This window comes from Leptotrichia sp. OH3620_COT-345 (genome assembly GCF_003932895.1).
Taxonomy (GTDB): domain Bacteria; phylum Fusobacteriota; class Fusobacteriia; order Fusobacteriales; family Leptotrichiaceae; genus Pseudoleptotrichia.
In genome coordinates this window covers 1-57671 of sequence record NZ_RQYW01000002.1, presented here as the reverse complement: position 1 = coordinate 57671, position 57671 = coordinate 1, and the positions used below count along the sequence as shown (strand labels likewise).

At 29.7% G+C, this 57671-nt stretch carries 47 protein-coding genes and 1 CRISPR repeat array (1 of these 48 running past the window's edge); of the genes, 43 read left to right on the top strand and 4 right to left on the bottom strand.

Features of this window, described 5'->3' with window-relative positions:
• Together EII29_RS01480 and EII29_RS01475 are read left to right on the top strand one after the other, a co-directional pair.
• On the top strand, positions 1–267 hold the 3' portion of the coding sequence (locus tag EII29_RS01480; RefSeq protein WP_125235776.1) for a hypothetical protein. It extends 294 nt beyond the left edge of the window; 267 of the gene's 561 nt are visible here — the last part of the coding sequence; the start codon falls outside the window, past its left edge; its stop codon occupies positions 265–267.
• A gap of 167 nt (positions 268–434) precedes the next feature.
• Positions 435–884, top strand: a complete 450-nt coding sequence (locus EII29_RS01475; protein WP_125235775.1) for an MliC family protein — start codon at positions 435–437, stop codon at positions 882–884.
• Between the two features lie 253 nt (positions 885–1137).
• Here EII29_RS01475 and EII29_RS01470 read toward each other — a convergent pair whose 3' ends face one another.
• A complete protein-coding gene (locus tag EII29_RS01470) occupies positions 1138–2832 on the bottom strand; it encodes a M3 family oligoendopeptidase (protein ID WP_125235926.1) in 1695 nt (564 codons plus the stop codon).
• Between the two features lie 280 nt (positions 2833–3112).
• Between EII29_RS01470 and EII29_RS01465 the strand changes: the two genes are divergently transcribed.
• From EII29_RS01465 to EII29_RS01305, 34 genes are all read left to right on the top strand, one after another.
• A complete protein-coding gene (locus tag EII29_RS01465; RefSeq protein WP_125235774.1) occupies positions 3113–4090 on the top strand; it encodes an ABC transporter permease in 978 nt (325 codons plus the stop codon).
• Complete coding sequence (locus tag EII29_RS01460; RefSeq protein WP_125235773.1) at positions 4091–5050, top strand: ABC transporter permease; 960 nt, start codon at positions 4091–4093, stop codon at positions 5048–5050.
• Between the two features lie 37 nt (positions 5051–5087).
• Positions 5088–6119 carry an ABC transporter ATP-binding protein gene (locus tag EII29_RS01455; RefSeq protein WP_125235772.1) on the top strand — a complete coding sequence of 344 codons (1032 nt, stop codon included), beginning with the start codon at positions 5088–5090 and terminating at the stop codon, positions 6117–6119.
• Positions 6112–7068: an ABC transporter ATP-binding protein gene (locus tag EII29_RS01450; protein ID WP_125235771.1), complete on the top strand. Its 957-nt coding sequence runs from the start codon at positions 6112–6114 to the stop codon at positions 7066–7068. Before EII29_RS01455 ends, EII29_RS01450 begins: the two co-directional genes overlap by 8 nt.
• A 465-nt stretch (positions 7069–7533) precedes the next feature.
• A complete protein-coding gene (locus EII29_RS01445) occupies positions 7534–7707 on the top strand; it encodes an HTH domain-containing protein (RefSeq protein WP_233573218.1) in 174 nt (57 codons plus the stop codon).
• Between the two features lie 9 nt (positions 7708–7716).
• The gene (locus EII29_RS01440) at positions 7717–7923 is read left to right on the top strand and encodes a hypothetical protein (protein ID WP_125235769.1); all 207 of its coding nucleotides are present in this window, start codon (positions 7717–7719) and stop codon (positions 7921–7923) included.
• Positions 7924–8212: 289 nt separating this feature from the next.
• Positions 8213–9811, top strand: coding sequence for a peptide ABC transporter substrate-binding protein (locus tag EII29_RS01435; RefSeq protein WP_125235768.1), 1599 nt, complete (start codon positions 8213–8215; stop codon positions 9809–9811).
• 29 nt (positions 9812–9840) lie between these two features.
• Positions 9841–11439, top strand: coding sequence for an ABC transporter substrate-binding protein (locus EII29_RS01430; protein WP_125235767.1), 1599 nt, complete (start codon positions 9841–9843; stop codon positions 11437–11439).
• Between the two features lie 412 nt (positions 11440–11851).
• Positions 11852–13471, top strand: a complete 1620-nt coding sequence (locus tag EII29_RS01425; protein ID WP_125235766.1) for a peptide ABC transporter substrate-binding protein — start codon at positions 11852–11854, stop codon at positions 13469–13471.
• Positions 13472–13768: 297 nt separating this feature from the next.
• Positions 13769–14979: a CRISPR direct-repeat array (repeat unit 30 nt; unit sequence ATTGAATATCAACATAGGATGTATTTAAAT).
• Positions 14980–15142: 163 nt separating this feature from the next.
• The gene (locus EII29_RS01420; protein WP_125235765.1) at positions 15143–16729 is read left to right on the top strand and encodes a peptide ABC transporter substrate-binding protein; all 1587 of its coding nucleotides are present in this window, start codon (positions 15143–15145) and stop codon (positions 16727–16729) included.
• A gap of 342 nt (positions 16730–17071) precedes the next feature.
• A complete protein-coding gene (locus tag EII29_RS12980; RefSeq protein WP_255410999.1) occupies positions 17072–17197 on the top strand; it encodes a hypothetical protein in 126 nt (41 codons plus the stop codon).
• A 1011-nt stretch (positions 17198–18208) separates the two neighbouring features.
• Positions 18209–20095 (top strand): tRNA uridine-5-carboxymethylaminomethyl(34) synthesis enzyme MnmG, encoded by a 1887-nt coding sequence (mnmG, locus tag EII29_RS01410; RefSeq protein WP_125235764.1) that lies wholly within the window; start codon positions 18209–18211, stop codon positions 20093–20095.
• 57 nt (positions 20096–20152) lie between these two features.
• Positions 20153–20848 carry a 16S rRNA (guanine(527)-N(7))-methyltransferase RsmG gene (gene rsmG / locus EII29_RS01405; RefSeq protein ID WP_199726007.1) on the top strand — a complete coding sequence of 232 codons (696 nt, stop codon included), beginning with the start codon at positions 20153–20155 and terminating at the stop codon, positions 20846–20848.
• Positions 20849–20875: 27 nt separating this feature from the next.
• On the top strand, positions 20876–21733 hold the full coding sequence (locus EII29_RS01400; RefSeq protein WP_125235763.1) for a ParB/RepB/Spo0J family partition protein: 858 nt from the start codon (positions 20876–20878) through the stop codon (positions 21731–21733).
• Positions 21734–21762: 29 nt separating this feature from the next.
• Positions 21763–26358: a translocation/assembly module TamB domain-containing protein gene (locus EII29_RS01395; protein WP_125235762.1), complete on the top strand. Its 4596-nt coding sequence runs from the start codon at positions 21763–21765 to the stop codon at positions 26356–26358.
• A gap of 15 nt (positions 26359–26373) precedes the next feature.
• Positions 26374–28443 carry an outer membrane protein assembly factor gene (locus EII29_RS01390; RefSeq protein WP_125235761.1) on the top strand — a complete coding sequence of 690 codons (2070 nt, stop codon included), beginning with the start codon at positions 26374–26376 and terminating at the stop codon, positions 28441–28443.
• Between the two features lie 206 nt (positions 28444–28649).
• A complete protein-coding gene (locus tag EII29_RS01385) occupies positions 28650–29072 on the top strand; it encodes a GNAT family N-acetyltransferase (RefSeq protein ID WP_233573217.1) in 423 nt (140 codons plus the stop codon).
• Positions 29073–29130: 58 nt separating this feature from the next.
• On the top strand, positions 29131–30144 hold the full coding sequence (gene lpxD, locus EII29_RS01380) for a UDP-3-O-(3-hydroxymyristoyl)glucosamine N-acyltransferase (protein WP_125235759.1): 1014 nt from the start codon (positions 29131–29133) through the stop codon (positions 30142–30144).
• A 982-nt stretch (positions 30145–31126) separates the two neighbouring features.
• Entirely contained in the window at positions 31127–31768 is a 642-nt protein-coding gene (locus EII29_RS01375; RefSeq protein ID WP_125235758.1) for a DUF4878 domain-containing protein, read from the top strand.
• Positions 31769–31835: 67 nt separating this feature from the next.
• A complete protein-coding gene (locus tag EII29_RS01370; protein WP_125235757.1) occupies positions 31836–32774 on the top strand; it encodes an Hsp33 family molecular chaperone HslO in 939 nt (312 codons plus the stop codon).
• A 30-nt stretch (positions 32775–32804) separates the two neighbouring features.
• Positions 32805–33731, top strand: a complete 927-nt coding sequence (locus EII29_RS01365) for a D-alanine--D-alanine ligase (RefSeq protein WP_125235756.1) — start codon at positions 32805–32807, stop codon at positions 33729–33731.
• Between the two features lie 128 nt (positions 33732–33859).
• On the top strand, positions 33860–34339 hold the full coding sequence (locus EII29_RS01360; protein ID WP_125235755.1) for an S-ribosylhomocysteine lyase: 480 nt from the start codon (positions 33860–33862) through the stop codon (positions 34337–34339).
• 150 nt (positions 34340–34489) lie between these two features.
• On the top strand, positions 34490–35248 hold the full coding sequence (locus EII29_RS01355; RefSeq protein ID WP_125235754.1) for a TatD family hydrolase: 759 nt from the start codon (positions 34490–34492) through the stop codon (positions 35246–35248).
• Between the two features lie 249 nt (positions 35249–35497).
• Complete coding sequence (gene acpS / locus EII29_RS01350) at positions 35498–35866, top strand: holo-ACP synthase (protein ID WP_125235753.1); 369 nt, start codon at positions 35498–35500, stop codon at positions 35864–35866.
• A 19-nt stretch (positions 35867–35885) separates the two neighbouring features.
• Positions 35886–37157: a glutaredoxin gene (locus tag EII29_RS01345; protein ID WP_125235752.1), complete on the top strand. Its 1272-nt coding sequence runs from the start codon at positions 35886–35888 to the stop codon at positions 37155–37157.
• Between the two features lie 609 nt (positions 37158–37766).
• Complete coding sequence (locus tag EII29_RS01340; RefSeq protein WP_125235751.1) at positions 37767–39515, top strand: hypothetical protein; 1749 nt, start codon at positions 37767–37769, stop codon at positions 39513–39515.
• Positions 39516–39564: 49 nt separating this feature from the next.
• The gene (locus EII29_RS01335; protein ID WP_125235750.1) at positions 39565–40218 is read left to right on the top strand and encodes a C40 family peptidase; all 654 of its coding nucleotides are present in this window, start codon (positions 39565–39567) and stop codon (positions 40216–40218) included.
• Positions 40219–40241: 23 nt separating this feature from the next.
• The gene (locus EII29_RS01330; protein ID WP_125235749.1) at positions 40242–43736 is read left to right on the top strand and encodes a hypothetical protein; all 3495 of its coding nucleotides are present in this window, start codon (positions 40242–40244) and stop codon (positions 43734–43736) included.
• Between the two features lie 179 nt (positions 43737–43915).
• Positions 43916–44437, top strand: a complete 522-nt coding sequence (locus EII29_RS01325) for a pantothenate kinase (RefSeq protein ID WP_125235748.1) — start codon at positions 43916–43918, stop codon at positions 44435–44437.
• Positions 44438–44759: 322 nt separating this feature from the next.
• Positions 44760–46016: an NlpC/P60 family protein gene (locus tag EII29_RS13115; RefSeq protein ID WP_125235747.1), complete on the top strand. Its 1257-nt coding sequence runs from the start codon at positions 44760–44762 to the stop codon at positions 46014–46016.
• 452 nt (positions 46017–46468) lie between these two features.
• On the top strand, positions 46469–46576 hold the full coding sequence (locus EII29_RS13140) for a glycosyl hydrolase 108 family protein (protein ID WP_125235924.1): 108 nt from the start codon (positions 46469–46471) through the stop codon (positions 46574–46576).
• A gap of 148 nt (positions 46577–46724) precedes the next feature.
• Positions 46725–46853, top strand: coding sequence for a hypothetical protein (locus tag EII29_RS12975; RefSeq protein WP_255410998.1), 129 nt, complete (start codon positions 46725–46727; stop codon positions 46851–46853).
• A gap of 195 nt (positions 46854–47048) precedes the next feature.
• Positions 47049–47507, top strand: coding sequence for a lysozyme inhibitor LprI family protein (locus EII29_RS01310; RefSeq protein WP_233573216.1), 459 nt, complete (start codon positions 47049–47051; stop codon positions 47505–47507).
• A 91-nt stretch (positions 47508–47598) separates the two neighbouring features.
• Entirely contained in the window at positions 47599–48000 is a 402-nt protein-coding gene (locus EII29_RS01305; RefSeq protein ID WP_148096394.1) for a hypothetical protein, read from the top strand.
• 335 nt (positions 48001–48335) lie between these two features.
• Here the strand turns inward: EII29_RS01305 and EII29_RS01300 are convergent, their stop codons facing one another.
• From EII29_RS01300 to EII29_RS01290, 3 genes are read right to left on the bottom strand one after another with little or no spacing between them, the layout of a single operon-like run.
• Positions 48336–48629, bottom strand: coding sequence for a hypothetical protein (locus tag EII29_RS01300; RefSeq protein ID WP_125235744.1), 294 nt, complete (start codon positions 48627–48629; stop codon positions 48336–48338).
• The gene (locus EII29_RS01295) at positions 48626–48874 is read right to left on the bottom strand and encodes a hypothetical protein (protein WP_125235743.1); all 249 of its coding nucleotides are present in this window, start codon (positions 48872–48874) and stop codon (positions 48626–48628) included. Before EII29_RS01295 ends, EII29_RS01300 begins: the two co-directional genes overlap by 4 nt.
• Positions 48875–48924: 50 nt before the next feature.
• Positions 48925–49143 (bottom strand): hypothetical protein, encoded by a 219-nt coding sequence (locus EII29_RS01290; RefSeq protein WP_125235742.1) that lies wholly within the window; start codon positions 49141–49143, stop codon positions 48925–48927.
• 387 nt (positions 49144–49530) lie between these two features.
• Here EII29_RS01290 and EII29_RS01285 point away from each other — a divergent pair, with 387 nt between their 5' ends.
• The 7 genes from EII29_RS01285 to EII29_RS01255 all read left to right on the top strand — a co-directional run.
• Positions 49531–50127 (top strand): S26 family signal peptidase, encoded by a 597-nt coding sequence (locus EII29_RS01285; RefSeq protein WP_125235741.1) that lies wholly within the window; start codon positions 49531–49533, stop codon positions 50125–50127.
• Positions 50124–51746, top strand: coding sequence for a hypothetical protein (locus tag EII29_RS01280; RefSeq protein ID WP_125235740.1), 1623 nt, complete (start codon positions 50124–50126; stop codon positions 51744–51746). The genes EII29_RS01285 and EII29_RS01280 overlap by 4 nt, the downstream gene beginning before the upstream one ends.
• A complete protein-coding gene (locus EII29_RS01275; protein ID WP_125235739.1) occupies positions 51727–54126 on the top strand; it encodes a hypothetical protein in 2400 nt (799 codons plus the stop codon). The genes EII29_RS01280 and EII29_RS01275 overlap by 20 nt, the downstream gene beginning before the upstream one ends.
• A 23-nt stretch (positions 54127–54149) precedes the next feature.
• Positions 54150–54665 carry a hypothetical protein gene (locus tag EII29_RS01270; protein WP_125235738.1) on the top strand — a complete coding sequence of 172 codons (516 nt, stop codon included), beginning with the start codon at positions 54150–54152 and terminating at the stop codon, positions 54663–54665.
• Positions 54666–54675: 10 nt separating this feature from the next.
• Positions 54676–55197 (top strand): hypothetical protein, encoded by a 522-nt coding sequence (locus EII29_RS01265; RefSeq protein WP_125235737.1) that lies wholly within the window; start codon positions 54676–54678, stop codon positions 55195–55197.
• A gap of 29 nt (positions 55198–55226) precedes the next feature.
• Positions 55227–57194 (top strand): hypothetical protein, encoded by a 1968-nt coding sequence (locus EII29_RS01260; protein ID WP_125235736.1) that lies wholly within the window; start codon positions 55227–55229, stop codon positions 57192–57194.
• Between the two features lie 223 nt (positions 57195–57417).
• A partial coding sequence (locus EII29_RS01255) for a hypothetical protein (protein ID WP_148096393.1) occupies positions 57418–57671 on the top strand: 254 nt, incomplete at its 3' end.

The following is a 57671-nucleotide window of genomic DNA, read 5'->3' as shown; positions in this document are numbered from 1 at the left end:
GATTCAATAGTAAAAGAATATTATGATGTTTTAGAACAGATAAAAAAGGAACATAGCAAAATATTGAAAATTGAAGCAGCTACTTATGCCAAAGGTATTGATGTCATTTTATATCCGAGGGAACATATAATTTCAAGTGAAATAAAAGTCATAGGAACAAAAGTTGCAAGTAAAATAAGGGGAATTAATCCTGTTCCGGGAAAAATAACTTTAGTAATTTATGATATTTATGATCGAAGCAGGATTTTATATAAAGAAGTTTTTTAAAAATAAGATAAAATTAATATTTTAAAAGTATTTTTACCTCTTTAAGACTAATTTTTTTATAAGATAAGTTTATATAATCTATATGAAAATACAAAAATAGATAAAAGAAAAAAAGGGTATAAATTATTTGTAATAAAAAACTTAGAAAAGAGGTGATTTTATTGAAAATGAGTAAAAAGATTATGGCGGGATTATTTTCTGCAATACTGGCAGTAAGTTGCTCATCAGGTGGAAATGGGAAGTCAGTAGCAATGGAAAAAGATATTACAACAACAGTTACATCTTCTGATAATATGATGTCTGAGAATAAGATGAGCGATACTATGACATCTGAAAGTAGTACCGATAAAATGGAAATGACTGAGAATAAAATGACAGAAAGTATGAAAAAGACATATACTTGTGGGAAGATTACAGTAATGGTTGAAAGTATGGCTGGCGGTGAGGAAGTTGCATTAACTAACGGAACAGGGACTCATCAGCTAAAAAGGGCAGTTTCGGGAAGCGGAGAATTGTATAAAGATTCTAAAGGATTGTCAATACATATGAAAGGTGATGAAGCTGTTTATAAAGCTTCTGCAAAATCAAAAGATATAGTTTGTAAAGTAACGGAGTAAATTTTTTAATTAATGGAAAGAAAAACCCTATAAAGCTTTAATAATTAAGGCCTTACAGGGTTTTTTAAAAGTCGTATCAAAAAACTATCTAACTTGGATTATTTTCTATTCGGAAATATTTTAATCGCTAAAAAGTTGTGAACACTGCTCCACTTAAATAAAGATTTTTTTATGTTTAATTCCTACATTTTTTCTCCGAAATAATTTGAATGTCGAAATTTTTCTTGATATTTAAAATTTTTCTAAAAATTTTTTATAATTTCATATCATCAATATTGTCAAGAAATTTTCTTATTTCGGGAATAATTGAAGCTATAGTTCCATCAATGAAAGGATTTTTTAAGTCAACTTCTTTAAGTAATTCAAGGAAAGGTTTACTTCCGCCCAGTCTACACAAATGCAAATATTTTTCCCATGCTTTTTCCCTATTTTCTCTTGATTTAATCCAAAACTGGAAAGCACACACTTGTGCAAGTGTATAATCAATGTAGTAAAACGGACTTCCAAAAATGTGTCCTTGTCTGAACCAGAATATACCTTCTTTCAGTTCTTCAATTTCTCCGTAATTTCTTGTAGGTAGATATTTTTTTTCTGTTTCAATCCATTTTTTTCTTCTTTCTTCAGGAGTAACTTCAGGATTTTCATATACCCAATGCTGAAATTCGTCCACTGTAACTCCGTATGGTATAAATAGGAGGGCTTCAGAAAGATGGATAAATTTGTACTTGTCGGTATCATTTTCAAAAAATAAATTCATCCATGGCCATGTAAGAAATTCCATGCTCATTGAATGTATTTCACAAGCTTCATAACTTGGCCATAAGTATTCAGGAATTTCATATTTTCTGCTCTCGTAAACTTGGAAAGCATGTCCCGCCTCATGAGTAAGCACATCCACATCATGTGCCGTTCCATTAAAGTTTGCAAATATAAACGGTGATTTGTAATTAGGTATATATGTGCAATATCCTCCGCTCATTTTTCCTTTTTTTGAAAGAAGATCAAGGAGATTATTTTCAGTCATAAAAGTGAAAAATTCGTCAGTTTCTTTAGAAAGTTCGTGATACATGGTTTTTCCATGATTTAAAATCCATTCGGGTTCGCCGTGAGGGTTGGCATTTCCTGAGTTGAATTTTATCGGTTCGTCATAGAAATTCAGCTTATCAAGTCCGAGTCTTTTAGCTTGTCTGTTTCTTAATTCCGAATGGAGAGGAACAATATTATCATAAACTTGTTTACGATATGAAGCAACCATCTCAGGATTGTACTCAAGTCTCGAAAGTCTTGCATATGCCAATTCCACAAAGTTTTTAAATCCGAGTTTTTTAGCGATTTCAGTTCTTACCTTTACGAGAGAATCGTATATATTGTCAAATTCATCTCTGTTTTCGGCAAAAAATTCGGCAACTTTTTTAGCTGCATTTTTTCTTATATTTCTGTCTTTGGATTGAGTATAAGGAACCATTTGAGAAAGGTTTCTTTCTTCTCCGTCAAATAAAATTTTTGCACTTGCAATTAACTTGTCATATTTACTTGACAGTTTGTTTTCCTCCTGTAAATCAGGAATAATGTTTTCATTGAAGGTTTTTAATGAACATTCAGCCAAATTGAACAGAAATTTTCCGTATTTTTTTTCAAGTTCGGCTCTGAATTTTGATGTTGTAAGTGCCTTGTAGAAATCCGTTACAAAACCGAATAAAATAGGATTTATTTCATCGCAGTATTCATTTTCCTCGTCATAAAACTTATCTGTAGTATCAATGCTGTGTCTGATTGAAACAAGGGTAGTCATAGTATCTATATGGTTTCTAAGAGAAATAATTTCATTCATATATTTACACTGCCCATCAACTGTAGAAGAATTTTTAAATTTTTCAATCAGTTCATGAAACTGTTTTTTTACAGGTTCAATTTCAACTCTTTCATATTTGTAATCGTTAAAATTCATAATATTTGTGTATGAACGGATTAAATTCATACATCTCCTTTCCATTTAAGTTTAATTGGTTTATCTGATTTCATTATACATAATTTAACAGTATATTACAATAAATAATTATGATTTGATCGCTGAAAATGACAGGAAAACAACGAAAATATTGAAAAATTATATTTATATATATAACAATAAGAAAAATATATGAGGGGATAAGGATAGAATAACTTGCAAAAGTAAAATGAATTGTAATATAATAATATATATAAAATAAACAGGGAAAGGAAGAAAAATGAAAAACGTTTTAAAATTTTTGGTAAACAGAATAGCAATGGGACTTGTGACATTATGGCTTGTAATAACAATCACATTTTTTCTTTTGCATTTGTTACCGGGAGATCCGTTTCAAAGTGAAAAGGCAATCCCTCCGAAAATTAAAGAAAATTTAATGGCAAAATATCATCTGGATAAACCTTTGGGAGTTCAATATGTGGAATATCTGAAAAGTGTTGCCAAAGGAGACTTAGGATTATCAATGAAAATCAGAGGAAGAACTGTAAATGAAGCTATAGCCCAAAGTTTTCCGGTATCTGCTGATTTGGGAATGAGATCAATAATATTTGCATTATGTTTAGGATTACCGCTGGGAGTAATTGCAGCATTGAATAGGGGGAAATATCAGGATAAGATTGCTATGGTAATAGCGGTCATAGGGATATCCGTCCCGAGTTTTGTCCTTGCAGGACTTATGCAAAAATACTTTGTAGATGTGCATAATAGAATTCTTATTGATAAGTTTAATTTACCTTTTGTAAGAATACTGTTGTCAGGATGGGATAAGCCTGAAAAGAAAATATTGCCTGTCATAGCTTTGGGACTTTATACAGTCGCATTGATAGCAAGACTTTTAAGAGATAAAATGATAGAAGTTATGGGACAGGATTATATAAGGCTCGCTATAGCCAAAGGGGTCAAGCCTCGTAATATAGTCTGGAAACATGCTTTAAGAAATGCCATTTTGCCTATAGTTACAATAATGGGACCTACTATTGCAGCAGTATTGACGGGTTCATTTGTAATAGAAAAGGCATTTACAATTCCGGGGCTGGGGAAATATTATATTCAAAGTATAAATGACAGGGATTATACTATGGTTCTTGGAGTAACTGTGTTTTATGCTGCATTTTTAATAGGAATGATGATAATTATGGATATAGTATATGCAATGGTTGATCCGAAAATCAAGCTCGGGAAAGGAGATGAAGCGTAAATGACGGATAAAGTAACTGAAAATATGGAAGAGTATTTACCTGTGGGTGACGATTTTGAAATTATCGGACCTGATACGGCTCAAAGTGAAGTAATTTATAAACCGAGTTTGACTTTCTGGCAGGACGGATGGAGAAGATTCAAGAAAAATAAACTTGCATTGACATTTTTAGGGATAATGGGAATATTTCTGTTTCTGGCAGTATTCGGACAGATGTTGACAAAGTATTCATACAGGGCACAGGATTTATCAATAAAATTTTTAAGTCCTATGAAAGGAATAGCGACAGGTCACTATCTGGGGACAGATAACCTTGGGAGGGATCTTTTTGCGAGACTTTCTCAAGGAATAAGAATATCAATGCAACTGTCAATAATAACAGCAATAATCTGTGTTGTTTTCGGAACTGTTTATGGAGCTGTATCCGCTTATTTCGGAGGAATTGTAGACAGTGTAATGACAAGAATAGTTGAAATTATTATGATTATACCTTCAATGATTTATATAATATTATTAATGGTAGTAATGGGGAATAGTGTTAAGACTATTATTATAGCAATGTCCCTGACAAGATGGGTCGGTTATTCTTTACTTGTAAGAGGAGAAGTTTTAAAAATAAAGGAAAGTGAATTTGTTTTAGCTTCAAAATCATTGGGAGGAAACTTTTTCTGGATTACTTTAAAACATCTTATACCGAATACATTAAGTGTAATAATTATAAGGTTGACAACTGATATACCTAATATTATATTTACAGAGGCGTTTTTGAGTTTTATCGGACTTGGAGTACCTATACCGCAGGCTTCATTAGGAAATCTAGTATTTGATGGATTTACAAATATGGATTCATATCCGTATCTCTTTATAATACCTGCTGTTGTTATCTCTTTGATAACACTGGCATTTAATATAGTGGGAGATGCACTGAACGATGCGTTGAATCCGAAGCTGAGATCATAAGTTTAAAAAGATAATTAAAGAATATCAGGAGAAAAAAATGAATGAAAAAATTTTAGAAGTAAAAAATTTAAGTGTTTCTTTCAATACTTATGCAGGAGAAGTAAAAGCACTTAGAAATATAAGTTTTTCAGTAAATAGAGGAGAAACATTGGCAATAGTAGGAGAATCAGGCTCAGGAAAATCTGTTACCGTGCAGACTGTCATGAAACTGATACCTATGCCGCCGGGAGAAATAAAAAGCGGAGAAATTTTATTTGAAGGAGAGGATCTCGTAAAAGTTTCAGATGAAAGAATGAGACAACTAAGAGGAGGAAAAATAGGAATGATATTTCAGGATCCTATGACTTCCCTGAATCCTACAATAAAAGTCGGAAAGCAGATAATGGAAGGTATTTTGATACATAAAAAAGTAAGTAAATCCGAAGCAAGAAAACAGGCTATAGATATGTTGGAAAAAGTAGGAATACCTAAACCTAAAGAAAGATTCAACCAGTATCCTCATGAGTTTTCAGGAGGAATGAGACAAAGAGCGGTTATTGCAATTGCATTATCATGTGAACCCGATTTATTAATATGTGACGAGCCGACGACGGCACTGGATGTTACAATACAGGCACAAATTCTGGAATTGATAAATAATCTGAAAAAAGAACTGAACATAGGAGTAATACTTATAACTCATGATCTTGGAGTTGTTGCTGAAACAGCCGACAGAGTAGTGGTAATGTATGCGGGAGAAAAGTTGGAAGAAGCTCCTGTTAAGGAATTGTTTAAAAATCCGAAACATCCTTATACATGGGGACTTTTAAAATCGCTTCCGAGACTTGATATGAAAAGCAATGAAAAGTTGGAGTCTATACCCGGAACACCTCCTGATTTGTTAAAACCTCCTGCGGGAGACCCTTTTGCACCGAGGTCCGAGTATGCAATGAAAATTGATTATGAGAGAAAACCGCCTATGATAAATATGGGAAATGATCATTTTGTAAAATCGTGGTTATATGTTGACGGAGCACCGGAGATTAACACTCCTTTTAATAATGTAAATAGGAAAAAGGGGGATGAGTAACGTGACTGACATAAATAACAGAAAAAAAATGATAGAAATGAAAAATCTGAAAAAATATTTCCCTATGAAGAAAAAACAGGTTTTGAAGGCTGTAGATAATATAACAATGGATATTTATAAAGGGGAAGTTTTAAGTCTTGTAGGTGAATCAGGTTCAGGAAAAACTACTTTAGGACGGACATTGAGCATACTTTATCCGAAAACTGCAGGAAAAATCATATTGGACGGGAAACTGACAGATGAATATAACAATAAAGAGTTTACTAAAAAGGTTCAAATGATATTTCAGGATCCTCAGGCATCACTTAATCCTAGAATGACAGTAGGAGATATTATAGCTGAAGGAATAGACCTTCATAAACTGGCTTCGTCTAAAAAGGAAAGAATGGAAAAGGTGTATGAACTCCTTGAAGTAGTCGGACTTAACAGAGAACACGCAAGCAGATTTCCGCATGAGTTTTCAGGAGGACAGAGACAAAGGATAGGAATAGCTAGAGCTCTTGCAGTAGATCCGGAAGTTCTTATATGTGATGAACCTATTTCGGCTCTTGATGTGTCTATTCAGGCACAAGTGGTAAATCTTTTGAAAGATTTACAAAAAGAACGTAATTTGACATTGCTTTTTATTGCTCATGATTTATCAATGGTAAAATATATATCTGACAGGGTGGCGGTTATGTATAGAGGTAAAGTTGTAGAATTGGGAAATCCTGATGATGTTTATAACAACCCTGTACACAGCTATACAAAATCACTTATTTCAGCAGTGCCTGTAGCAGATCCGGAACATAAGAAGACTGAAAAAATAGAAATGGAAGAATCATATTTGAGAAGTCCCGTGGGAGATGTTTCTGAAATCGGAATTATACCTGAAAAATCTGAACTTACAGAATATAGGCCGGGACATTTTGTAGAGACTTCCTTTTTGGAGGAACATAATCTGATATAATATTCGGTTTTAGTAAAACCGATTCAAAAATAGACTGATTTATAATTTAAAATAAATATTGTGTTGTATTTTAAAAAGAAAATAAGTTTTAATTTTTGGAATGTTTAAAACAGTTATTATGTTGTATATTTTAGATAGATTTTAGGAAAGTTTATTATAATATGTAAGTATTTATTATTTTAAAATTTTTTAAATATTATTTATTGTATAAAAATAAAAAATCCGTAAATAAAATCCGATAGTAAAATTTTATCTAAATCAAAAAAGATAAAATATACTGTCGGGTTTTTAATATTTTAAAATAAATGGATGTTAAAATTTTTCAAATTTTTACATTAAATTATATTTGGAGAAATTTTTTGCCATAATATAAAAGAAAAAATAGTAATTGATGTTTTAAAAATAAAAGTTATACTTTAATTACTAAGATAAGAAAAGATAAATATAAAGTGAAGTTTGGATATTTTGGACAGTAGAATAAGGAAAATATTTGATTTATTATCAGAAGATAAATATAAAACTGCTGAAAATTTATCTAAAAAGCTGAATATAAGCAGTAAAAGAGTAAGAAAACCGTTAAAAGAGTTAAATGAAATTTTTGAAAAAAGCGGAGCAATTATAATTTCAAAATCGGGATAAGATTATATTTTGAAAATATATGACAGAGAAAAATTTTCAGATATAAATTTATTCAAAAAGAGTAATACACTACCTGTTACTTCAGAAGAAAGAATACAATATACAATGGAATATATTATAAATACAAGGAACTATATAAAAGTAGAAAATTTATCAAAAATACTTTTTATTTCAGGAAAAACTTTAGCTGAAGACATTAAGGAAGCAAAAAAATAAATAAAAGATGAATTATTTCAGATGGGAGAATACCGGTTTTTAATATCTAAATTTCAATTTAGGTATTAAAATCGGAAAGACCCTATTTAAATGATTCGGGATAATTCTTTTTATTATTATAACAGATAAATAAAAAAATTACCATTTATAAAACTAATCATTATATAAATAATAAATAATTGTATAAATAATTGAAAAAATATATAATAATTATATCAGAGATACAGTATTATAAATTAAAAGTTAAGTGTAAATTGTAGAACAATTATTATGTAGGAGGGAAGGAATTATGAAAAAAATATTGTTGTTTTTAGTAGGGATGATTTTAGTCGTATCATGCGGGGAAAATCAAGGAAAAAAAATGAGTGGAAATTCAGTTTCTTTTAATATGGAAGCTGAGCCTGCTTCACTTGATCCTCAACTGTTGACGGATATGGGAGGATTTATGGTATCCGGTATGCTTTATGAAGGTCTGGTAAGATTAAATGAAAAAAGTGAAATTGTTCCTGCAGGAGCTGAAAGCTGGGATATTTCTGAAGATGGAAAAATCTGGACCTTTAAAATAAGACAGGGAATGAAATGGTCAAATGGGGATACAGTTAATGCTTATGATTATTTCAGAGGAATGAAAAGAGGTCTGGAACCTGCCACTGCAGCTGAATATGCTTTTATAATGTATTATATTCAAGGGGCTGAAGATTATAATATGGGGAAAACCAAAGATTTTAACAGTGTGGGAATAAAAGTGAAAGATGATTATACACTTGAAATAACATTGTCGAAACCGGCCGCATATTTTGGTAAAACACTCATAATGCCTATTTATTTTCCGTTAAATGAAAAAGCTATAACCGAATATAAGGATAAATATGCTACAGAAGCGGATAAATCCATATACAATGGTCCATATACAATGAAAGAATGGATACATGACAATAGAGTGGTAATGGAAAAAAATTCTAATTACTGGAATAAAGATAATATCAAAATTGATACTTTAACAGCAATGATGGTGACTGATTTTGAAGCAGCGACAAATCTGTTTGAAAATAAAGAATTGGATTTGACAAGAATTTCAGTGGAAAAAATAATTTCATTTGAAGGTAAGCCGGAACTGCGTAAAGTTCCTGATGGAAGAGTTTATTATCTGGCATTTAATCAGAAGAATCCGATATTGAAAAATAAAAAAATAAGACAGGCACTATCTCTTGCCATAAACAGAGATGCTCTTGTCAAAGATATTTTAAATGACGGAGGGGTAAAAGCTTCAGGAATAGTTGCAAACGGGATGCCTGGTGTTTCAGGAGATTTCAGAGATGAATTAGGTGACCTTTATGCACAGTATAAAGACTTGGATGTAAAAAAACTTTTTGAAGAAGGATTAAAAGAATTGGGGATTACTCCTGATCAGGTAAAATTGACATTAACTGCCGATGAAAAAGGGACAGGAAAAAAAGAAAGTGAATTTTATCAGTCTCAATGGAAAGAAAAATTGGGTATAGATATAAATGTTGAAATAATAACATATAAGGAAAGATTATCCAGAGGAAACGAAGGAAACTACGAAATAATAAGATATGCGTGGGGACCTGATTATGCAGACGCGATGACATATATGGAGCTGTTCCTTACGGGTACGGGTCTGAACGTTTCAAGATATTCAAATCCTGAATATGATAAATTAGTTGCATTTGCTCAAGCAAGCAACGATCATAAAGCAAGAATAGAAGCAATGCAGAAAGCTGAAAAAATGTTGATGGAAGATTATAATGTTTCAGGGCTTTATTATCAGGTAGCAGCTTACCTTATAAACCCTGATTTGAAAGAAGTTTCAATAAAAGCTGTGGGAAATCCTATAGATTTCTATAATGCATCTATAAAAAAATAAAATTATGAAGTTAGAGAGGGCAAAGACAAATGAGAAAATTTTTATTTACAGTACTGGCAGTATTGTTCATATTAGGATGCGGAAATAAAGCCGCAGTAAATAATACCGGTGAAACATTACTGTTGAATCTGAAAGAGGAAGGTAAGTCTTATGATCCTCAGCTTGCAAATGATGCGACAGGAGAACTTGTGGATTCTCTTGTAGGAGAAGGACTTACAAGGCAGGGAAAAGATGGAAAATCTATTCCCGGAATAGCTGAAAAATGGGAAACTTCAGATGACGGCTTAGTATGGACGTTTTATTTAAGAAAAAATGCCAAATGGTCAAACGGTGATACAATAACGGCAAATGATTTTAAAGAGGGATGGCTGAGAGCTTTAAAGCCTGAAACAGCAGCTGAATATGCTTTTATGCTCTTTCCTATAAAAAATGCCGAAGAATATAATACAGGTAAGACAAAAGTTGAAGATGTCGGAATAAAAGTTGTGAATGACTATACTCTTGAAGTTATTTTAAAAGCTCCTGTAACTTACTTTGATTCCCTTGTAAGAGTCCAGACATATTTACCGCTGAATAGTAAATTTTATGACAGTGTAAAAGAAAAATATATGACTTCCGTTGATACTTCAATATCTTCGGGAGCCTATATTATAAAGTCATGGACACGGGATTCCGACATTATATTTGAAAAGAATCCCAATTATTGGAATAAGGATGCCATAAAACTTGAAAAAATTGAGGCGAAGTTTATAAATGATGCCGCTGCGGATTTGAATGCTTTTAAAAATGGTGAAACTGACGTAACGAATATATCTGTTCAGCAGTTGAAAGAGTTCAGGGAAGATCCACGTTTAAAATACACTAATGACGGTTCAGTATGGTATGTAATATTTAATATGAAAAATAAAGTATTATCCAATAAAAAAATAAGACAGGCGTTATCGTTGGCAATTGATAAGGAAGAAATGGTAAGAGGGGTGCTGAATGGTATAGGAAGTGCGGCTTACACATATACTCCGAAAAATATAGGAATAATAGGAGTAGATAAAGATTTTGCCTTGGAAGCGGGAGAAATATTTCCTAAATATAACATAGAAGAGGCAAAAAGACTGCTAAGTGAAGGAATGAAAGAACTTGGAATTACTGAGTTTCCTGAACTTGATATGATATTTAATGACTCGGGTAATAATAAGATTATAACTGAGTTTATTCAGGAAAATTTTAGAAAGAATTTAGGTATAAATATAAAAATTTCTTCAATGACATTTCAGGAAAGACTTGCCAGAATGGAACAGAAAGATTTTGATCTTGTATTGGCAGGATTTGCGGGAGATTATAATGATGCTATTTCCTATTTGGAAAGATTTGAATCGACAAATGGTAACAATTATTCCCAATATGTAAATCCGGAGTACGATAAACTCGTTAAAAAAGTGAAGACATCGGCGAATCAGAAAGAAAGAGTAGAAGCTATGATACAGATGGAAAAAATAATAGGAGAAGATATGCCGGTAGGTCTTTTATATAACAGAATGCAGATCAAACTCGTAAATCCGAGAGTAAAAGAAATTCAGTTTAATGCTATAGGGAAAGATTATAATTTGGATGAAACTTATATTCAGAAATAAATTTTATAGTTTGTTTTGTTGTTTTTTTGAAAAAAGTTGAACCGAAAAATAATTTAACTTAAATTTTGCCGAAACTAAAAATATTCGGTTATTATATCTAAAATTTTATGAAAAAGTTTTGTAGTCGTTAACGGAAAAGTGAGAGAACAATGAAATATCACAAAAGAAGAATGAGTAAGAAATAAATTGAAATATCAGTTTTTTATTAAATTTTTTCACAAAAGTATGAAAAAACTGAAAAGATCATAAATATTGGGACCTTTTCTTTTATTTCTTTAGTAAATAAAAGAATATATAAAATATATGAAATATTATAAAGTTGTAATAGAAATTTATCGTTATATGAGGTATAATAAATTATCTAGTTTAAAATAAAGGTCGAAAAAACCTAAAGAAAGAAGGAGATAGTAAAATGAAAAAAATATTGTTGGCATTTACAATGCTTATGTTTATACTGGCCTGTGGAGGAAAAGGGGGAAGTACTGAAGGCGGAAATTCAGGAAAAAAAGGAAGTACATTTACTTTGAATGCAGTTTCAGAGCCTCAGTCAATAGATCCCCAATTATCTACTGATATAGTAGGAGGAGCAGTAGATGATTTGATAACTGAAGGGTTACTCAGAAGAAGTAAAGAAGGTAAACCTGTTGCGGGACTGGCTGAAAAATGGGAAGCTACTCCTGACGGTCTTAAATGGACATTTCATTTAAGAGACGGTATAAAATGGTCAAACGGAGATCCTATAACTGCAAATGATTTTAAAGCGGCATGGTTGAGAGGACTTAATCCTGAAACCGCTGCTGAATATGCTTATATGCTTTATCCTATAAAAAACGGAGAAGCATATAACACAGGAAAAGCTAAAGCGGAAGATGTAGGAATAACAGTTGTAGATGATAAGACACTTGAGGTAACAATGGAAGCGCCTACACCTTATTTTGACGATTTGATTACATTTAAGACATATATGCCTATGAATGAAAAATTTTATAAGGAAGTGGGAGATAAATACTTTACTGAAGCGGATAAGACATTGTCTTCAGGACCTTATATAATGAAAACTTGGAAACATGACTCTGAAATGACTTTTGAAAAAAATCCTAATTATTGGGATAATGCAAATGTAAAAGTTGATAATATCGTATTTAAGCTTATTTCTGATAATGCGGCAGGATTTAACGCATTTAAAAACGGAGAAGTTGACGTAACTTCCATAACAGTGGAGCAGGCTAAAGAATTTAAAGATGATCCGAGATTAGTTACAAATAATGACGGTTCAGTATGGTATTTACTGTTTAATACTAAAACAAAAGCATTGAGTAATGCAAAAGTGAGAAAAGCTTTGCTTATGGCTGTGAACAGAGATGAATTGACTCAGACTGTGTTAAGCGGTTCAGGAAAAACTGCAAAAACATTTGTTCCGTCTGAAATAGGGATAAGAGGATTAAATAAAGATTTTGCAGAAGAAGTTTCCACAACAATACCTGTATTTAATCCTGAAGAAGCTAAAAAACTTCTTGAAGAGGGCTTAAAAGAGCTTGGAATGGATAAATTTCCTCCATTTGAAATGATATTCAATGATTCAGGAAATAACAAACTGATAGCTGAGTATATACAGGAAAGTTTAAGAAAAAATCTTGGAGTTGAGTTACAATTGTCGGCAATGACATTCCAAGAAAGAGTTTCAAGAATGAAGCAGAAAGATTTTGATTTTGTATTAGCAGGATGGTCGGGAGATTTCCATGATCCGATTACTTATTTGGATTTATTTGTGACAAACGGAGGAAATAATCACGGATCTTATTCAAATGCGAGATATGATGAACTTGTAAGAAAAATTAAAAGTTCGGCAGATCCTGCAGTAAGAGTTCCGGCTATGATAGAAATTGAAAAAATAATAGCGGAAGAAGTGCCTGTTGCACCATTAAGACACGGTCAGAAAAGATATCTTGTAAATCCTAAAGTTAAAGGAATGCAGTTTACTGCAATAGGTGGAGAATATTTCTTCGGAAATTTAAGTATAGAAGAAAAATAATTTAATAAATTTAATATTAAAAAAAATAGAGACCCGATGGAATTTTTATTTTCGGGTCTTTTTCAATTTTCATAAAAAATATTAAAATAAACATAGGTGGCAGTTTATGCATTTAGTGTTAAAAATAATATTATTTCCCAGCATAATGTTATAAAAAATATCTGAAAATATAAGTTTTATTATATTGCAAAAGAATTTACATAAAAATAAGTTGTAAGTTGGGATAAAAAAGTATATAATTAAATATAGCAGAGTTTTATTATTATAAAGTATATCAAAAATATAAGATTAATCGGTATTGAATATCAACATAGGATGTATTTAAATCGACGAGCTGAGGATCTATAGAGCTTGAAGAGAGGATTGAATATCAACATAGGATGTATTTAAATAACTAAATTTTTGAACTTCCCAGATTGGTTTTGCAAATTGAATATCAACATAGGATGTATTTAAATGAATATAAGAATGAGCGTAGCTGGCTTGAAACGTTATTGAATATCAACATAGGATGTATTTAAATACAATAGATGAATTTAATGAAAACCCAGAAAAATTATTGAATATCAACATAGGATGTATTTAAATTCAATAGTCGCTATTGCTCTATTCAATGCCGTAGTATTGAATATCAACATAGGATGTATTTAAATATTGCACTCTTTAACTTCTTGAGGTATGTAATCTCTATTGAATATCAACATAGGATGTATTTAAATAGGATTTATTGAAAGACGCTATAGATTCAATAGTCGATTGAATATCAACATAGGATGTATTTAAATGGCAGTAGTAATGCTTTTTAGCCTTTATCTACTGTATTGAATATCAACATAGGATGTATTTAAATAGATGAGGATGTTCGCTAAGGTCAATATTAAGATTATTGAATATCAACATAGGATGTATTTAAATAAAGAAAGGAATTAAGAGAGAAAATATTTTATGAAGATTGAATATCAACATAGGATGTATTTAAATCCTCTTAGTTTTGTTGACTTTTTTCTACAAAAAGTATTGAATATCAACATAGGATGTATTTAAATTTGTATACGTATTTTATTGCTTCTGGCAATTCTGCCATTGAATATCAACATAGGATGTATTTAAATAGCATTTTGGAGTATTGGCTATTATTGCGGAAGATTATTGAATATCAACATAGGATGTATTTAAATATAAAACATAAAAGTGGTGAATTTTCTATAGATGTATTGAATATCAACATAGGATGTATTTAAATACTCTATTCTTAGATGGAAAAGTAGCTAGCAGGATATTGAATATCAACATAGGATGTATTTAAATTATATATTTCCTATAACTTCTAAATAATTGTTAGCAATTGAATATCAACATAGGATGTATTTAAATGAAAAAGTCTAAAAGAGGGCTATTATGATAATTTAAATTGAATATCAACATAGGATGTATTTAAATCAAAGGAATACTTCCTTCTTCGCTGCTTTATTGATAGCATTGAATATCAACATAGGATGTATTTTTATACGGAATTGAAAAAATTAATTGAAATAGATAAAAAATTAAAATAGTAGTGAAAGAAAAAATGATAAAGAATATAAAATAATATTTGATTGTAGAAATTTCAAAAATAATAAGGTATAATTATATAATAAGAAAATGAAAATTAAAAGAAAGTGAGTGTGGAAAATGAGAAAAATATTATTAACTCTTGCTGTGGTGATTTTCATAATGGCTTGCGGCGGAAATTTGAAAAAAAGTAATACAATATCATTGAATTTAAGGACAGAACCTTCTTCAATAGATCCGCAAATAACTACCGATGTAGCGGGAGGAACAGTCGATGACTTGATAATGGAAGGCTTGCTGAGAAAGGATAAGGACGGAAAATCTGTGGCAGGACTTGCCGAAAAATGGGAATCCTCTTCTGACGGATTAGTATGGACCTTTCATTTAAGAGAAGGATTAAAATGGTCAAATGGGGATCCTATTACTGTAAAAGATTTCAGAGATGGCTGGATAAGAGCTTTAGATCCTGTCACAGCTGCAAGTAATGCAAATCTCCTGTTCCCTATAAAAAATGGAGAAGCATTTAATGCAGGTAAAGTAAAAGCTGAAGAAGTGGGAATAAAAATTATTGATGACAGGACTTTGGAGGTAACTTTGGAAGCACCTACACCTTATTTTGATGATTTAATAACATTCAAGGCATATATGCCTTTAAATGAAAAGTATTTTAAGGAAGTTGGTGAAAAATATTTTACTTCAGCAGAAACGACGATATCATCAGGACCTTATTTGTTAAAAGAATGGAAAAATGATTCACATTTTACATTTGAGAAAAACCCCGATTATTGGGATGCTTCAAATATAAAGGCAGATAGTATTACATTAAAACTTATAGATACAACAGCTGCATCCAATGCTTTTAAAAATGGAGAAGTGGATGTGACATCAGTTACATTGGAACAGTCTTCCGAATATAAAGGAAAACCTGAATTGGTGCAAGCAAATGATGGTGGGGTATGGTATATACTTTTAAACACAAAAGTAAAGCCGATAAATAATATAAAAATAAGAAATGCTTTGCTCATGGGAATAGACAGAAAAGAATTAGTTGAAAAAGCATTGAGTAATTCTGAAAAATATATAAAATCATTTGTTCCGGGAGGAATTGGAATAAAAGGACTTCAGAAAGATTTTTCAGAAGAAGTACCTACTTCAATCCCTGAATTTAACTTGGATAAAGCCAAGGAATTACTTTCAGAGGGATTAAAAGAAGAAGGATTGACAAAATTTCCCGAACTGGAACTTATTTTTGCTGAAGGAGTAAACACAAAAATTATGGCTGAATATATTCAGGAAAGTTTAAGAAAAAATCTTGGAATTGAAATAAAATTAAGTATTGTAACAGGAAAAGAAAGAATACAGAGATCAAAGCAGAGAGATTATCAAATGGCTTTGGCAAACTGGGTAGGAGATTTTCAAGATCCTATAACATATCTGGATTTATTTGATTCGAAAAATGCCAATAATCGAGGAGATTTTACAAATTCGAGATATGATGAACTTGTGAAAACTGTAAAAAGTACAGCGGATCCTCAAACAAGAGTAACAGCAATGCTTGAAATGGAGAAAATAATTTCTGAAGAAGCTCCGGTAATAGTTCTGTTTCAAAGGCAGAAAAGGTATCTTGTAAATCCTAAAGTAAAAGGACTTGGATTTATGGCAATAGGAGGAGAATTCTTTTTAAGAGAACTTTATATGGGAAATTAAATTTTTTGTAAAAAATTAAATAAAAGAATATTCAATTTAAAATATGAATTATACTTGGAAAAAGGCAATATTTTATTTAACAACTGATTTTCCGCAAAATATAGTTCATATTTTTTATAAAATTTTGAATGTTGAAGAAAAATGATTTCTTATAGAATAGGATTTGTTGAAATATATGTAAAACGAATATGAATATTTAAAGTATATAATATTATAATAATCGATATTATTTCAAAATAAAAGTATAGTTACACTAAGACAAAACTGATATGAATTTATTTATAATGCTTATATGATTAAAATTCAGGACAATATTTTTTCATATAAATATTTTAAATTACTATGAATTTTCAAAAAAATGAAAGGAAAATAAATGAAGAAAAAAGATTTTATCTTTTTTTGATTTTATGTGCAGGAATACTTAACGGAACTCCTAAAAGTGACGCACAAAAAATATTTGATAAATAACAGCGGCAAATTAAAAAAAGACAAATTATAGAATGGGAAAGGAGAATGAAGAAAAAAGAGATTTGTTATAAGCAGAAGTAGATACGAATAATATATATAAAGGGATGTAAAGTTATTTTTGAGATAATAACAAGAAAATATAGTAAACAATGAATCTGAAATACTGTTTTAAAAAGAAATAGTCTTAAAAGCACCATTAATTCAAAATCATGTAGGAAAGATAAAAAGGGGGAGGGATGTAAAACTTGCAGGAGGAACAGTAGAGAAAAAAGTAAGTGATGAGGATTTTCCGCTATACATGGAATCTGCAAGACTGTCACCAAGTTCTTTTGGATTTGAACCATGAAAATTCCTGCTTTTGAAAAATAGAAAGATGAAAGAGAATTTTAAAGAATTTGCATAGGGAATTATAATAGTTTGAACATGCGTCATATCGTAATTATACTTTCAAAAAAAGGAATTACAGCTGAAAGTGATCATGTAAATCATATATTAAAATGTAAAAGATATAGCAGAAGAAATGCAAAGTATAATGAAAGAGGAGTTTTACGGATTTTAAGGAAAATATTTTAAAGTTCTTGAAAGTGGAAGAATGTTATTTGGCTGAGGATTAAAACAGATTTATATAGATTTGAAAAATATGATGACGATAGCCATTTTTAAAAATAGACAGTTGTGCCATAGAAGAGTTTGAAAAAGAAAAAGTTAAAAAATATTTAAGTAATAAAGAGATTATACTCTTACATGAATATGGACTTCAATATATGGTGAGTTTCAGTTATCGTGATGAAGAGTAAACGGCAAAGTTCAGATATGAACTTTCTGAAATATTTAAAATAATTAAATAAAAAAATAGAATAATAAATAAGGAGCTGTAAACTTTGGTTTTTAAAAGAAGTAAGGTTCCTTATTTTGATTGAAAAAAATAAATTAATGCTGTATAATATAAAATGCTGATAAAAAAATATATGAAAATAAATTTAAGATAAAAATACAAGGAGAAATAAGTAAATGAGAGAGTATGATGTTATTGTAATAGGAGCGGGACATGCAGGAATTGAAGCATCGTTGGCTTCGGCAAGGTTAGGTATGAAAACTGCCGTTTTTACAATAACTCTTGATAATATAGGAGTAATGTCGTGTAATCCTTCAGTAGGAGGTCCGGCAAAAAGTCATCTGGTGAAAGAAGTTGATGCATTAGGCGGAGAAATGGGAAGAAATATGGACAAAAGCTTTGTTCAGATGAGAATATTGAACACAAAAAAGGGACCTGCCGTGAGATCATTAAGAGCACAGTCGGATAGAAAAATATACGCAAGGGAAATGAAAAAAGTTCTTGAAAATCAGGAAAATCTTGAAATTATTCAAGATATAGTTACGGAATTTATAATTGAAAACGGAGAAGTAAAAGGAATAAGAACCAAAACAGGTCTTGATTTTAAGGCAAAAGCTGTAATTACAGCAACGGGGACATTTCTAAAAGGTCTTTTATATATTGGTGAAAAAAGAATAAAAGGAGGAAGAATGGGGGAACTTTCTTCAGAAGAGCTTTCGGATTCTTTAAAAGCTCTCGGGTTTCAAATGGGGAGATTTAAAACGGGAACATCACCAAGAATAGATATAAGAACTCTTGACTTATCTAAACTGGAAGAACAGCCAGGAGAAATAGGAGTACCGTTAAAGTTTTCTATGAGAACTCCTGATGAGGAAGTTCTTGCAAAACCTCAATTATCATGTTATCTCACAAGAACAAATGAAAAATCCCACAAAATAATACTGGATAATCTCGACAAAGCCCCTATGTATAACGGAAGTATCGACAGTACGGGACCGAGATACTGTCCGTCAATAGAAGATAAAGTAGTCAAGTTCCATGAAAAAGACAGTCATCATTTATTTTTGGAACCTGAGGGATTTGATACAGCGGAAGTGTATATAAGCGGTTTGTCTACCAGTTATCCCGCAGAATATCAACAAAAAATAGTAAATACTATAGCAGGACTTGAAAATGCTCATATAATGAGATACGGATATGCAGTGGAGTACGATATCGTAAATCCGGGGGAATTGAATTATACTCTTGAAACAAAAAAAATAAAGGGGCTTTATCTTGCAGGGCAGATTAACGGAACGAGCGGATATGAAGAAGCTGCTGCTCAGGGTATTATAGCGGGAATAAATGCAGCTTTGAAAATAAAAGGAAAAGAACCTCTTATTCTTGACAGGGAAAGTTCATATATCGGAACAATGATAGATGATCTTATAAATAAGGAGTTATTTGAGCCATATAGAATGTTCACTGCAAGGTCGGAATACAGACTTATTTTAAGAGAAGATAATGCCGATATGAGACTGTCGGAAAAAGCTTATAAAATAGGCTTGTTAGATAAAAAATATTATAACAGGATAGAAGAAAAGAAAAAAAATGTAATTGAAACTATAGAAAAACTTGAAAATATAAAACTTGGTATAAGTAACAAAAGATTGGTAGAAATACTCGACAAGTATGATGAATCTCTGAAAAGCGGAACTACTCTGAAAGAAATATTAAGACGTCCGAAAGTCACCTATCAGGATATAAAATACATTGCTGAAATTATGGAAAATATACCGAAACTTTCATTTGATGATGAAACTGAATATCAGATAGAAGTTCAGGTGAAATATGAGGGGTATATAGTAAAGGCAAGACAGATAATGGATAGGCAGAAAAAACTTGATGATAAAAAAATACCTGAGGATTTTGATTATGATACAATGAAAGGGATTACACGTGAAGCAAAACAGAGATTGAAGGAAAAAAGACCTTATAATGTAGGACAAGCTTCAAGAATATCAGGAGTGACTCCGGCAGATGTTTCTGTATTGCTTATGTATCTTGAGGGCATATTAAAATAAAAATTGAAAGTATGGGAAGTTATGAAAAGTATTGAAACAGTTGAAATGAAAGAAAATATTAAAGATTATTTCTGTAATTTGCTTTTAAAATCGGAAATTTCTGTAGAAAATGATAGAATTGATAAAATGACAGAGTTTTTAAACTTTCTTTATGAAAAAAATAAGGTTGTGAATCTTACTGCAATAAGAGATAAAAAAGGAATGGCAGAAAAACATTTTGTAGATTCTCTTCTTTTGACGAAAATAATAGGAAAAGATGAAAAAAAACTTGTAGATATAGGTACAGGTGCAGGTTTTCCGGGGCTTGTGCTTGCAATTTATTATCCCGAAAAAGAATTTCTTCTTGTGGATTCGGTGAGGAAAAAAATAGATTTTATAAACGAAGTAGTTGAAAAACTTCAACTGAAAAATGTGAAGACAAGTTTTGAAAGAGCTGAAGAATTGATAAACGGAAATAGAGAAACTTTTGATATCGCTCTTTGCAGAGGAGTCGCAAATTTAAGAGTTATACTTGAATATATGATACCTTTTGTGAAAACAGGAGGAAGATTTCTCCCTCAGAAACTTAATTTAAATGAATTGGAAGAGTCTGAAAATGCTCTGAAAATTTTAAATTCATCAGTTGAAGACATATATAAACTTTCTCTTCCTGAATGCGGTGATGAGAGAATTATATTTGGAATAAGGAAAATAAAGAAAACTGACACTAAATATCCGAGAAAAACAGGAATACCTGCAAAAAAACCTTTGTAAAGATTGTTTTAACATGAAAGGAAAAAAATGAAATTACTGGCTTTGGATATAGATAAAATAATTACTAACAGTAATCAGCCGAGAAAATATTTTGATGATGAAAAAATGGAAGAATTGAAAATATCTATAAAAAATAACGGTCTTATACAGCCAATAGTAGTCAGAAAGCTTGATACGGGGAAATATGAAATAATAGCAGGAGAAAGACGATATCGAGCATGTAGGGATTTAGGAATGAAAACCGTGCAGGTTATAAAGATGGATGCAGGGAATTCTAAAAGTTATGAAATTTCAGTGCTTGAAAATATTCAAAGGGAAAATCTGAATCCTATAGAAGAAGCTGAATCGTATATTATGCTTATGGAAGTTTACGGGTATACTCAGGAAAGACTGGCTGAAAAACTGGGGAAAACAAGGTCGTCTATTTCAAATAAGACGAGAATTTTAAAATTACCTGAAACGGTAAAAGAAATGGTAAAAAAAAATGAGTTGTCTTACGGACATGCAAGGACACTGCTGAGTATTCAGGAAAGTGAAAAAATAGAAGATTTGGCATATAAAATAATTGAAAAAAAGTACTCTGTCAGAGAAACTGAAAGAATTGTAAAAAATTATACGAAAAAAGTTAATAAAAATTTCGAAAAAAAAGAAAAAAATAATGAAAATGATGTAAAATTGTATAAACAGGATATTAATCAGAATTATGAAGAATATGATGAAAAAAACAATGAAAAAATATTTTTAGAAAATAAACTGAGAGAATTTTTTGAAACGAAAGTTTATATAAGAGGAAATATACAGAAGCAAGGAAAAATCGAGATTGATTTTTTTGATTATGAAGATTTGGCAAGAATAGTCGGACTTATGGATATTGAATTTGAATAGAAATAAAATAGAACGGAGGTAGGTAATAGATGAATAAATATTTAAAAAAAAGCTTATTTGTATTTGTTCCTCTTTTATTATCTCTATTTTTATTAAAAGCTTATATTTCCACAAACAATTTTAAGGGGAATTTACAGAAAATTTTGAAAAATACAGGATTGAATGTGGAATTTGATAAAGTGGAATTGAATGGTTTCAGTAAAATCAGTATAGATAATCTTATAATTAAAGATCAGACGGGAAATGTAGTAATAAAAGCTGAAAAAGCTACGGCTACGGTAAACTTAATGCTTCCTTCAAGATTACCCAGAGTAGATGCGTATAAAGGAGAAATATTTTTGGAAAGATATAAAAACAATAAATTTAATATGTTCAATATTCTTCCTCCTGGGGATCCGAATAAAAAAAACATAGACAGAGTAAGCAGAATAGGGAAAATATATGTGCATAATTCAGTACTTCATTATTCGGATATAAGTTTTGAAAAGAAAATAGAAAAAAAATTGGATAATGTGTCGGGGTATCTGGATATTTCCAAATCAAGAGGTTTTTATTTGGAAGCGGAAGGAAACGGGAATGGACAGGAAAAAATAGGAATAAAGCTTGGACAGCTTGTGAATAACAGAGAATCGTTCAAATCATTGTTTGATATAAAAAAAAATAGTGATGTGAGTAAAAAAGAGTTTAACTTGAGTTTTATATTTAAAGATATTAATATAAATGAAGAACTTGGACAATATGTGCCTCTTGATATGATAAAAGTAAAAAAAGGACTGTTAAACGGAACGCTCAGTTTAAGTGACGGAAACTCCGAAAAAAAAATAAAGGCTGAAGGAAAGTTGATTGTAAAAAATGGAACAGTTTTCTATGAGGATTATGACGGAGATATTGAAAATGCAGATGCAGTAATTGAAATGAAAAAAAATACAGTTTCCGTAGATGCCTTAAAAAACTTTGATGACAATCCTCTGACATTCAGACTGGATTCGGATATTGACAAAGGAATACTGACTTTTAAATTAAATGCAAAAAATACTCCTTTTGAGGAAATCGCCAAGTATAAACTTTTTAAAGAAGCAAAAATAAAGGCTACAGGAAAAGTGACAGGGAATTTGGATGTAAATATAGATACAAAATCTAAAGAAACGGAACTGCAAGGTAAATTTTCTTCTTCAGGAATAGAACTCGCAGGATATAATTTCAGAGATTTGGAAACTGAAATAGCAATGACAAGAAATCAGATATTGACCGTCAGAAATACAAAATTTTATTTTGACGAAACAATAGGTGGATTTAAAATAAAAAATCATATAAGTAGCGGAAAATTTATATATAATGTGAAAGAAAAAAATGGAAGTGGAGATTATATAATTGTAAATGAAGGTTCCGATTATGAAATAGGTAGAATAATAGGAACGGGAAATATAGATAATAATAACAATATAAAGGGGAATTTTACATCCTCCAAAATAAACGGAAATTTTATAATAGTTCCTTTAAAAAAGTTGATGACGGTAAATGCGAAAGGAAAAGACTACATCGGTTTAAAATACGAAGGACGGTCATATGAAGTGAATCCCGATATAAAAAATCTTGTGCTTGATTTCGGGACAAAAGGTATAGTTGAGTCAGGGGTTATAAATGCAAAATTGAAAAGTAGACAGAACAAATATTTCGACAGTATAAATGGGCAGATTGTAATAACAGAGAAAGCTTATAATGTAAATGCCGATATAAATACAGGAGGACAAACGGTAGGTGTCAGAGGAAGCACTACAAAAGAGATGTATCACTCTTATACAGTTACTTCGGGAAAATATTCATCTTTTGATGTCGCGAAGTTGCTAAGACAGTATGGCTATAAGTTAAAAGGACTTGACACTGCAAGGCTTCCCGTATCTCTGAATATGCATATAAGCGGGAAATCTGATAAGCTCAGTGGAAATTATAGTATATACAGCTCTTTCGGACGGTATATTATAGAATATGAAGAGCTTTATGCTAAGGGGAAAATAAGAAATTTACTAAGTCTAAACTTAGATGTAAATGCTAAAATGGAAGAGTTGTGGTTAGGATACCAGAGATTTAAAAATGTAACAGGAGAATTGGATATAAGAAACAATATTTTAAATATTGTAGATTTACATAACGGAAAACTAAGTGCAAGGGGACAGTATAATTTAAAAACAGGGAATATGACTATAAATTCGAGTTTAAATAATTATGTTTTATACAATACTGTGCAGCCCGAAGTTAATGTCTATATAGATAGTCTGACTGCGAATTTAAGCGGTAAACTTGATAATCTTTCTGGAAATATAACTATGCTTCCTGCAAAAACTACAATACATTCCAAATATATAGGGGATACAGGAGGGACTGTAGATATAAGAAACAGTGTACTTAATTTTATGGATTTTAAGTTGAGAAAAAACAGTATAGGAGGAATGTATGATTTAAAAACAGGACTTGCAGATATAGTACTCAATCTTAATGAGCCTGATATACCTGAACTGTTTGAATTTAAAGATCTGACTTTCGGAACTTCTTCGGTTCTTAATTTGAAGGGTGACTTAAATAAATTTGATTTGACCGGAAAGGTAATTTTTGATAATATAAGTTATAAAAGTTTTAAGCTTCCTCAAGTAACGGCACAGATGGAATATTCAGACGGAAATGTGGATAAACTCTTTAAATACGGGACTTTTGATATAAAAGAATTTACATTGTATGGAGATAACGGAGAGGAACTGTTCAGGACAAATACCAAGTTTGATTTAGAAAACATAGATATAGACTACAAACTTGAAAATCAGAAATTTACTTTGGATTCAGTTCAGGATTTGAAAGAAAAAGGATACAGTGGTGATATTGATTTAAACTTTATTTTAAAAGGAAAACCTGAAGAATTTTTTACTGATTTGAAAATAAAGTCGGATAAACTTGTACTTAGCGGATTTCCTGTGGATAATCTTGATGTAGACATACAGGCGAATAATAAAGGAGTCAATATAGGACAGTTTTATCTTGAATATGAAAAAAATCCTTTACTTATAAACGGATACCTTGATTTTGTACCTATTCAGTATAATATGTCGGTTCTTGCAAAAGACTTTAATTTAGCATTTCTCGAAGTGGGAAAAGACGTTGAAAAAGCTTCAGGAGTTGCCGATATAGATATAGTTTTTTCAAATGAACAGACTACCGGGAAAGTGCTGCTTGACAGTTTTTATTACAAAACAAAGGATAAACTTACGAATGTAGAAAATATAAATGCTGATATAAATGTCGTGAATAGAAAGTTGAATGTTAATCGTCTTGATGGAGGATATAACGGAGGAACATTTAAAGTTGATGGAGATCTTGATGTCCCAAGTATTCCGCCTGATTTTATGAGGACGAAAAGACTTGAGTTAGGAAAATTTGAGTTGAATGCCGATTTAAATAAAGTCGGAGTAAGATACGGAACAGGAATAGACCTCATTTTAAGTGGGGATGTCAAATTTACTGAAAATAATCTGTTTGGGAATTTGACAGTAAATTCGGGAGAAATAAGGGAGATACCTGATTTTGGAGGGGAAAAGCAGGAACTTTCCCAAGAAGCTCAGGAAAAACAGTTGAAAGAAAAAACAATAGTAGAAGGTATAATAGAAGAAGTAATCGACAAAATTGTAAAACAATATACTGTAGATATAAATATACATACGACAAAAGATTTAAAATTAAATATACAGAATGTAAGTCTTGTAAAAAATATAAGAGGAGAAATAGTCGGGGGAAGCAGAATATTCTATGATTCGGGTAATGTCAACCTATTAGGGAACTATACGTTGAAAAAAGGTTCATTTGTATTGAATAATAATAAATTTAATCTGGAAAATGTTGAAATCAGATTTACGGATCCTTTGGCGACAGTAGCAGACATGAATCCTTTTATAATTTTTCAGGCAAATACTTCAATAAACGGTGAAAGAATAGAAATTTCCATGAACAGTTATTTAAAAGATGCGAATTTGGTTTTTAAATCCGATTCGGGACTTGCAAAAGAACAAATTTTATCTCTTCTTGCCTTTAATACGACAGGGCAGGGTAATGAAAACAGTCAGGGTGGAACATCTCAGGATGGAGCGGTGGTAATAGGCTCTCTTCTGAATACTACATTAAATCAGTTGATTTTTTCTCCGGTAACTGATAAAATTGGAGAAACATTGGGACTGACAAATGTATCTGTAAAAACAGATTTTCAGAAGTCGGAAAATACCGGGAAATACAGTGGAGCAACGACATTATATATACAGGATAATCTGTATAAGGATAAATGGTTCTGGAATCTGGAAGTGAAGTTTCCTTTCCAAGCGAAAGATAAAGAAACAAATACATCAAATCCTTTAGGATATAATGCATGGGTAAATTATAACGTATTTAACGGTTTTGAAATAAAAATAGGGGGAGAAACAGTTACGAAAAGAAGTGAAAAGTCTATAAACTACGGTTCAAATATAAGAAATATAAAAAATGAAATGAATTACTATATCGGAGTTGATTTTTCAGCAAGAGCGGATACATTCAGAGATCTGATGAGAAAAATATTTCGAAAAAAGAAATTAGACATTTTAACTAAATAATTCAGGGAGGAAATAATGAAAAGAAAAATTTACGCTTTAATAGTGACAGCTACGCTGTTTTTATCAATGAGCGGATTAGTAATGGCTGAAGGAAAAGATTTAAGAGTGGGGACAATTCAATTTTCACATTTGAATCAGTTACCTGAAGACTTTCTTTTGGAAAAATTGCCTGTTAGATCAGGAGAAGTGTATTCAAATAAAAGTTTAAGCGACATATATCTGGCATTAAAAAGATTAAGCTATATTTCAAATGTAAATGTATATCCGAAAATCGAAGGAGAAACTGTAAATCTTATGATTGAAGTGGATGAAGCGGGGAATGCATTAGAACTTGCTAAAAGGGAAGAGTCTGCTGAAGATTTGAATCAAAAAACGGAATTTAAAGTTTCAAGTGTTGATATATCAGGTATACAGACTCTTAATAAGCAGGATTTCCTGAAAGATGTACCTGTAAAGGAAGGGGAATATTTTACTCCACAGGAAGCAATCGATGGAGCTGCAAAAATTTTCCAGTCAGGTTATTTTTCGAGTGTTGAGCCTAAAGTCGACAGAAAAACCGATAATACGATTTCTGTAGTATATCTTGTAGAAGAAAATCCGACAGTGCAGAGCATAACGGTAAAAGGAAATACGTTATTTACTCAGGAAGAACTGAAAAAGGCGTTAGGCATAAAAGAAGGGGAAATTTTAAACGGAAATTTACTTGATCCTGATAGAAACGGAATTATAAAACATTATAACCAGGCTGGATATTCTCTTGCCAGAATTGAAACTATAGCGGTAAGTCCTGCAGGAGATATAAATATTGAACTTACTGAAGGAATTGTAGATTCAGTTTCATTTAAAAAAGTGGCATCTAAAAAAGATAACGAAAGATCGAGTGAGAGATCTTCAAAACTGAGAACACAGCCTTATATATTTGAAAGATCCCAGTCAGTAAAACCGGGAGAAGTTTTTGAGATGAAAAATGTAGAAGCTACAATAAGAGAACTTTACAGAACAGGTATATTTACTTCTATAGAACCTGTTTTAAGCGGCAAAGAAAATGATCCTAATGCAAGAGTGGTTGAATTTCTTGTGGAAGAAAGACCGACAACTACTATAAACGGAAGTATATCTTATGGTACATCAGTGGGGCTTGTAGGAGGGATTAAGCTTTCCGACTCCAATTTCTTGGGGAAAGGGCAGGAAGCGGCTTTTAATATAGAGGCATCCAATAAAGGAGACAAAACATTTGAAATAAGTCTCTTTGATCCTTGGATCAGAGGAACTGAAAGGGTGCAAGGAGGAGGAGCGATTTACTGGAAAGAAACTGCTAATGACGATGCGGTGGCTGATGAAGTCGAAAAAGTAAGAAAAGTAGGAACAAGATGGACTATCGGAAAAGGTTTAAATGATAAGATATATGTAAGAGGTTCATTAAGATATGATCATTATAAAGAAATTTTAGGCTCAAAAAAGATTAATGACAAATATAATCTTATAGCAATTTCACCGTCATTAATATATGATTCGAGAGATAATGCATTTAATCCTACAAAAGGAATTTATTCGACATTGGCATATGAATACGGAGATTTAGTAAAAGATTCAAGAAAATATAGTCAGTTTGAAGCAGATTTAAGAGGATATCACAGAACATTCTTTAAAGATAAAAACGTAATGGCATACAGAGTGGTCTGGGGATCTACAGGAAGCGGAACACCTGAGGCATTAAGATTCAGCATAGGGGGAGCGGAAACATTAAGAGGATACGATTATGGAAAATATGACGGATTTAATAAATTCCATGCAACAGTGGAAAATAGAACACAAATAAATAAACATATACAGTTAGTGGCATTTTTCGATATAGGTAATGCATGGCAGAATGTTACTACAGTAAATGGAAAAAAAGTATATTCTCCTGACAGAAAAAATGCTAATAACTTTGCTGACCTTAAAAAAGGTGTGGGAGTGGGATTAAGACTTAATACTCCTATAGGTCCGTTAAGATTTGACTATGGATGGCCTCTTGACCCTGAAGTAAAAGGCGGAACAAAAACAGGAGGAAAATTCTACTTCAGCTTCGGTCAGACATTCTAAAATACGGTATTTTAAGTTATAAGAAAAAATTATAAAATATTCTTCAGTTTAAATTTTTTATAAAAAAATTAAAATTTGAGAGGATTTGGTCTTAGATGAACATAAAACTGGTAAAATTATCCTATGAATACAAGGAACAGCTGTTTGATATGCTTGAAGAATGGAAGAAGGATATTGAGGAAAACAGGACCAATCACTCACCGCGGATGATTTTCCGAAATGACTTTCATGATTTCGATTATTATCTTGAAAACCTAGAAATAAAAGAAGAAACACCAGACGGACGCGTTCCTGATACAACTCTGTTCTGTCTGGATACAGACAGAAACATTTTTGTCGGTGCCGTTAATATCCGTCATTACTTAACAGAGGAGTTACTGTATACAGGCGGACATATTGCAGACGGAATCCGTCCGACAGAAAGGCGTAAAGGATATGCAACTGCCATGATTTCATTAGCTTTGCGGGAATGCAGAAAACTCGAAATATACAAAGTTTTACTTACTTGTGACAGAAATAATATCGGCTCTGCAAAATCAATAATCAAAAACGGCGGTGTATTGGAAAACGAAGTTATTAAGGACGGGATTGCCATACAGCGATATTGGATAGATTTAACAGAACATTAAATTTTATTTTAATGAATTTAATAAAAATGTATATAAAAATATGCGGGAAGGAATCTTTATGTATAATATTAAAGAAGTAGCTGCATTAATAAAAGGTGAAATAAAAGGAGACGATAATTTGAGTTTTCTCAGATTATCACCTTTTTTTCATTCTACAGAAAATGAACTTACTTTTGCAGCAGATGAAAAAATGTTGAAAAGTATTGATAAATGCAATGCAGGAGCAATAATAGTTCCTCCTTTGAAAGAGCTTCCTGGGAACAGAACTTATATTATTGTAAAAAACAATCCGAGAGAGCTTATGCCGATATTACTTAATTATTTTAAACCGAAAATAAAGTCTTTTGAAAAACAGATAGAAATTTCATCGGAAATAGACCCGACGGCAAATGTGTCTAAAATAAACACATATATAGGACATAATGTGAAAATAGGAAAAAACACCGTTATTTATCCTAATGTTTCCATATTTGAAGGAGCTGAAATAGGAGATAACTGTATTATTTATTCCAATGTGACAATAAGAGAATTTACAAAAATAGGAAACGGGTCTATAATTCAGCCCGGTGCGGTTATAGGTTCTGACGGCTTCGGTTTTGTTAAAGTAAATGGAAATAATGTGAAAATAGAACAGATAGGAAATGTTATTTTGGAAGATGAAGTTGAAATAGGTGCAAATACATGTATAGATAGAGGAACTATTGGAGATACGATAATAAAAAAAGGAACTAAGATTGATAATCTTGTCCATATTGCACATAATGACATTATTGGTGAAAACTGCTTTATTGTAGCGCAGACAGGTATTTCCGGAAGTGTGGAAGTGGGAAATAATACTATTCTCGCGGGTCAGGTAGGAGTGGCAGGGCATCTGAAAATAGGAAATAATGTTGTAATCGCTGCAAGATCGGGAGTTACAAATGACGTTTCCGACGGAAAGAAAATGTCGGGGTATCCTTTGAGGGAGCATATGGAAGATTTAAGAATAAAAATGTCTATGGGAAAAGTTCCGGATATGGTGAAAAAGATAAAATATCTTGAAAAGGAAATCGAAAATTTAAAGAAAAGCTGAAAAAGTCAAAAAATAGAAAAGATATTATGAAAAAAACTAAGAAAAATGTATTATTATTGTTCTTGAATTTTCTTATTTTTCTTACAGCATATCAACTGAACAGTTCGGTATTTTTTTAAGTAATCCTATGGATAATGAGATAAAGCTGAAAGTTGATACAAAGAAATATAATTTAGTTTGGAAAATGGAGTTGAGTTGGAAAGTCTAGTTATGAATTTAATGGAAAGAAAACAGAATTTGTAGTGTATTAAATTTTCTTGGAAAAGAGTATTTACTTTTTTATATAATTTATGCAACAAAAGATACCAATTTAATCAGCGGTATTAAACTGAATATTGCTGAAATAGGCAATATAGCTTATGAAGTTTCGGTAACAACGGTAAAAGTTCATATAATAGATATAAAAATGCTGAAAAATGGGGATATGATTTTAGAATGGATTTTTCCTGAAAAAGCTTTATCGGATAAAGGCAGAAAATGGAACATATTCACTAAAATATTGATTTAGAAAAAATTTATAGATTTTAATGAAAAGAAAACCGATAATATCAAGTGTTGTGAGACCAAATAAAATTTCGTACCGGAAGCCGGAATTAACTTTACAAATATGTAAGTTGAGGAGTTAATAAAAGTAGGAAATTTGAAAAAGAAAAATTTATAATGCCCGATTAAAACTTCAAGAATGAAAGAAGCTGCTCGGAAAATAACAGGTTTTGGTGAAAAGTATGAAAACATTTTAAAAATGGGAGAACAGAAAAAATATATAATAAATATAAAAAAGTATGGGAAAAATATATAGCTAAAGAAAGAAAATGGAGAAATACATTCAAAATATGATTTGAATTTTCCTCCTTTATGTTTAAGATATTTGGGTAGGAGAGTTATTGTCAAATATTGATTTACTATACAAATTTAACTACTTGACTTGTTATTTTAAATAATGTAAAATTAAGAAAATAAGAAATAAGATGGGAGCCATAAAATGAAGAGAATATTATTGGGCATTTTAGTATTTACTCTGGTAATCGGCTGCAGTTCTAAACCTGAAGCCGTGGTATCAAAATTTATAGACAGTGTAAGAGAGAAGAAAATTGAAGAAGCATCTAAATACTCTGCTAATAAAGATTTCACAAAAGATTTGAAACTGGAGTATAACAACAAGATGCAGCAGTTATTTTTTGAAACGTTATTTAAAAATATGAAGTATGAAATCATCAGCAGTGAAAAGCAGGACGACTTTTCTGCAGTTACAGTTTCAGTTGAAAATGTCGATACGGAAAAAGTATTTTTGATGATATTTCAGAGACTTCTTAAAGATACATTTTCTGAAAACAGTGAAACTCCTCCTATAGAAGAGGAATTTAAAAAGATATTGGAGTCAAATGATGTACCTAAAGAAAAAAATACTACGAAATTCATTGTTGTAAAAACAAAAGAAGGAAGTAAAGTAAATGTAACGGCTGAAAATATAGATGTTTTATTTGGTAAAATAAATACCACATTGTCAAATTTGAACACTTTGGGAATTGATTCTGAAGAGGGAAATGAAACTCAGCTGCCTCAGGAAGGGCCGGGTGCAGGAAAAGATCAGAAGCTTACCGAGCCTAAGTTGGATAAAAAATAAAATAAATATAGAGGCACGTCAAAAGTGCCTTTTTTAAATAAATACATAGAACGAAAAGGAAAAGATAATGAAAAAATCAAGATTAATAAGAGGAACAAGTAAATGTGCGAGATTTTTTTTGTGTGATACGACGGAAATTGTTAAAGAGGCAAAAAAAATACATAATCTGGATCCTGTTGCTACAACTTTGTTTGGGAAACTTCTTACAGCGGCAGTAATGATGGGAAAAGACTTAAAAGGAGAAAATGATCTTTTGACACTGAGAATATCGGGAGAAGGACCGTATGGAACTATGCTTGCCACAGCAAATAAAAAAGGAGAAGTAAAAGGTTATACAGGCAATCCCGAAGAGAAATTTCATAAAATAATAAATGAAAACAAAGAATTTATCACTGATGAAACAGGACAAGTAAGATTTATAGGAAACGGAACTTTACAAGTAATAAAAGACATGGGGTTGAAAGAACCTTTTGTAGGTCTTACAAAACTCGATGGAGAAGATATTTCAGATACAATGGCATACTATTTCCTGATTTCCGAGCAGATAAAGTCAGTAGTAACTTTGGGAGTTAAACTGAAAGACAATGGAGATGTGGAAAAGGCGGGAGGATATATTATCCAGCTTCTTCCGGGAGTGGAAGACAGTTTTATAGACAAACTTGAAGATAAGCTGAAACAGATAAGGAGCATAACGGAGCTTCTAATAGGTGGACTTTCCCTTGAAAAAATAGTGGAACTTTTGTATGAAGACATATCGGTTGCCGAAGATGAGGCTGAAGTATCGGGAAATCATGTAAAAAAATATGTGGAAGATTATGAAGTGTTGGAAGAAAGCTCAATTGAATATAAATGTAACTGTACAAAAGAAAAATTTTATAAAGGAATAATAACTTTAGGAAAAGAAGAAATTGAGCATATTCTTAAAGAAGAAGGAGAAATTGAAGTGGAGTGTCATTTCTGCGGACGAAAATATATATTTATAAAAGAAGATTTTAAAGATATGTAATAATGTATAAAATGTGAAAGGGTGTTTAAAATGTCAAAATTGTTAAAAGTAGGAGTTATAAGAGGAGGAGTATCAACTGAAAGGGAAGTTTCTTTGAATACAGGAAGTGAAATTGTAAAAAATTTGAATAAAGAAAAATATGAAATTTTTGATATTGTAATAGATTCGGAAAAAGAAGTATTTGAAAAACTGAAAAGTATTAATCCAGACTTTGTATATATAGCATTACACGGAGCTTTCGGAGAAGACGGGAGAATACAGGCTATACTTGAAAGTATGGGAATAGCTTACAGTGGACCGGGAGTTATGTCAAGTGCAGTGTGTATGGATAAAGAAATGACGAAAAAAGTAGTTTCTTCCTATGGTGTAAGAGTGGCAAAGGGAGTAAGTGTAAGAAAGGGAGAAACGGCAGATTTTAAATTTATAAGTGAAAAACTGGGAAACAAAGTAGTTGTCAAACCTAATTCCGGAGGCTCGAGTATAGGAGTAAGTTTTGTGGAAAATCAGGAAGAACTTGAAAAAGCACTTGAACTTGTATTTGAAATGGATAAAGAAGCATTAATTGAAGAAATGTTGAAAGGAACTGAAATAAGTGTTCCCGTTATTGACGGAAAAGTGTACCCTACTCTTAAAATAGAGGCTGTAGCAGGAGATTATTTTGACTATAAATCGAAATATTCAACCGGAGGAGCAAGAGAATTTGTATTTGAATTTGAAAAGAAAATACAGGAAGAAATTGATAAATTTGCAAAAGACAGTTATTATGCAATGAAATGTGAAGGATTTGCAAGAGTGGATTTTATGGTGGTAGAAAATAAGCCGTATTTTATGGAAGTAAACACTCTACCGGGGATGACGGCTGCAAGTTTATTGCCGAAAAGTACAGCATCAAAAGGATATAATTACAGCCAGACATTGGATTTGCTTATAGAATCATCCATAAAAATAAAAAGATAGATAAATAAAATTCGTTATATTTCTATTATTTAAAACACTATAAAAGAAGAGGGAAATTAAGGAAAAAGGAACGACAAAATAGGATTATTAATAATGGAATATATAAAAGACGTGAAAGGAGAATAAATATGGAAAAAATAGCAAGTTTTCAGGTAGATCATGTAAAACTGAAAAGAGGAATTTATGTGTCGAGAATTGATGAAATAAACGGAAGTTATCTGACAAGTTTTGATATAAGAATGAAACTTCCTAATAGAGAGCCTGTAATTAATATAGCTGAACTTCATACAATGGAACATTTGGGAGCGACATTTTTAAGAAATCATCCTGAATGGAAAAATAAAATAATATATTTCGGGCCTATGGGATGCAGAACAGGGTTTTATCTTATTTTAAAAGGAAATTTGAAATCACAGGATATAAAAGAGCTTGTGAAAGAAACATTTATATTTATGGCTGATTTTAGAGGAGAAATACCCGGAGCATTAGCAATAGAATGTGGGAATTATCTGGATCAGAATTTACCTATGGCGAATTTTGAAGCTAAGAAATATCTTGAAGAAACTTTAAATAATTTAAAAGAAGAAAATATGAGTTATCCTGAATAATAAAAGATAAAATATCTTTGTGTTTTCAGCTGTTATAATTTATATATTTATTAGTAAAAATGTAAAGAAAAAGCTTTCTTTAATTATGATTTAATCAAGATTAAAGAAATATGTATAACAATGATTACAATGTATTGTGAAAGAGGGAAAATGAAAATAATAGATACACATACACATATATATGATGAAAAATTTCAACTTGATTTTGATACTGTAATGAAAAATATAAAAGAACAGATGGAGGGAATTATCAGTGTAGGCTTTGATTTGGAAAGTTCAAGAAAAAGTATAGAACTCGCCCACAAGTACCCTTTTGTTTATGCAGTAGTAGGTGTACATCCTGTAGACATAAAAAAGTATAACGATAATACTGAAAAAGAGCTTGAAAAATTGGCATTAACTGAAAAAAAGATTGTGGCAATAGGTGAAATCGGACTTGACTATCACTGGATGGAAGATCCTAAAGAAATCCAGAAAGACGGTTTCAGAAAACAGATGAAGTTAGCTCAAAAAGTGAATCTTCCTGTTGTAATTCATACAAGGGAAGCACTTGAAGATACACTGAATGTTTTAAGCGAATTTCCTAGTGTGGGAGGTATATTGCATTGTTATCCGGGTTCTTTTCAGGCTGTGAAACCATTTCTGGAAAGATATTATATAGGTGTGGGTGGAACGGTGACTTTTAAAAATAACAGGAAAACGAAAGAACTTGTACATGCTCTTTCATTGGATAAAATAGTATTGGAAACAGACTGTCCGTATTTAACTCCTGTTCCTTTCAGAGGAAAAAGGAATGAACCTGTTTATACAAAATATATAGCTGAAGAAATAGCGCGTATAAAAGAAATTCCCGTTGAAAAGGTGATAGAAAAAACCACTCAAAATGCAAAGAAAATATATAGATTATGATTTTATTTTACATTAGTTTTCTATATCGAAACAGTCAGATAAAGAAAGTATTAAAATAAGAAATAACGGGAAATTCAAGAGTAAACTGAGTTTTTACAATATAATAATTATAAAAACTATTCAACGGAAATTCTATATATTTAAAAATGACAGGGAATATAAAATAAAAGATTTTTATTGTTGTATAATTTGAATATGGAAAATTGAAACTGACTGTGTAAATGTAAAATTTACATAAAAGGAGAAATTATGGAAATATATGGGATAGGAACTGATATTATTGAAATAGAAAGAATAAAGAAAGCGATTAACAGCACTCCGTCTTTCAGAAGGAAAGTGTATACTTTAAAAGAAATAGAACACATTGAAAAGAAAAAAAATCCTTATGCCAGTTATGCAGGAAGATTTGCTGCAAAAGAGGCTATTTCAAAAGCTTTGGGGACGGGAGTAAGAGGATTTTCCTTAAATGATGTGGAGATATTAAATGATGAATTGGGAAAACCGTGTGTTACACTTTACAACAGGATAAAAGAAGCGGCAAAAATTCTGAAAATTCAGATAAGTATTTCCCATAGTAGAGAATATGCAGTTTCTACTGTAGTCATTTATAAGGAATAAGAAAAGTCAGGAGAAATGTATGATAAAATCAATTATAAAAAAAATGGGGAAATTTAAAACGGTATCGGGAGTAATGATTATATTCACTACTCTATTTTGGACAGGGTTTCCGTCTTTCGGAGAAGATAAAGTAAAAATTGAATATTTTGGGAGAGAAGATTGTAAAAATTGTGCAAATCTTGAAAAATTTTTGAAAGAGTTGTCTACTGAGAGAAATGACTTTACATATGTAGAGTATAAAATTGATAAAGATGTTCAAAATAGAAAATTTTTCAATGAGACTACCGATAAGTTGAAGTTAGTCAAAGGAACTCCCATAATTTATGTGAATGAGCGTGTAATACAAGGTTATAACACTGCCGATACAACAGGGAAAGAAATTGTAAAGGAAATTAATAAGGGAAAAAAGAAAGAAAGCATACCTACATTAATTGAGTTTATGGAAAAAGGCAACTTTTCCAGTGTAGCTAAAGATGGTGCAGTTTGTGAAATTGACGGAGTATGTGAAGTACCCGGAGCTGTCGGGACTTATAATAAACAGATTATCGTAAATATTCCGTTTATAAATAAGACTATAGATTTGTCAAATTATTCACTGCCGTTAATGGCTGCCGTTTTAGGAACGATAGACGGTTTTAATCCCTGTGCAATGTGGGTTCTTGTATTATTTTTGACAGCTCTTGTTGCAGTGGGAAATAAAGTGAAAATGTTCAGAGTGGCGGGACTTTTTATATTTGCTGAAGCGGTAATGTACTATCTTATACTTAATGTATGGTTATATACTTGGGATTTTGTGGGTCTTGACAAATGGATAACTCCTGCCGTCGGAATTATAGGGATAATAGGCGGAATATTTTTCATGAGGAACTTTTTGAAAAAAGGGAATGAGCTGTCCTGTGAAGTTACGGATTTTAAAAAGAGGGCTGAAATTTCAGGAAAAATAAGAAATATAGCTGATAAACCGTTCACATTTTTAACTGTTCTCGGAATAATAGGGCTTGCCCTGTCTGTAAATGTAATAGAGTTTGCCTGTTCTGTAGGAATACCCCAGACTTTTACTAAAATACTTCAAATAAACAATATATCTTTTGTACAGAAACACTTGTACACATTTATTTACATATTAGGGTATATGATAGATGATTTTATAGTATTCGGTTTTGCGTTATTAAGTGTAAATAAATTACAATTGACATCAAAATATTCTAAATGGATGAATCTTTTCGGAGGAATTTTGATGATTATACTTGGATTGATATTGTTGCTGAAACCGAGTTTATTGGTTTTGTGAGTGTTATTTTTTTAAAAGAGCCGACTAAAAAATTTCTTATAATTTTGAAAAAACTTAATAAAATATTTTCAATTTTTTGTAAAAAAAGTTGTGCCAAAGAAATAATTCAATCCAAATTTTACAGGTACTCGAAAATACCTGTTCACCGTAAAAATAAAAAAATGTTTTTACAACGCTCACTTTAAGCACTTTTACGTTGTAAAATTTGAATATTGAAGATAAGAGTCGGAAATTTTGTAATTGACTACAGAAATATGAAGAGAATTTAGAAGCAGAGGAATTATCCTCTGTTTTATTTTTAATATATTTTATTTTTTCAAATTAAAAGGAGTTTTTATTAGTTAAAATAAAAATTAAAAAAATTATATATTAAACAAAAAAAATTATTGTAAAAAATGAATGAAAGCCTATTAATAATAATGCTTTGATTATATTTTTACCGAAATTGGAAAAATTTTAATTATTATGATAAAATAAATTTAAAAATAAAAGTGAAAAATAATAAATTAAATATTCAGATAAAAAAAATTAAAACAAAGGAGTGGATGAACCGCTGATTTGAGAGAAACAAACTGAATAAACCAATGAAAGTTAGTGGTATGAATGATTATGAATATAAAAAGAATAGTAGGAATAATTTTCATTATACTGAACATAGGACTTTTTGCTACAACTACTACAAATGCTCTTCAGGATGCAAAAAATGCACAGGTTCGGAATGCTTTGTATAATGAAATACAGAATAAGAATAAACAGTCTAATGATGATCCTGTTATGTTTAATATTGGAAAAATTATGTCTTCAGCTGCAAGTGGTACGAATTTATATAATCTTGGAAATGCTGTTAAAGGAATGAATTCGTCATCTCTCAGCTCGGAAAATGATACGAGTACAAATCCTTCAACATGGAAAAAAGTAAAACTGAAACCATGGCAAATAATTCTTGCTGTAATATTTATGGCAAATGAACTGAGAGAACTGAAGTCAGGTGGAGGAAGTAACGGTTCGGTAAATAATCCGAATTATGAAAAATCTCCTATAGGAAAAATAAAAGACACATACGACATAAGAAGTAAAGTTGTGGTGAATCTGTTTAAAGTTACAGGAAATATAACGGATAAGATCGGACGAGTACTTTCCAATGTTTTGGCGGTATTTCTTCTGCTTATGGGGACTTTGGAAATACTTATTAATATATTTAAAGGAGTAACTAATCCTAATACTGAAGATTCTAAAACTATATTAATGGTTATGAAAGATATGTTTCCTCAGCTTGTAGTAATGGGGACACTTGTTATGATACTTGCAAACGGATTTTTCTGGAATTTTTATACAGGTCCGTTATTTAATCTTGCAATGAAAATCGGAGGTATGATTTCAGGGCAAAATTTCAGTATATATAATCTTCCTGATTATTTAACCAAGCTGTTTAATGTTCCCTTTGCTGTTATGGTTTCAGGAGTAAAAATGATGTTCAGTGTAAAAGGAATAGTAAATAATATTCTTCCTATTGTTATATTGTTTTCAGGATTTGTACTTTTATGGCTATGTATAAAAGCGGCAATTGAAATAATGACAGTATTGGTAGATTATTTGATTATAGGATGTTTTGCAATGGTAGTTATGATTTTTATGGCTCTTGGATTTACTAAAAATATAGGAGTAGGTGCAATAGGAGGAGTCACAGCTGCAATAGTGAACGTTATAGTTATGTTTGCTCTTATGGGTTTTGCTTTTAACCTCATTGACAGGCTTGATGGAAACGGTAGCTCGGATGTGAGTAAACTTATAGGAATGATAATAGGAGTTTTTATTGTAAACGGTCTTATTATGCAGATAAAGACAATAGGTCAATTTCTCAATGCAGGAAATGCAGCATATATTAAAGGAAGCTCAATTACTACTGAAGTTATTGACGGGGGATTTAATATGCTCATAGGTGCAAATTTCTTGAGAAATACTTTCAGCAAAGGCAGTTCTCTGGCAGGAGGAAAAAGTGGTGGAAAAAATCCTCTTGAAAGTGGTATAGAAAGTAAAGGAGGAAGAGATATTCTTTCTGCTGCAGTAAAAAATGTCGAAAATGCAGGAAATTCAGGAAATGATATTGGTAAGGCAACAAAAAAAATGAATTTTTCCGATTTGAGAAATATTACTAAAGATTTTGTAACCGGTTATGGAGAAAAATATTCAGAAACAGTAAATGAAATTGTAAGGGAAAAAATGAGAAAAAAAGAAAATGAAAAAGAGAAAGGAAAAAACGAGAATATGAATACTGAGAAAAATTCTGAGCAAATACGTCAGAATATAAATAGAGATTCAAGAAATAAAAATTCTGAAAAGGAAAATATTAAAGTATAAAAAAAATCAGATAATATATTTACAAAAAATAAAGAAAAAGGAGAAAAATTTGAAGAAGATACTATTTATCATGTTGATTATTCCGTCTTTTACTTTTGCCAGCAGAATGAGATTTACGATGGAAAAAAACAGAAAAGTCGAAAAAAATCAATCGAATGTAGAAGCAGGTAACTCTGTAAATAGAGAAAATCCTGATATACCTGCAGCTTCACGTAATTATGAAATAGGAGACGGTAATATAAAATCTACAAAAGAAAAATTAAATATAAATTTAAAACTTACAGGTTCAAAATCAAATAAATATGTTATGCTTAATAAAGCTCTTAATAAATTGGTAAGTGAATCAAGTACCTACCTTGGAATACCTTATTTGTGGGGAGGAACTACAAGAAAAGGTCTTGACTGTTCAGCTTTTGTTAAAAATGTGTATTCATCTATAGGAATTGTACTTCCGAGAGTATCAAGAGATCAAGCAAAGGTGGGAAGAAGTGTAAGCCTTGCAGCTGTAAGAAAAGGAGATCTCATATTTTTTGAAACTGATCCGAAAAGACCTGATACCGTCTCTCATGTAGGAATGTATCTTGGAAACGGAAAAATGATTCATGCTTCCAGTAGTAGCGATAAAGTAGTTATTGTTCCTCTTAATCAGGGATACTTTATGTCAAAAATGGTAGCTATTAAAAGAATAGTAGATATATCCTGATAGTAGCAGAAAGCGGGAAAAAAATGAAAGAAGGAAAAGTAAAAAATATTGACGAAAAATTTCGGGAATATTTCAGGAAAACTTTTTGTGTGGATAAAAAAAATTTAATACAAAGTTATAATGAAGAAGATATTGATTTAGAATATAATTTTAAAGCTCAAAAATATATTATTTCAAAAAATATATTTGAAACAATATATATAAATTTTTCCGAAGGGAAATATGAACAGCTCGGTCCTTTTTTTAGTAATCTAAAAATATTGTCGGAAAATAAAGGATATAATAAAGTAATAAAATATGAAAGCAATAATATTAAAGAAAATAAAAGAGGAAGAAATGGAGATTCATATTTTGAAAGAGAGGAAGAGTATTATCAGAATCAGAAAGAGGAATTTACTGATAAAAATTTGGAAAAACTGTATAGCGAAAGAAATAAGTTTTTGAAAATGGATTTTAAAAATATAGGATATTTTATGGGTACATTATATCCTCATAAACTTTATACTATATTAAATGAAAGCCAGGAAAAGTCGGATAAAATAATATTAACAGAAATGCTTAGCTATGACAGTCTTGCAGATAATTATGAAAAAAAACGGCAGGAAATGAAAAATAAAGAAATAATGAGTCTTCAAAAACTTTATTCATCAGAGGTGAAAATGTTTAATAAAATTTTTTTTGAAGAATTTGTATCAGATGTTTTGAAACATGGAGCAGAAAATATTCTGAAATCTTACATGTTTCCTTTTTTTAGTTTTCCGAAAAAAATTCTTTTCTGTGAAGGTTCTTCTGACGATTTAACCGATACGGTATTTAAAATATATGAAAATGAAAGACTGTATAATATAATAAAAGACAAAAAAGATTTTAAATTTGAATATGATAATGTAAAAAGAAATCTAAAAAAGGAATTTTATTATACAGATTTCGATAAAATAAATAGAATTGATAAATTAAAGGATAATTTTCAAATAAAAACTTTGGATACTTATACAGAGATTCTGGATTTTAATTCAAATGATTATTTAAAGGAGTATAGACAGTTAAAACCTTTTCTTGATAGGTATAATATGAAAAAAATGACAAGTCGTAATTTAAAAAAATTATATAAAGATAATGAAAGATTATTTAAAAATCTTGAAAAAAAGCTTGGAAAATCTCCATCCGATACTACCAAAAATATGATATTAAATAAGCTGATAATAAATGAATTTATGAAAAAAAAGATGAAAGGAAAAACGTATATAGTAATTGATGATACGGAAAATCCTTTTTTCGGACTTAAAGTTCCCGTTATAAACGGAAAAATTAATGTTGATTTTATTAATATGGAATTTGATATATTAAATCAGGAGAGTAGAAGTAATTTAATAAAAACAGCTGAAAGATTTGCCGATAATAGAGGAAGAATTGTAAATCAACTCATAAAAACAGAAGATGGAATTTTTGATTTTAATGATACTGATGATGAAATTAGAAATTTGATTTTCAATAAAATAGGGATTGAACCTGAAGAAGTTTTAGAGGACATAATTACAAATATCGAAGAATTAGAAAATATACTTAATGAAAATTCATCTGATTATATATTTAACGGGATAAATTATGAATTTAGCTCGAGACTTGACAGGGCTGTAATAAAAATTATTGATCCTCTTCTTACAACGAATCATGAAAACATTGAGAAAGTAGTTTCCCATATAAATGAAAATTCGATAATTAAAGAAAGTAGAGATATTTGTGATGATGACCTTGAAGAATTTTCGGAAAATATTTCTGAAAATCCTTATTTTAAAATAGAAAAAGCTGATCTATACAAACTTAAACAAAATAAGAATCAAATCAATAAAATGATAAGTCGGCATGTTCCTGCTGGTGATATTGTCGAAAAATATAAATTTAAAGATAAAAGTAATATGGCTTTTATATTAGGAGCATTTAAGCAAAGTTTCAGTGTGAACAGAGACGGTAAAATTTTTAAGGATAATCTAAAAGTAGAGGAAGTGAGAGAAAGTAGCTTCAGGAGAAGCGTAGATGGTAATGAGAACCTTGACGTTTCTTTTAAAGATAGTTTCTTTGAAGATGAACCGGATCTGAAGATTTTAAGAGGGCAGAGTAATTATATTCAGAATAAGGCTTTGGAATTTTCTGAAATGATAAAAGAAGCTCAGGAGAAAATAGATTTTTTTAATTTAAAAAATCAGGAAATTTTTAATGAGAATTTTGATAATATAATCAAAAATAAGAGTAAAATAAATCTTATTAAAGAAATAGAAAAAACGAAAATTGACATTGAAAATATAAAATTTTTCGGACAGAACATAGAAAGTATGAAAAAAAGTAATCTTCTGAAAACCAAGCTTCGTACAATGGAAAATAAGCTTACTTCCACAATGGCAGTGGAAATATTAATGAAAAATAAAATTATTGAAGAAAAATATAAAGATATATTGAGGGTTACAGATAGGTTTTATATTGAAGTTTTAAAAGATTTGATAAAAGAAAAATGGGAAGTACTACTTAGAGATTATTATACTGATACGGAACTGCTCAGAAATGATATAGTAATAAATCCTAAATTGAATTATCAGCTTAAAAGAGAAATAGAATACAGTTTCGGATTTTATAATACTGCTGGTGTTGAAGAAAAAGTAGAAGTACTAAATAGGATAATGGGGAATCTTGATATAAAAAGAATTAATAAAGATTTTTTAAATGAAAAACGTAAAAAAGCTGCAAATTTAGAGAAAAAATTACTTAGGGAAAACCAGACGGAACTTAATGAAAACAATAGAAAAATGCATGCACTTTTGAACAGAGATATAGAAAAACTTGAGAAAATGGATGAAGAAACGAAAAAAACTGTAAACAGGTTTGCAGACAGGTTTATAAACAGGCTTGAAAGCGAATCCGAAGACGGTGATTTTTCTGAAAAATTTTCTCTTAATAAATTCAGTGACAGGGAATTTATAGATTATATTATAAAATATGAAAATGTGGATAACAGCTATATAAGGGAACTTCTTGCAATAGATGGTGAAGGAACTTTTGTTGAAACGGATTATCACAATCAAAGTTTTCAGGAGCTGAATATAAGTGACAGATTTGCTCGTTACAGAGGGCAAATGAAAATTAATACACTTAGAAAATCAAATCTGACAGGAAGAAAAGTTTTTGAAAATAATGAAATAAAAAGATTTAGAAATAATCGGAAAAAGTTGAATGAGGAAATTGAAGAAGTAAAGTCCAGAATAAAGGAAATTTTGAGTGAAATTGAAAGAGAGTACGAAGAAGATATGAGAAAAATTGGTCAGGATAGGAAAGAATCTCTTCAAAATCAGGAGAAAACCAAAGAAAAATTAAATAACAATAAAAAAATTACTGTAATGAAAGCTGTAGAAATTAAGAAAGAAGAAGAAAGAACCGAAGCTGAAAGAGAGCATGAAGAAGATATGGAAAAAATCAGAGAAGAAAAGGAGGAAGCTACTGAATATGTGAGAGAAATGATGAATTATTAATTTTTAATACTGTATTATTAATATTTATCAAGATCTTTTATGTTAAGTCTATTATTTATTTTTAAATTTTATGTTGAAAGTAATAGATTTGATTTTTAAAAATTTTATTCCGATTTCGATAAAATTATAGTTTAAATATAGTAAAAAAATAAAAATAAATAAAAAGGGAGATGATTTTAATGAAAAAAAATAAAAGTAAATTATTGTTGACTGTTATAATATCAGTTATGCTGGTGGGTGTTTTATCTTGCGGTAAGGAAAATAATAAAGTTAAAAATAGCCTAAATGCTGAAAAGATTGAAAAACAAAGTGCTCAAGAACAGGCGGGAGAAAAGAACACTGAGGAGGAATTTACCGGATTAGGAATAAACAAGGAATTTAAAACAGATGGAAAACTTCATGAAGAAAAATTTTTAAATAAACAGTTTATGTATCCTGATAGTAATGGAAACAGCTTTAAAATAGAAAAAGACAAAAAAGGGTATTTTATAACATATTACTATATTGAAGAGTCTTCCAATTCAGAAGAAGAATATACTGAAAAGGTTGAAAAATCAAGATTGAAACTGCATAAAAATGTATATTTGATTGATGAAGAAGGAATACATGCCTACGGTTATGATACTGCACTGAAAAATGTGGTAATTTTAAATGCACGGGATAATTTCAGAATAATTTATGAAGCGGAAAAACCGGAATAGAAAATATAAAAATAAAAAACTGATATATTATCAGTTTTTTTTGTAGAAAAATAGCTTTAAATCCTTATAAATTAAAGCTTTGATAATATAATGTCGAAATTTGACAGATTTTGAGTTTATATTATAAAATATCTGTGTAAAATAGATTAGCTGATCTAAATAAAAAACTGAAAAATTTTTCAAAAAAATGATAGGAGAAATAAATAAGTTACAGAAATTTTAAAAAAATAATGACAATGCTTTTGTAAATATTTTCAAAAATCCAAACTCAAGCGTTATCATTATTAAAGAAAAAAATTAAAATCAGAGAGGAAGAGTTTTTATGTCTAATAATATGGAAGAATTATTAAATCTTAATAGTAGAAAAAAAGTAGAAAAGAAAAGTATTATTTCAATGGATGATTTAAGAAATGATGTTGTGAAAATGGCTGAAGAAATATTGGCAAAAAGAAAAGGAAACAACTATGTATGGGGGAAAAAGGGGCCTGATTATTTTGATTGTTCAGGATTTTCCTCATATGTTTTTAAAAAAACGGGATTAAAAATTCCTGAGGGTTCTGTAAATCAATCAGAATATGTGAACCATAATTTAAAAAGAAAAGATTTAAAACCGGGAGATTTAGTTTTTTTTGATACAGCGAAAAAGAAAGGTAAAGTAGGTCATGTGGGGATATATATAGGAGAAGGTAAATTTATAGATTCCGGAGGAGGAGGAGAGCGTAATAAAACTGTTGCAACCGCAGGACACGGAGTCAGAATTTCGAATTTGGACAGTGAAAAGTGGCAAAAAAGATTTTTAGGAGGATCTTCTCTTGAAAAAATAGCAGTTAAAAATAATATAGTTACAAAAAGTAAGGAAACTATAAAAAAAGGAATAGATACTTCTGACAAGGCAGTTACTGTCGAAAATAAGGAAAAGCTGAAAAAAGATATAGAAAGATTTGAAAGTATATTTAAATATCTTATAGATGTGGAAGGGGGATATTCCAATCATAAAAATGATAAAGGTGGAGCAACAAAGTACGGAATTATAGAAATAGAAGCAAGAAAATACGGATATAAAGGGGATATGCGTAATTTCCCACTGGAATCTGCAAAAGAAATTTACAAAAATAAATATTTCTACAGAAATAAACTTGATAAAATAAATGATGATAGAATAGCTCTTTCGATTTGCGACTGGATAGTTAATAGTGGGGCAAATGGAGTCAAAAAAGCCCAAAAAGTGTTGAATACCCTTAATGAAAATAGTAATCTGACAGTAGATGGAATAATAGGAAAACATACATTAGAGGCATTAAACAGTGTAGATCCTGAAAAGTTTCTCAAAGCTTATCATATTTCACAGAGGGAATATTATAATAATATAGTTAAAAGAAATCCTGAACAGGGAGTTTTTTTAAAAGGTTGGCAAAATAGGGTAAGTAAAAAGGAAGACTTCATTAAAAATAATCTAAATATTAATAATAAAGAACCTTTAAAAAATCTTTCGGAATGGATTGATAAAGCTGTTTCTGAATTAAGTCCGAATTTGAAAGAACAAAAAAATGAAAACAATATGAAAAATATTGTAAGATAAAAAGTATTTGTCGTATTTTGTGAAAAATTAGAAAATTAAAATATTATTTTTAAAAGAAACTGTCTATTTAAAAAATGATTAAAGAGACAGTTTCTTTATTAATAAATAAAATGTAATTTTTCAGGTGTGGATAATGTAATGATAAAATAAATAAAAATTAAAAAAACTGATAATACATCAGTTTTTTTAGGATAAAAATAGGTTTAAAATGAGATAATTTAAAGGTTTGAAGGTATAATGTCTAAATTTGACAAAGTGTGAACCACTGTTATAGAATATTTATATAATATAGAACAGCTAATTAAAAACTGAAAAATTTTTCAAATAAAAAATAATGTTAAGAGAGAGATTTCTATGTTTGAAAATATGGAAAAATTAACGAGGAGTTTTAGTAAGATTAAGGGGAAAATAGGAAAATTAACAAAGAAAAGAAAAAATAGAAATTTGAAAAAATATTTGAATATTTACTGAAAGTAGAAGGTAAGTATTTAAACGATAAAGGTGATAGCGGAGGTGAGATGAAATACGGTATTATAAAAGAAAAGAAAATAGAGATATAAAGAATTATAAGCTCTTGTAAAGGAGATTTATGAAAAGGATTGTTTTTACAAGAATAAACTTGATAGGATAATCGATAGCAGAATATTACTGTCAATTTATAATTGGTCAGTTAATAGCGGTTATTGGTTAATTAAAACACTGAAAGTATTGAATGTACTTAATGACAGTAGTGATTTAGATGTAGATCGGATAGTGGGAAAGCATACATTGGAAGCTTTAAATAATATAGATACTGAAAAATATCCTGAACGGAGGATTTCCCTGAAAGAATGCTGAATAATATGAATAAAAAAAGAAAGTTATATAGAAAATAATGTAAATGAAAAAGGAATTGGAACTTTGAAAAATAATGTTTTATTTAAGAATGAATTTTCTTCTGAAATAAAAATAGATTCAGATGAAAAAAATAAGGGAAAAATTACTAAAATGAAAATAAGATAAAGTTGATTTTAAATTGAGAATATGTTATAAATGAAACTAGAAATGAAAAAAATGGGAGATGATAATGTGAAGAAAATATTATTTATTATGATACTTTTATTCGGTGTTATAGGATTTTCAGCAGCCGGGAGTTATGAAGCGGCTTTAATAAAGAGAATGGAAGTTTTACAAAAAGAAGTGCAAGCAGGACTGGATTCAGGAGTGACAGCGGAAATGAAAAATGCAACATTCAAGTTACAGAAAGCATGGGATGAAGAATTAAATAAAGTTTATAAATTGATTATAGCTAAAGCTTCAAAAAGTGAAAAGGAAAAATTGCTCAATACTCAACGTGCCTGGATTAAAAAGAAAGAAAAAGCTGCATCAGAGGCGGCAAAAAAATTTGAAGGAGGAACTTTTGAAAGTTTGATTTACAGTCAGACTGAACTGAAGTTCACTGAAAAAAGGACAATAGAATTGGCAAGATTATATGACAGCATGCGTAAATAAAATAAAAACCGCCCTCTATGGGTGGTTTGTTTTTAAACTTTTGTTTTTGCGATTTTTAAAACAGTGAAAAAGTTGTAATTTTGAAATTAATATGAATAAAAAAGAAAGGCAAAGGAATATGTGTAACAGAAAAATAGTGACAATATTTGTAATGATAATTTTTATGTTTTTTTTATCGGCTCAGGGATATGCTGCCGATATAGATAAGAATGCACTGGAAATAACACAGGATGTTAACGGTACACTTTTCGGATATATCCAGTTTCTTCAATGGATAATAACGGGAGTAGTGCTTTTTATAGCAGTTTTGGGAATTTTTCCGGAACTTTTTACGGCAGGTCGTCCGCCTGATTTGGCAGGAATGTTCATGAAATTTATTCAGGCAGCTGTCATTATCGGAATTACGTGGGCAGTGGGAGATCTTATTTACTGGATTTTTGGTGCAAACATAGATCCTGAGATGATGGTTCGGAATTTATATCTGATAGTGTAGTATCTTTTGTTGACTTTATAATTAAATTGTTTTAATTGTAAAGTAGATTGATATGGGTTGAGTTATTGTGCAAAATTATTTAAAAAATAAAACATTTATTAACTCGGAAAAGAAATTAGAAACCATTTTTTAAAAATAATAAAATATGAAAAAATAATAAAAAGAGTCGTTTTATAAAATAAAAAATATATCAAACTTGAATTTTTTATATTATACTTTTTTATAGAAATATTAAAAATATTAATTTTATAGAATTATTTTTACCTTATGGAACAACTCTTTTTCTAATAAAAAATAAAAAACGATTATATTGTATAAAGATAATTAAAAAAAACTTAATATGCTATAAGGTATGTTACAGTTATAAAGGCAATACCGATAAGTAATACTCTTATCAGATTTACTTTTCCCTTAAAACACAATATTATATTTATGAGGCATATTATAAAAATATTATAGTATAAAATTCGTGATATATAATCTGTAACAAAATTTACTTTAGTCATTTTTATTATATTTATAAGAATGAAAGAAAAAAATAAAGGTACATTTTCTGAAATTTTACTATAATACTGATAAAATATAAAAATCGAAATGGCAGCTATAATAAATTGCGTTATTTCACTCATTGTATTCTCCTTTGCTTTCTTATGAGAGTTATTTTAATTTCCTTTTCCCTTTTGTCGTCTGTTAATATTCCCCTGAACCTGTTTAAAGTAACAATGTCAATTATTTTAGTGACTATTCCTTTTTCGCTGAGCTTGCTGCTTATGTCGACTTCGTATTCTCTTAAAGTATCATCGGAAGCTTTTCCTTTTACGAGTTCTCTATCTCCGTTTGTATAGTACATAATAATATTTATAAAATTTTCCATAATCATTATGTCTTCATTTGTTCTTACACGGTGTTTTATTATGAGACTTTCTATTTTGTTATCTGAAAAGATGATTGTTCCACTTCCTTTTTTCCCGTAAAAGTCATATCATTTTCTCGAAGTTCGATTTTTATGCTTTTACTATTGGGATCATGTTCATCAAGTATTCGCTTGTATATTAAGTTTTGTCCGTCAAATGAATATATATTTATTCCTATTATGAACATTAACAGAATTAAAATTTTCCTTATTTTTTCTTTTTTATTCAAAATGTATTCTCCTTTCATTTTTATAAGATAAATAATTATATCATAGGAATTATACACTTTGTCAAATTTTAGAAATTTTACTTTTTTCAATTGATTTTTTTGTCTTTGTTTATAAAAGATAAAAATAAAAAATTTAGTTAAGGATTTTTTTTAATAATAAGAGAGAAAATTGTGAGTCTAACAGAGTAGATGAAATTTTTATGAAATATATCAAAATTTTTATATTATTTTTCCAAAAATATTATAGAAACATATATAAAAATTTTTTTCCGAAAAAATACATTGAAATAATTGATTTTATTACTCTATGGATAATTTTTGGTGAAATTTGTCTAAAGAAAAAATAAGTGATATAATAAAATAAAAATAAATTATTAGGGGAAAATAATGAATATTTTAAATATATCCAAAGGAAAAATAACGGAAATTTTAAAAATAATGAAAAAACATAAATTTACAACAAAGCTTGTTACACTGTTTTTTATTTTTTTCAGTATAACATTTTGCCTTAGCAGAATAACATATAATGTAACAGACAGTTTAACAAAAGGCGTATATCTGAAAAAGTTTTTTCCTGATTATAGAAAAGGAAATTTGGTACTTTTTATAATGGATAAAAAATATTCAAAATATATAGAAAATTTTCCAAATAAAGACAAAATGAAAAACATATATTTGCTAAAAAGAATCGTAGCTGTGGAAGGAGATATTATAGAAATAAAAAATGACGGAATGCTGTTTATTAACAGTGAGAAAAAAGGGAAAATACTGAAAATAAAAGGAATTACCGATACTATAGAAAATACAAAATATATTTTAAAAAAAGATGAGTATTATCTTATGGGAGATACCGAAACATCCTTTGATTCACGCTATTTAGGTATTTTAAATAAAAGAGACTTTAAATATGAAATGAAACTTTTAATAAAAGAAGAAATCCTTGAGAAATTTATAAATAAAGTAGCGAAAGGAAAAAAGGCATGAAAGAATATGGAGAAACTTTTATAGATAGAGTTCTCACAAATGATGAAATAAGAAAATTACAGGAAGAAAAAATAGAAGACAGGGGAAAAAGAAAAAAATTTACAGACGGAAGTTTACATAATATTGGTAAAAAATACCGTAAGAATATAAAAGTAAAAGAAAGTGACTATAGAAATATTAATGAAAAGCTTAATAATATATATAGAAAGTATTATGAAAAAATTCAAGAAGGAGAAATTACAACACTTGAAGAGTTCTATGATATGATAATGATAGCTTTTGTACTTTATGAACATTTGGAAAAGGTAAATTTTACTGAAAAGACTGAAAGTAATAACAAGCTTCTTGAATTTAAAAATAAAATCAGAAAATACAATGAATTAAAAGCTGAAAGAAAAAATTATAACAAGTATAATAAAAAATATGCTACAGATATAGAAACAAAACAGTATGAAGCTGAAATAAGAAGAATAGATGCTCAAACAGATACAGTTAGAAAAGAAATGACACAGTTTGTAAATGTATTATTAAGCGAACTTTGGGAAGATTATGGAAAATTCAAAAGTTTTATCCGAAAAGAAGAAAATCTTGTAATACTTGGAGAACTTGCTGAACTCAACAGTTCATTTGAAGAGCTGGATGAAGTAAATATATTTGAAAATTCCATAGATATTAGAAATAAACTGGAAAACTATTTGGAAGAAATAGAACAGTTTGATTTTCATATAAATGAAAAAAATGATACTAATAACAGTATTGAAAATATTTTGAATGCATTTCGTAAAGAAAATGACATAATAAATTTAATGAGACATTTTACTTATGCCAATATTCTTATAAGAAACAATATAATGAAGTTTCCCTTAATTTCTCAAGAATATAAGGAAAATTCAAATATTATGCAGGAGATAAAGTTTTTGAAATATGAAATTCTAAGTCATCACAGAAACAGTCTGACTTATCGTGATAATGTAAAAATTGATGATGAAATGATGGAAAATTACAGTGATCCTTTGTTTTATGATTTACTTTATCTTCAGTATAACAGGGAGAATGAAGACAAAAAAAGTTTTCTGACATTTGAAAATCTTGACAGTACAGAGAGAAATTATAAAACAGACCTGAAAACGGATAATCCAGGAATTATAATTAGTGGAGACAAAGTAACTTTAAACTGTAACATAAATGACTTTATACAAATTTCAAATGCACTGGAATTAATAGAAAAACTCAAAGAAGAAGATACACAGAAAGATTTTCTGACTTTTCTTTATAAGGATGAAGGATATTATGAAAACAGAAAATTTAAACTTAAAAGTAAATTTATGTCTGAAAGAGAAAATGTTTTAAGAAGAATTGAGAAAGTGAGCGAAATTGAAAAAGAACTTATTATAAAAAGAATGAGATTAATTTCGACTGAAAGGAAGTTTATTTTCACTCTGCTTGAGAAAACAGAAAATGAAACTGAAGATTTTAAATTGATTATGATCAAATTACTTAAAGAGCCGTTTTTTATAAAGAAAATAATAAAAGCTGAAAATATTGAGAAAAATCGGGGATATCAAGAACTTTACAGAAAAATAACCGGTGGTGAAAAAAATGGTAAAAAGACTCTATAATCTCAGTTTTAGAAATATAAATGAGCTTAATAATATAAGTCTTAATTTCAATGATGTAAGAAATATACTTAACAGTGATGTAAACATAGAAAAGACAGGAAAAATCGTAATAAATTCCAATCCTGATTTAACTTATGAAATAAGTGACAGTGAAAAACAGAAGGAAGTAAACGGTTTTCTTTCTGAACAGATAATAAAAATTCAAAAAAGAAAAAAGGTGATTTTTGAAACTTTTATAAAGGGAAAAGACAGTTTTCTCGAAAATAGAAATGATAATAAGGAAACCGACTATATAATAAGTGTACTGGATTTTTACAATTTTTTCGGAAAAGAGAATATTACAGTTCAAGTAAATGACGATGAACTTGAAAAAAATTATAATGAAATTTCAAAAAAAATAGCCGATAGACTTTACAGTATATATGTAAAAAGATGTGACAGTTATAAAAAACGGAATGCTAAAGATGAATACAATAAAAAAAGGGACAGTATAAATAAAAAAATTAAAAACCAGAAAAGGGAAATTAATCAGTCGTATATTTTAATGAAAATATTCAACTTTATAAAAAAGAATTTTCAGTATGAAATACCTTATCTTTCTGAAGATGAAAAAGGAAACAGTGAAATAAAATATAAAAAAGAAAGTTTTTTAGCTGAGATACCTGTAATGAAGAGTCTTAAACTTAATTTTTCCGAAAATAAAATTAATATTAATGATGAAAAAAAACTTGAATTAATTGAGAAAAAGGTCATTAAAGCGAGACTGACTTTTGATAGGGGAAATAAAAGTATTTTAATTCCTGAGTCTTTTTTCGGAAATGATAACGGTGTATACAGGATAACAGGATATATCTCTGAAAATGGAGAACTTGTAAAAAATGAAGTTTCTAAAAAAGAGCTTTTTAGAAAACTTATATTTGAAAAATTTAAAAAAATGATGGGGAAAAATCTGACTATACGGACAGAAGAGGGACAGCCGATAAAATATTATGCTGTAAATACAGATTTATACAATATTGATACAGAGAGTATAACGCTTATTAATATAGTAGAAAATGTAGTGTTCAAGGAAATTACCGATGAGCTTAGACCGTATATTATAGGAGCTTATAACAAAGACGGAAAAAATATGAGAAAAAGTATAAAGCTGAACGATATGGAGAAAATTTCCCAAATATCGGATTATAAAAGAGAACAGATTGAGCTTCTTTTTAAAAATAAAGAAAGAAATTTTTTCAAGAAGATAGAAAGAAAATATTTAAAACTTGAAAAAAAATATATGGAAAATGAAGTAAATGAAGAAATAAAGAAAAAAGTAAAATATGATATCAGTGAGAATATAAAAAAGGAAAAAGAAAATTATTTTCAGACTGTTAGAGAGATTAAAAAGAAAATGAACGCTAATCTTGCTGAGTTAGAGAGGAAAAACAAAGATTTTTCTTTTAATTTTAAAGTAAAGAACCTGAGAAAAAAAGAAGAGATGAAACTTGGAGTAAAAGACAGAGTTACAGGAATATTTCTTGATGATATATATAATATTTTGAACAGATATAAAAACTTTTATTTTAAAAGTGAAAACATTTTAAATGAAAATAGAGTAACAACAATGGAAGAATATGATAAAAGTATTATACATATAGATAAAGACTTTCTGTTTATAAAGATTTTTATGGAGCTTTGGGAAAAATTTGACTTTGTCATTCCTTTGCTTGGTGAATATGGTGAAAAAAAAAGTGATAAATTTGTTACAGTAGCTTTTTTTAATAATATGAATAATGTGAACTCTTTTCTTGACAACATCGTATATAATGCGGTCGATATACATATTATAAAAGACAAGTACAAAATTTTCAGGAAAAGTAATATAAAGAGAGAAATGCTTTTTCTTAACCCACAAGGGAAAATAGAAAGAAAAAAGGTGACTTATTCAGAATATCTTAACTATAAATATAAAATGAAATATAAAATAAACAGGAAAAATCCTTTTGAAACTGATTTTGATTATGAAGTTATGCCGCCTAACATATTTAAGTACCATAGGATATTAGGAGAGAATATAAAATATCTGTTTATTAATATAAATTCTAATAAAGAACTTAAAATAAGCAGTCCGTTGTTTAAAAATTATGGGAAATTTATAAATATTATGCTTATACTGGATGGGATAATAAACCTAGGCAACAAAGTTCTCGGATATGAGAATGAAGAAAAGAGAAAGGAAATAATACTCAGAAATTTTATTCCGAACAGTAACAGTTTTGATATTTATGTAAATGAAGAATATATTGAAACGACTCATTACAATCTCGATGTAAATAGTGAGACATACAGAATTGAAACAGTTGAGCAAAGAATGAAAAACATACTTTCAGGAATATAATATATTTTAAGGAAAGGGAAAAAATGATGTTTAGAGATATAATACAGATTTTACTTATGTTAGTTATGATTTTTATATTAAAAAAATCAGGATTTACAATTTATGGAATGAAGAGGAAAATAAAAGGTTATATAAAAGTAACTGAAAATGAAAATAGAAAAATTTTAATTACAATCAGAAAAAAAATATTCGGAATATTTGACAGAGAAAAAACTTATGAACTGAAATATGTAAAAATAAAAAATAGCATTAAAGAAATAGAAAGTTATTTTGATATTGTACTGAAAAATCAGGAATATATTTTAAGAGAGGTGGAGGCCGACGGTCTTTTTGATTTCAGAAAAAAAGCCGTGATATATTTAAGAGACTCCATTCCTGCATTTGAAAGACTTTCTATCAGATTTCTTCCCGAAACGGAATTGAAAAATTTAATAAGGGAAATGTTGGAACTAGATATTATAGAACTTGAAGAAAGTGATTTCAGAACTTTTGCCGAAAAATTGAATTATAACCGACTTTTTAGAAAGCAGGATAAATAAAGGAGGAAAAATGAAAAGGAATAAATTTACGGATTTTATACTGTCACTGGAAGAAGAAATGACTTTAGGTAAATATATAGTGCAGAAAAAATATGTTTTTATAGGTATACTCGGAATAGCAATATATATTATTATTTCACTGTTTAATGCAAATTTTGTGAGAATTACAAATACAGGAGAAAAAAGAGAACTGGAAAGTAGAGAAATTGTAAGTGAGCAGGGAAAAGTAATCGAAGAGGAAATGAAATCGTTTGAAGAAAAACCTGAAGGAGTCAAAACTTACGAACAAAGTATAAATGAAGTACTTTCAATGTCCAATGAAGAAATAAAAGAGCTTCTGAAAGAGCAGAATATGTTTATTTCAGATGAGGATATAGTCAAGTTCAGAGAAGAAGTGAGAAAGAATATGCCTAAGAGTGAAGAGGAAATGTTGAGACAGGCGGAGGAATTTAAAAAATTTGAAGAAGAAACAATGAAAAAAGTTTATGAAGAAGCGAAAAAAGTAACTAAAGAACAGAAAAAGGGAATATAAATTTTTTGAAAGAAAGGAGAAGAATAAACTTGAAAAAAATTTTAACTATTTTGTTTCTTATTATAAATATAATGACATTTTCAACTTCGGATAGCCAGGACAATTGTGAAAATCAGTTGTCAGATATGAAAATAAAACTTTTGGCAGAACTTAATTACGGACGGCGGGGGAATATGGATCAGTCATATAAATCATACGATACAATAGTGAACAATTATAATCTGGCAATTTTTGGCAGAAAAAGTGTAAGTTGTCATTTAAATGTGGTAAATCATCTTAATTTAATTAATAAGATAAAAAATATTCAGCAGACGTTGAATAGTCAGATTAATAACAATTTTAACGGGAAAAGACAGATTCCCTATAATCAGAATTATACGTATAACGGACATGAATATGAATATGAAATAAAACGGGGTGATATCGAAGATTCGTCAGGGAATACATATACTACGGAAAAAAAACAATCAAATACGGCACTGGAAGGAACAGACCATGCGGGACTTATAAAATACATGTACGGTATTGCGGGAATATCAACAGCTGCTTTTAATGAACTTGATTTGGAAGATTTTGCAGCCATGACAAAATATCAACTGAAACAGGGAATGCCTTTAAGACCTGGAGATCTTATCATTATGAACTATAAAAATAACAGTTCTATTGATACAGTTGGATTAGTTTATCAGGATACAGGGGGTCAGCTGAAAATGCTCGAAATGGGAGGAAATATGTATGAAGAAGGTTCAAGTGTAAAATCTTTTGTACCGATGACGGATGCAAATAATACAGCATATGTAGTACCTTTTGAAACTGTTATAAGTAAAGCTTATTTCATTGATGATGAAACAAATATAGCCGAACGGGAGGACATAAAAAAAAGTGTATACAGCAGGGGGAAAATATTGAATCTTCCGTCGGTGAATCCTAAAATAACTACATATAGTATGCCGAGAAATCAAGTTTATTTGGCGTATAACGGATTTACTTCTGCGGATCCTTTAGCCGAAGCTACAGAAAATATTAATCAGGAAAATATAATAAAAGAGATTACAGGAATGACGGGGAATTTCTTTTCAACTGCCAATAAAGGAATGGCGGGATTTTCAACTTTAATAATGGCTATTATGGTGTTTCTGATTACAATAAATGTTTTATGGACGGTCTTTAAAGGAGGACTTCACGGTTCATTAGAAGAAATTATCAAAAGCATTTTAGGGCAGATAGCTCAGAAAGCTCCATATTTTGTTTTTGTGGCACTTTATCCCGTGTTGATGAAAAATGTAGTAATGCCTTTATTTCTTCATAAACTGCCAACACATCTTTTCGGAAGTTTTATAAATGCAAGTAAAATCCCCGTGGAAAACGGTAAATATGTGACGTATTCCGATTTGATAGTACATATTGTAAAGAAAGGAATGCCGCTTATCATAGGGACATTCGGAGCGGGAGTTATGAAACAGAAAGAATCTATAAGTGGATTATTCAGATTTTTCAGTACAATATGGAAAGTTATAGGAGGATGGTTTTCAGGAGATGTTTCAGTACTTGAAAAAGCATGGGAAACATTTGGTCTTCTTTTTTCGATATCGAGAGTGATAATGCAGGCAGTAATATTCAGACCTATTACTTCCCTTGCAGGACTTATGACTATAATAACGCTACTTAACATTGCACTTAATATATTTTTAAGTTCATTGACATTCATAATTTCTACATCAGTAGGTTTGTTTTATATGATATTCGGAATGAATGATATAACAAAATCAAAAGCTTTGAATACATTGCAGATAATTATAAGCGGATTTTTACAGTATCTTGTGAATTTCGGAGTAATTATTGTTCTTGCAATGATAATAGAAATGATAGGTAAGTCTTCATTGGGAGTAATATTGACACCGTTTAATTTTGTTAATACCATTAAAGTCTTTTTGTGTATAAGTATCATTCAGAGTGTAGTAAAGCAGGTAGGAGTATCGATTGCAATTAACTTCTAAAAAAATTACAAAATTTTTGATATAAAAAAATATATAAATTTAGTGAAAAATGAAAGAAATTCTTTAAAAAATAAAGGGAAATAATAATAAATATCATATTTTTTGAAAATTGCTTTTTCCTTTTGAATAAGGTATAATTAATTAAAATAATTAAAGGAAATTTTCATTATGGGTAATTGATAAGTATTTTTAGAGAATATATTTTGCATAAAAAGGAGGGAGAATGAAAATAAAAAGAAAGAGTCTGCTAAGTACAGGCAGGCTTGTGTTAATAATGTTTATGCTACTGAGTGCAGTTTCCTTTGCAGATGCCAATTCAGATGCCTTTGCCCAAGTATTTAAAGAAGCATCAAAGCAGGGAGGGAGTATAATAGGCAGGGTAGTAAATGCATTATATTACGGAATGCTGATAGTGTATCGCGGAGTATCTTTAAAATTAAGTCAGCTATGTGGAGGGGTATTATTATTTTTCATGAC

What these genes read in the sequence shown, in the direction of transcription:
- EII29_RS01475 (WP_125235775.1), top strand. Translation starts at nt 435, where the DNA reads ATGAGTAAAAAGATTATGGCGGGATTATTTTCTGCAATACTGGCAGTA.
- EII29_RS01470 (WP_125235926.1), bottom strand. Translation starts at nt 2,832, where the DNA reads ATGAATTTTAACGATTACAAATATGAAAGAGTTGAAATTGAACCTGTA.
- EII29_RS01465 (WP_125235774.1), top strand. Translation starts at nt 3,113, where the DNA reads ATGAAAAACGTTTTAAAATTTTTGGTAAACAGAATAGCAATGGGACTT.
- EII29_RS01460 (WP_125235773.1), top strand. Translation starts at nt 4,091, where the DNA reads ATGACGGATAAAGTAACTGAAAATATGGAAGAGTATTTACCTGTGGGT.
- EII29_RS01455 (WP_125235772.1), top strand. Translation starts at nt 5,088, where the DNA reads ATGAATGAAAAAATTTTAGAAGTAAAAAATTTAAGTGTTTCTTTCAAT.
- EII29_RS01450 (WP_125235771.1), top strand. Translation starts at nt 6,112, where the DNA reads ATGAGTAACGTGACTGACATAAATAACAGAAAAAAAATGATAGAAATG.
- EII29_RS01435 (WP_125235768.1), top strand. Translation starts at nt 8,213, where the DNA reads ATGAAAAAAATATTGTTGTTTTTAGTAGGGATGATTTTAGTCGTATCA.
- EII29_RS01430 (WP_125235767.1), top strand. Translation starts at nt 9,841, where the DNA reads ATGAGAAAATTTTTATTTACAGTACTGGCAGTATTGTTCATATTAGGA.
- EII29_RS01425 (WP_125235766.1), top strand. Translation starts at nt 11,852, where the DNA reads ATGAAAAAAATATTGTTGGCATTTACAATGCTTATGTTTATACTGGCC.
- EII29_RS01420 (WP_125235765.1), top strand. Translation starts at nt 15,143, where the DNA reads ATGAGAAAAATATTATTAACTCTTGCTGTGGTGATTTTCATAATGGCT.
- EII29_RS12980 (WP_255410999.1), top strand. Translation starts at nt 17,072, where the DNA reads ATGAATTTTCAAAAAAATGAAAGGAAAATAAATGAAGAAAAAAGATTT.
- mnmG (WP_125235764.1), top strand. Translation starts at nt 18,209, where the DNA reads ATGAGAGAGTATGATGTTATTGTAATAGGAGCGGGACATGCAGGAATT.
- EII29_RS01400 (WP_125235763.1), top strand. Translation starts at nt 20,876, where the DNA reads ATGAAATTACTGGCTTTGGATATAGATAAAATAATTACTAACAGTAAT.
- EII29_RS01395 (WP_125235762.1), top strand. Translation starts at nt 21,763, where the DNA reads ATGAATAAATATTTAAAAAAAAGCTTATTTGTATTTGTTCCTCTTTTA.
- EII29_RS01390 (WP_125235761.1), top strand. Translation starts at nt 26,374, where the DNA reads ATGAAAAGAAAAATTTACGCTTTAATAGTGACAGCTACGCTGTTTTTA.
- EII29_RS01385 (WP_233573217.1), top strand. Translation starts at nt 28,650, where the DNA reads ATGATTTTCCGAAATGACTTTCATGATTTCGATTATTATCTTGAAAAC.
- lpxD (WP_125235759.1), top strand. Translation starts at nt 29,131, where the DNA reads ATGTATAATATTAAAGAAGTAGCTGCATTAATAAAAGGTGAAATAAAA.
- EII29_RS01375 (WP_125235758.1), top strand. Translation starts at nt 31,127, where the DNA reads ATGAAGAGAATATTATTGGGCATTTTAGTATTTACTCTGGTAATCGGC.
- EII29_RS01370 (WP_125235757.1), top strand. Translation starts at nt 31,836, where the DNA reads ATGAAAAAATCAAGATTAATAAGAGGAACAAGTAAATGTGCGAGATTT.
- EII29_RS01365 (WP_125235756.1), top strand. Translation starts at nt 32,805, where the DNA reads ATGTCAAAATTGTTAAAAGTAGGAGTTATAAGAGGAGGAGTATCAACT.
- EII29_RS01360 (WP_125235755.1), top strand. Translation starts at nt 33,860, where the DNA reads ATGGAAAAAATAGCAAGTTTTCAGGTAGATCATGTAAAACTGAAAAGA.
- EII29_RS01355 (WP_125235754.1), top strand. Translation starts at nt 34,490, where the DNA reads ATGAAAATAATAGATACACATACACATATATATGATGAAAAATTTCAA.
- acpS (WP_125235753.1), top strand. Translation starts at nt 35,498, where the DNA reads ATGGAAATATATGGGATAGGAACTGATATTATTGAAATAGAAAGAATA.
- EII29_RS01345 (WP_125235752.1), top strand. Translation starts at nt 35,886, where the DNA reads ATGATAAAATCAATTATAAAAAAAATGGGGAAATTTAAAACGGTATCG.
- EII29_RS01340 (WP_125235751.1), top strand. Translation starts at nt 37,767, where the DNA reads ATGAATATAAAAAGAATAGTAGGAATAATTTTCATTATACTGAACATA.
- EII29_RS01330 (WP_125235749.1), top strand. Translation starts at nt 40,242, where the DNA reads ATGAAAGAAGGAAAAGTAAAAAATATTGACGAAAAATTTCGGGAATAT.
- EII29_RS01325 (WP_125235748.1), top strand. Translation starts at nt 43,916, where the DNA reads ATGAAAAAAAATAAAAGTAAATTATTGTTGACTGTTATAATATCAGTT.
- EII29_RS13115 (WP_125235747.1), top strand. Translation starts at nt 44,760, where the DNA reads ATGTCTAATAATATGGAAGAATTATTAAATCTTAATAGTAGAAAAAAA.
- EII29_RS01310 (WP_233573216.1), top strand. Translation starts at nt 47,049, where the DNA reads ATGAAACTAGAAATGAAAAAAATGGGAGATGATAATGTGAAGAAAATA.
- EII29_RS01305 (WP_148096394.1), top strand. Translation starts at nt 47,599, where the DNA reads ATGAATAAAAAAGAAAGGCAAAGGAATATGTGTAACAGAAAAATAGTG.
- EII29_RS01300 (WP_125235744.1), bottom strand. Translation starts at nt 48,629, where the DNA reads ATGAGTGAAATAACGCAATTTATTATAGCTGCCATTTCGATTTTTATA.
- EII29_RS01295 (WP_125235743.1), bottom strand. Translation starts at nt 48,874, where the DNA reads ATGGAAAATTTTATAAATATTATTATGTACTATACAAACGGAGATAGA.
- EII29_RS01285 (WP_125235741.1), top strand. Translation starts at nt 49,531, where the DNA reads ATGAATATTTTAAATATATCCAAAGGAAAAATAACGGAAATTTTAAAA.
- EII29_RS01280 (WP_125235740.1), top strand. Translation starts at nt 50,124, where the DNA reads ATGAAAGAATATGGAGAAACTTTTATAGATAGAGTTCTCACAAATGAT.
- EII29_RS01275 (WP_125235739.1), top strand. Translation starts at nt 51,727, where the DNA reads ATGGTAAAAAGACTCTATAATCTCAGTTTTAGAAATATAAATGAGCTT.
- EII29_RS01270 (WP_125235738.1), top strand. Translation starts at nt 54,150, where the DNA reads ATGATGTTTAGAGATATAATACAGATTTTACTTATGTTAGTTATGATT.
- EII29_RS01265 (WP_125235737.1), top strand. Translation starts at nt 54,676, where the DNA reads ATGAAAAGGAATAAATTTACGGATTTTATACTGTCACTGGAAGAAGAA.